Genomic DNA, 56,254 nt, shown 5'->3' with positions numbered 1-56,254 from the left:
AACAGTTTCAGCAAGGTAAGAAGGTAAACGATCCTCATGTTTGGCATAATGTCAAGAATGCGATCGCAATGGTGGATGTCATCAGTCGCAACCTAGAAAAAGTCTCACCAGAAAACGCAACGCTTTATACCAGAAATTCGCAACAAATCAAAAGTGAGCTAACTCAGCTCGATAGTTGGGTTAAGTCAACAATTACAACTATTCCCGCCAATCAACGCGAATTAGTTACCATTCATAATGCAATGGGTTATTATGCTTCTTCTTACGGACTTTCATTAAAAGGCACTTTGTCAGGCATCAGCACCGAAGGAAAACCAACAGATGCGCGTGTCAAAAGTTTAGTAAATAATATCAAGCAGGCGAGAGTGCCGACAATTTTTGCCGAAACGACAATCAACCCCAACTTAATAGAGTCTGTAGCAAGACAAGCGAGAGTCAAAGTTTCCCAAAGAGAACTTTTTACCGATAGTTTGGGTGAACCAGGAAGCGAGGGAGAAACCTACCAGAAAATGATGACGGCAAATACCCGCACAATTGTTGAAGGATTGGGAGGAACTTACTTGATATTTGTACCGAAAGCTAGATAGGGGAGTGGGGCAGGGGGCAGGGGGCAGGGGGCAGGGGGCAGGGGGGAAAGGGAAAAGAACACGTTCCCAATTACCAATTCGCAATTACCAATTCGCAACTACCTTTTTCCCAATTACCAATTCCCAATTACCTTTTTCCCAATTCCCAATTCCCAATTTTCAACGCTTCGGTTCCGGGTTTGCTAGAGGTGGTGGAACTAAGGGAATATTGGTAGGTTGTGGGGTTTTGTTCAAATCGGGAGTTGGGGGTGCTGGTGGGGTTGCCGTCGGGGTAGCAGGAACTGGTGGAGGAGAATTTGTGGTTGTGGAATTTCGTCCAAAAAATAAAAGCGATCGCGCAGTTTTAAAGTAAGTTGCCCAAACTTGCGGATCGGGACGATTTCGCCATTGCAGACGACTAACTTCTAATGCCAAAACTGGAGCGATCGCCCCATAATTTTGCGCGGATACAACTACGGAAACGTCTGTAACTAAAATATCTTGGTCAAAGCTGCGTTGAGCCGCTGCCCTAGCTGCCGCTTCCGCCCTTCTGAGGATGGTTTCGTAGTTTTCTTCTGGTAAGCTGTCAATCGCTAAGTCCACTCTCGCGGTATAAGCTTGCACACTCTGCGGCGCGATCGCTTCACACACAACCCAAACCGGAATTGCAGTACCGAGCAAAACAATTAAAGGAACTATCCGGATTTGTTTGGCAATTTGGCTAATAACTGGAAAGGGAATGATGGATGATAGTTGGTGAGCAACACTTCTGCTCATGACTTTATGCTCCTTACTGATGATTTGTAATTTGAAATAAGCAAAGGTATTTTCGGATAAAAAATGTAATAAAAATTACACATAATCAGAAGACCCATTCAGAATCACCTGAACTATATGACATAGGTTAGCCTTGTTTTTTCAGCAAAGCCAACCGCAATTTTATGCAAGTAAACAATAAGTAGAAAAAGCGCGATGGCAAATCATTGGGCGATCGCTATAGGCATCAATCAATATCAATTCTTTCAGCCTTTAGGTTGCGCTCAAGCAGATGCTGAGGCAGTCTTAGATTTTTTCGTTACACAAGCGGGTTTTTCGTCGCAACAGTGTTTGTTGATGACAGATACTTCGCCACCTATTGGCAATAGATCGACCTATCCCAGCAAAGAAAATATTCTCGTTTTGGTTGAGGATTTGCTAGCCAATTTTTGGCAACCGCAAGACTACGTATGGTTATTCTTTAGCGGTTACGGAGTTAATTACAACGGCAACGATTATTTAATGCCACAAGAAGGAAATCCGGCTGAGGTGCTTCATACTGGCATACAAGTGCGATCGCTGATGCAAAGTCTGCAATTTGCGAACTTGAATGTTGTCCTAGTGTTCGATATCAACCGCACTTTTGGCGCTCAAGGAAATACTCCCGTTGGCAAAGAAACTCTAGACTTAGCGCAAGAACTACAAATTGCCACAATTCTTTCTTGTCAAAGCGAACAATTCTCTTACGAAAGTAACGAACTCGGTCACGGAATTTTTACCGAAGCATTGTTAGCAGCTTTGCATTCCGGTCATGGTAGCAGCTTAACAGAGTTAAAAAATTATTTAAGCCTCCGCACGCCAGAATTTTCTCAACACTACTGGCGTCCGACACAAAATCCTGTTGTGATTATTCCATCAAAACCGCAACAAATCTTACCTTACCAAACTCAGACAAGCGACAGTGACGAAGCCTCAATTTTTCCTACAGAAGAAATCTTTGCTGTTGCTGTTTCGGCTCCCTCGCTCCAAGAAAATTCTTTTAGAGATTCGGCTCAGTTACAACAAGTTCCACTTGAGCCACTAACCTGGGGAGAAGCCCCAACTATAACTTCTATATCTCGTAGCTTCGGAGGAGGTCAAGCAACATCAGAAGATATTTCTACCCCAAATTCGCCACAGACGACTACAGGTAGAAGATTTATTCCTTCACCTGAATCTTACGTCTCTCAATTATCTGCTTCTCACACAACCAACTTTCCCCAAAGAAGAAGGAGATATGCTCGATTGTGGAAACAGCTAGTATTGTGGGGTGTCGGCACCACAATGGTACTAACTTCAATCGTGCTAATTTGTGTCCGCAATAAGACAGGATTTAAATTTGCGGAAATATTGCCAAAAGCATCTAATACTGCCAATAGTGATATAAATGTGGTCAAAACACCAACTGTCCGCTCTATTTCCGAAACAACCGCACCAGTTACACCAAAAAATCAACCAAAGCAAACAAGCTTTATTTCCAAATCGCAACAGCGAAACCAAGCTGTATTAGATTTGGCGAAAAAGTCGCTAAGACAAACTCAAGCTAGCGACTTAAGAATGGCGATTCTTACTGCTCGGAAAATCAAAGCTGGTGAACCGCTTTACGATCAAGCTCAGGAGAATATTAAGATTTGGAGCCAGATGATTTTAGATTTAGCCGAGGGTCGCGCCAAGCAAAAACAATATAGCAGTGCGATCGCCGCAGCAGCATTAATCACCAAAAGCGAGCCAAATTATCCCAAAGCTCAAGCTGCAATTACTCAGTGGCGGTTAGAAGCAAAGCAGTATGTTAGTAATACCACCGTTTTAGACGCAGCCAATCGCTTAATTCAACCCGGACAAGCATCTACTTATAATCGGGCGATCGAAGTAGCGAAGAAAGTATCACCCGGTCAACCAGGCTTCGATGAAGCGCAAAAATCGATGAATAAATGGAGTCAAATAATTTTATCTCTCGCCAAAAGACGTGCTGCTAGAGGCGAATTTAAAGCCGCAATTGAAACCGCTACTTTAGTTCCAGAGGTAACAGCACCTTACGAAGAAGCTCAAACAGCGATTCAAAAATGGCAAAAAAAATAGTAGAGACGTTCCACCGGAACGTCTCTACCGCCCCCGGAACGTCTCTACCGCGCCTTTCATTATTAACAGTACTGTGATATATCCTCGCCGCAATCATCGGCTAGATAGCACAGCGCTCGAAAGCGTAATCCAACCACTTCTTCATATAAGGGGTTGAGCTTACACATCGGTGGGATATGAAATAAGGTTTTACCGAATAATTTCACATCGCGCTCAAACGGACATTGAGCCGGAATCAATTTGCACAAGCGGTGAGCTAAAGTGCGATCGCTTACTTTAACATTGTCTATCCACAGCCGCAGTGGTTGAAGAATATCACGGTCAGGCTCTGAGGAACGACTGTACAGCGCGTGTACTTGGGTGTCAGATGCATTTGCGGGATTTAACGATACCCAGCTTGCTAAAAAAATCTTTGGCGTGGTACTATGAAATACCTTCATGGTTCGCTCCTCTGTGTTTGTGAGGGTCACAGAATCCGATGACTCTCTACAAGGTGTAAATTACTTTCAAACGAAAATCGTGTTTTGACTTAGACACACTCTGATGTTTATGTAGCTACTTAAATCAGAATCTATTTCTTACTACGTCAAGTTAACCGCACTTTTCCCAGAAGTGGAAGTCTACTAGTACTATCTTGTTGATAACTTGACACAGTTTAAATTTTAATAAAGACATCTGCCTTTAGACAGGTTTTATTGTAACATTTACAAAATTTAATGCAAGTGATTTGTGCCAGTATTTTTACTGGAATTTGCAAATTGGTCATTGGGAATTGGGAATTGGTAATTGGGAAAAAGCGAATTGGACAAAACCATTACCCATTACCCATTACCCATTACCCATTACCCATTCCCCATTCCCCATTACCCAGTCCCCAATTCCCAATCGGTTGTTCCCAGTCTTGGGTAAAAAAGTGATTGTCCTTAAATATGGGATTTATAGCGTATTAGGGTTGACTTACTTAGGGTTAGCGTTGGGTAGCCTACCTGGGTTACGGATGAACCGTGCCACGATCGCTTTAGTTGGATCTGCCTTTCTAATTGCTTTGGGTGTGGTGACTTTACACGAAGCTTGGGAAGCAATTGATGCCAAAACCATCGTGTTTCTTTTGAGCATGATGGTAGTCAACGCTAATTTAGCCTATGCAGGATTTTTTCCCCAGGCACTGTCGGTGTTATTGAGTTTTACCCGGAGTCCTCTAGGTGTATTAATAGCCTTAACTTTTGGCAGTGGTATCCTCTCGGCGATTTTTCTCAATGACACGATAGCGCTGATTTTTACACCATTAACATTGAGCTTGACTCAAGCTTTGGGTTTAAATCCGATTCCTTATTTACTAGCTGTTGCGGGAGCAACTAATATTGGCTCGGTAGCAACTTTGAGCGGGAATCCGCAAAATATATTGATTGGCTCGTTTTCCGGTATCGGCTATTTAGAGTTTTTACGGGCATTAAGTCCAGTTGCCGTGATTGGCTTGATAATTCAGATAGGATTGCTGTGGTTGCTTTATCCAGAAGTGCGTTCACGGAGTGTGCCGCAGGTATCGCTTCAAGCGTGCGATAATTTATTCACCACAAAAACACGTATTTTCAAACCTCTTTATCAAAAAACTTTAATCATCACCACCGGATTACTCATTGCCTTTGTTGCCGGCTTACCTCTAACAGAATCTGCCTTAGTTGCTGCTAGCTTATTGCTAATCACTCGCCGAGTAAAACCACAGCGCATCCTCAAAAAAGTCGATTGGAATCTGTTGGTAATGTTTTCTGGACTCTTTATCTTGACAAGAGTGACGCAAAAGTTAAATTTATTGCAGCCGTTCACTCATGCAATTAACTCTGCTGTTGGTTTATTAGGGGTGACAGCTATCTTATCTAATTTGATTTCTAATGTTCCAGCAGTACTTCTGCTGCAACCGTTGATTTCTAAAGATGACACACATTCCTGGCTGTTACTAGCAGCCGGATCAACTTTAGCTGGTAATCTAACTTTGTTTGGTTCCGTTGCTAACTTAATAGTCGCAGAAGCTGCAAATGAGTTAGGTTACAAGCTGACTTTTTGGGAGCATTTACGCTTTGGGGCGCCGTTGACTGTATGTACTTTATTTCTGGTTTATTTGTGGGTTCATTAGTACTTTAGAAGGTCACGTTTTTAAACGCAGAGGAGCGCGGAGGTAAGCGCAGAGTGACGCAGAGTTTTTGTGAGAAATTTTCGTCATGAATGCGTGTACTAAGCTGAAAGCACTTGTTGAGTATTCAAGGTTAGTTGGGGAAAAATTTGAGAAATAATTAGTTGGTTTCCGGTAAAAACAGTTTGCTTGTAACTACCTTGGTCTAGCAGACACACCGTCACCTTATTTTCCAGAGGGTCAACAATCCAATACTCTATAACACCAATAGCGGCATATTCAGAAGTTTTTTGGTTATAGTCTCGGTCAACAGATTCGGGACTTACTACCTCAACTATTAGCGGTGGAGCAGTCTTGAGGATAGCTGAGGTACTCTCAATACTTTGTGCTTGGTCGTTAGTAATCACACAAACATCAGGTCGTCTGGGTTGTTTGTTAGTCAGCACCTCTGTACCGTTGGGACGGGGTTGTAAAGGCAATCCGCTTTTTTGAATTTCTAAAAAGAAGCTAACTAAAAGTAGGGTGATAATCGCTTCATGTTTGCCAGTACCAGGAGGCATTTCTACCAGCACCCCATCCTCAAGTTGATAGCGCTTGTCCGTACCGTCATCAAAATTTAGGTAATCCTCAAGAGTGGCAATTTTGATTGGTGTTTTCGTCATAGCGATCGCCTTTTCAGTATCAAGCGGCAGGTTTTTTGGTTTTATCTAACATCGTAGCCAGAAGCCGATCGCGCTCAAGCTGCGAACCGTCGAACCATGTAACTTGTCCAAACGTGTCATCTACAATCTTCCTTTTATCTTGGTAGATGTGGACGTGAATACCTGCCTCTTGAGGCAGATCGCTAGTCCAAAGAACAGCTGGTGTTGATGACCACACCTTGACTTGACAATTTTGGTAGTCTCTCAGGTCAAGGATGCGATCGCTATCAACAAAGTCTGGGTTTTTTGTGAGTTTGTTTGCTAATTCGCTGAGGGGACTGCTAACGATAGGTTCCTTTGACCAGTTAGAATCAACGCCGCAGTTACCACAGAAGTGCTTTTTATGCGGGTTTTTAGCGAAGTCACCAAGGTCTAGGTGTGGGTGTTGGCAGGTGTGACAGTATAGTGTCCCTAGAGGCAGATTGCTAATCAATGCTTCTAAATATGCCAGCGCCGAAGGAGGAGCTATAACAACCCTTTTTATCAGTGCATTACCAAATAACGGCAGTGAATCACACGATGTTACTACTACCGCCGGGAAGTTGGCATCAATACTATTTTTACCCTGTAACTGTGGTCGGGCGTGTAAGTGGATTACAACGCCATCAATATCAGGCTCGTCGGTAGTATTAATTGCCGTCTGGTTCAAATCTCACGCCAAAACGCAAAGACTTAAAGTTTTCCTTTGCGTCTTTGCGCCTTTGCGTGAGCTTTTCTCTTAAATTCCCTACGACGCCACTTGAGCAGCAGTGCGAGTCCGACGCCTTCTGCCATCGGTGGCAACTTTCACAGGAGGTTCATCAGGAGTTTGCATCAACAAAGTCACAGATGGTTGACATTGCAATTCCTTTCTGATGGATCGTTGCAATTCCCGCTCTAAAACGCCTTGCAATCCACCCCAGTCCATCTCTGATTGCTCGCTTTCAAAGCCAGGATTGCTAAATTCAGACCAACGCACGCTGAGGATTTCTTCAATCCGCTGTTGCACCCATTTTTGCAGCAGCGATCGCTCTATACTTGTCACCACCCCGCGCAGGTGAATTTCTGGTTTTGCCATCAGCTTGCCACTCCAATCTATTGCCGCAGCGATGGTGACGATACCTTCTGAAGCCATGCGTTGCCGTTCTTGCAATACTTTGGAGCTAACCATGCCAGAACTAGAAGTATCCACCAACTCTATACCAGAGGGCACTTTACCAGCAACTTTAATAGAATTTTCCGTTAATTCTATTACATCTCCATTCTGTATAATCACCATGTTCTCTGCCGGAATGCCCACACTTTGAGCCGTCTGGGAGTGCTTCACCAGCATCCGATGTTCGCCGTGAATCGGTAAAAAGAACTTCGGGCGAGTCAACGCCATCATCAGCTTTTGGTCTTCTTGACAGCCGTGACCGGATACGTGTATTCCTTTTTCTCTACCGTAAATTACATTTGCGCCCTGCATCATCAACTTATCGATGGTGTTGACGACAGCGATCGTATTTCCGGGAATCGGGTTAGCAGAGAATACCACTGTATCGCCTTGCCTGATTCTGATATGGGGGTGTTCTTTGTTAGCAATCCGTGTCATTGCTGACATCGGTTCGCCCTGAGAACCCGTAGTCAAAATCAGCACTTTATCTTCTGGTAAATTCCGAACCGCGTGTAACGGCTGTAAAAGATTATCTTCGCACTTGATGTAACCAAGATTACGCGCATGGGCAATCAAATTCAGCATTGAACGCCCGACAACTGCCACTACTCGGTTATACTTCTGCGCTAGCTGTAAAGTCATGTTGATGCGATGCACGCTGGAAGCGAAGGTAGTCACGAACAGTCGCCCAGGTGTTTGCATGAAGATGCGCTCTAAGTTGGGATAAACTGAACGTTCTGAAGGGGTAAATCCGGGTACTTCTGAGTTGGTTGAGTCACTCATCAAACAAAGTACGCCTTTTTCGCCGTGTTCGGCTAACCGTTGCAAGTCAAAATGCTCACCATCGACTGGGGTGTGGTCAAATTTAAAGTCGCCTGTGTGAATGATTACACCAACGGGGGTGTTAATTGCTACGGTGAAACTATCGGCGATGGAGTGAGTATTACGGATATACTCGACCACAAACGATTTGCCAAACCGCACGACATCACGGGGTCTGACTGTTCTTAATTCAGTGCGATCGCGTACACCAGCTTCTTCTAATTTCCCTTCTAGCATTGCCAGTGCTAGTCTCGGTCCATAAATCACCGGAATGTCAAATTGCTTTAGGTGAAAAGCGATACCGCCGATATGGTCTTCATGACCGTGGGTAACGATCATCCCTTTAATTTTGTGGCGATTTTCCCGCAGATAAGTTGTATCCGGCAGAACAATGTTTACTCCGTGCATCGCCTCTGTCGGGAAAGCCAAACCTGCATCTAACAGGATAATTTCGTCTTCATACTCGAAAACGCAGGTATTTTTACCAATTTCATGTAAGCCGCCCAATGGAATGATTTTTAGGGCGGAGTTAGCTTCGTTTTTAACCATTTTCTCCTGGATTGTTGTTTGCGGTTAATAAGTTGTAAGTAAGCTGTCTTCTATTACAGGCAACAGTATTTGTGTTTTATGTCACTTTAAAAAAGCGTGAATTTTAAATTCAGATAAAACTGTTGTTCAATAAAATTGACTTTACACACTGAAATTTCATACTATATCGTTAGTCTTAACACAGGCTTCATCTGTACAACCTGGTTAAAATTACGTCTTTTTCTCAGTAACTGCGACTAAGCTAATTTGCTTGTTTCTCATCAAGTTTGTGCTTGAATTAAATTAAGTTCCTGAAGAACCGACTTTAATTTTTGAGTTACTTCTGCGTCGGCTTCACACAGCGGTAGACGAGTTGAACCTACCTCCCAACCTTGAAGTTGCAAAGCTTTCTTAAGTGGAATGGGATTTGTAGTTTTAAATAAAGCTTTAAACAACGGAAATAATTGCAAATGAATCTCAGTAGCAACTTGAGTTTTCCCCGTTGAAAAGGCTTGGATCATCTGCTGTAGTTGGGTTCCTACCAGATGACTCGCCACGCTGACTACTCCCTTTGCCCCGATCGCTAACAAAGGCAAAGTTAGTGAATCATCTCCAGAGTAAATCTGAAATTCTTTCGGTGTCAAGCGCCGAATTTCACTTGCCTGGTCTATATTACCGCTAGCTTCTTTGATGCCGACAATGTTGTTTACCTCGGCTAAACCTGCTACTGTTTCTGCACTGAGGTTTTGACCAGTACGACCTGGGACATTGTATAACAACATTGGGAGGTCGGGACAGGCAAGGGCTATCGCCTGAAAGTGCGCTTTTAAGCCGGCTTGCGGCGGTTTGTTGTAATAAGGTACAACTTGTAAAGATCCATCTATTCCTATTTTAGCGGCTTTTTGAGTAGCAGCGATCGCTTCTTTCGTAGAATTAGAACCACATCCTGCCATTATTTTAGCTTTTCCTGCAACCGCCTCGGACACCACAACAAACAACTGATATTCCTCTTCCCAAGTAAGAGTTGGAGATTCCCCAGTTGTCCCGCATACCACCAGTGTATCTGTACCGTTTTTCGCTAGATGTGCTGCCAATTCTGCGGCTACATCGTAATTAACACTGCCGTCTGCTTTAAACGGCGTAATCATCGCGGTTAAAACTCTACCAAAATCTACCACCCTTTTTTCACTCCTAATTAAATGGATGCTATTTTTTTGTATCTTGGTGGCTTTCTCTTGTCATAACCGATCTGCAAATTGCTATAAAAGCGTGACTCGCACATTTTCATTTCTTTTTCTGTATCTTAGTTAGCAATTTTCGCGATATAAATTTACTTTTTTTCTTAACTAGAAACGTAACTTGCCATCGGTTTGAGTATATTTTTTTCTACCAACAACTCCGCAATTTGCACTGCATTTAACGCCGCGCCTTTACGAATTTGGTCGCCACACAGCCACAGTTCTAATCCGCACGGATGAGATATATCCTGACGAATTCTCCCAACTAAAACGTCATCTTGCCCGCTAGCTTCAATTGGCATCGGAAAATGATTTGTTTCCCAATTTTCTACCAATTTGATACCAGGGGAATTACTTAAAATTTCTCTCGCTGCTTCCACAGCAAAAGGTGTGGCAAATTCTAAATTAATTGCTTCCGAGTGAGCGCGAAGTACGGGAACCCGTACACAAGTTGCGGTAATTCTTATATCTTGATTTCCAAATATCTTTCGGGTTTCGTTAACCATTTTCATTTCTTCTTCGCAGTATCCCAAATCATTCAATGGGGAGTTGTGCGGGAATAAATTAAACGCCAACGGGTAAGGAAATACTTCCGCAACTGGTTTTTTTCCTTGTAAAATGGCGCTTGTTTGGGTTGTTACTTCTGCCATTGCTTTCGCACCGGCGCCACTAGCAGATTGATAAGTTGCAGCGACAATGCGCTGTACAGGCTTAACTTGATGCAATGGATATACTGCTAACGCCATTAAAATTGTCGTACAGTTGGGGTTAGCAATAATGCCAGTATGGTTAGCTGCGGCTTGGGGATTTACCTCTGGAACTACCAAAGGTACTTCTGGATTCATCCGAAAAGCGCTGGAATTATCAATTACCACCGCACCCGCTGCGACAGCAATTGGTGCCCAAACTTTGGATATCGAACCTCCGGCGCTAGCCAGCACAATATCTACATTATCAAAGGCATCATCGCTTACTGCCTCTACTGGTAAATTTTCTCCTTTAAACGGTAGAGTCTGCCCTGCACTACGAGCGGACGCTAATAACTTTAAATTATCAACTGGAAAATTACGACTTTCTAACAATTGCAGTAATTCTTTGCCAACTGCACCAGTCGCTCCTAAAATAGCTACACTATAGGATTTAGACAAATTTGCTTCCTCCTGACTTCATAAGTATTTGTAATTTCTTGTTGGTCAAATCCCTAATTTATCCATATTTAATTATCAATCTTCTGATATAAAATAAATCTCAATAGTTCCAGATGGTATCTTTTAATCTAATACATTATTTATTTTATTGGTCATATTAGTAATGTTGCAATTTACAACAATTACTTGGAAAAATTCCTACCAATTTAAAATAAACATTATACAACAAACTGTTATTTAGCGTGAAAACAAGTTTGATATCTGCACTATTGTTGCCGTAGAAGCCGGATGCGATCGCCTAAATCTTCCATTCTCTGTAAACTAGGTTGCCAGAATGATGGATATACTATGATGCAAATGGACGTTTTTGAGCTATACCTCAAGGCAACTGGCGCTTGAGGCTAAAAGCACAAAGACGAACTGCTGGTTGAGAACCAGGATATCACGGTGTAAGCCCGACGAAAAACTAATTTCGATTTGGGATCGCAGGGAATGGGGAATGGGGAATGGGGAATGGGTTTTTGAAGAGGGGAAAAGGGTTTTGGGTAAAGGGTAAAGGAAGAAGAGTTTTTCCCTTTCCCCTTTCCCCTTTCCCCTTTACCCCTCCTTTCTTCCCAATGCCCCATGCCCAATTACCATTGCCCAATGCCCCACGTAAAGTTATTACGCGATTAGTGTCAAGTGCTTTGACATTAGCAGTAAACTGGATCTCTGCTGAAGGGCATCCATTTTTCAATCTAGACGCTCTACATGGTGTGCGTCTCTAGTCCACTCCGAGTAAAAATAGCAGACAACACAGACGAAGCATGAAAGTCACCCAGGAAAAACTTCCCGCAAGCCAAATAGGGCTGGAAATCGAGATTACGCCAGAAATGACTAAGCAAACTTACGAAAAGGTCATTAAGAACTTTACTAAAGATGCTAATATTCCTGGGTTTCGCAAAGGCAAGGTGCCTCGCCCCATATTGCTACAGCGCATCGGTACAGCTAGAGTTAAAGCAGCAGCACTGGAAGAAATAATTCAAGATGGGATCGAGAAAGCGGTAAAACAAGAAAACATCCAGGCGATCGGACAACCGCGCTTGCGATCGTCGTTTGAGGAATTGATTAATAATTATGAACCGGGCAAAGCTCTGATATTTTCCGCTGGTGTAGATGTAGAACCAAAAGTAAATCTGGTTAAGTATACTGACTTTGAAGTTAAAGCTGAGGAAGTAAAATCCGATCCAGAGAAAGTGGATACAGTCCTAGAGAGCCAACGTCAGGAAATGGGAACATTAATTCCTGTGGAAGGACGTGCAGCGCAAATCGGCGATGTGGCTGTGGTGGATTTTCAAGGTGTCTACTTCAAAGGAGAAGACGAAACCGCAGAACCCGAGCCAATTCCTGGGGGTGAGGCACAAGATTTTCAAGTAGAGTTGCAGGAAGATAAGTTTATTCCCGGTTTTGTGACGGGGATGGTAGGGATGAATCCTGGGGAAACCAAAGAAATTTCCGCTCAGTTTCCCGATCCGTATGCGAACGAAGAATTAGCCGGAAAAGCCGCCAAATTCACGGTAACGCTCAAAGAAATTAAAGAAAAAGAGCTACCGGAATTAAATGATGATTTGGCTCAAGAAATGAGCGATTTTGATACTTTAGCCGAATTGCGTGCTTCTTTAGAAGAGCGATATGAAAAAGAGGCTGCTACCAAAACTAAAGCAAATAAACAGGAAGCTTTGTTAGCAGAATTGCTCAAGCACGTAGAAGTAGACTTACCAGAAACGATGATTTCGCAAGAAGTCGATCAGATGCTGACGCAAACAGCGATGCGACTTTCTCAACAGGGGTTGGACGTTAAGAAACTGTTTACCCAAGATATTATTCCTCAGTTGCGGGAGCGATCGCGTCCGGAAGCAATTGAACGCTTAAAGCGATCGCTTGCACTTATAGAAATCGGTAAACGCGAGTCCATCGAAGCCACACCGGAAGAAATCGAGGCAAGAGTCACAGAACTGATGCAAGAGTACGCAGATCAAGATGTTGATCCCGAAAGACTCCGCGCAGTAGTCGAAAATGAACTCTCAACCGAAAAAATCGTCGATTGGCTGATAGAACACTCATCAGTCGAACTTGTACCTGAAGGAACTCTTACTCCTACTGAAGAGGCATCACCAGAATTAGAAGCAGCTGAACTTGTACCTGAAGGAACTCTTACTCCTACTGAAGAAGCATCACCAAAATTAGAAGCAGCAGCACCTGAGATAGAAGAACAAAACGGCGAATCTACTCCAGAGTAGAGAGATAGGGGGCAGGGGGGACAAGGCAGACTTGGGGACAAGGGGACAAGGCAGACTTGGGGACAAGGCAGACTTGGGGGACAAGGCAGACTTGGGGGACAAGGGGACAAGGAAGACAACGGAGACAACGGAGACAACGGGGACAAGGCAGACTTGGGGGACAAGGACGAATTTCTCCCCCTCTCCCCATCCCCCCTCTCCCCCTCTCCTTGTCCCCCCCCATCCCCCCATCCCCCCCTCTTTTATACCCAGATTACCGCCCAAGCTTGATAGTGTGTAACACGAGAGCTATTTATATAAGGCATAATGGTTAACACATAGCTAAAATACAAATCAAATTCGCTCGTGTTAGGCAGCAAATCGCGCCTTTATCTTTGTCCTAATTATTCTCAAACGTTCTTTTATGCTTATATCGCAGTCGGGAAATGACCCAATCAACAGTTTGGGTCTAAGACAAATTAACTCTCAAAGCAGCCCTAGCAACATCGTCCCGATGGTGGTAGAGCAATCTGGTATGGGAGAAAGAGCTTTCGATATCTTCTCCCGCTTGCTGCGAGAGCGGATTATCTTTTTGGGCACGCCAATCGACGATACTATTGCTAACTCAATTGTTGCTCAGTTGCTGTTTTTGGATGCCGAAGACTCAGAAAAAGACATTCAACTGTACATCAATTCTCCCGGCGGCTCCGTCTACGCGGGAATGGCAATCTATGATACAATACAACAAATTCGCCCGGATGTTGTAACTATTTGTTTCGGATTAGCTGCGAGCATGGGGGCGTTTCTGCTGACTGCTGGAACCGCTGGTAAGCGGATGTCTCTACCCGATTCTCGGATTATGATTCACCAACCGCTCGGTGGCGCTCAAGGGCAAGCAATTGACATAGAAATTCAGGCAAGAGAAATTCTTTACATTAAGTCAAAGTTGAATCAGTTATTGTCTGAGCATACTGGTCAACCCTTAGAAAGAATCGAGGCTGATACTGAGCGCGACTTCTTCATGTCGGCAGAAGAAGCGAAAAACTACGGTTTGATCGACCAAGTTATTTCCAGACAAAATCTACCCACCGCTGGGGAAAACGTCACCATTGTGAAATAAGAGGCTGGTATGGCTGGTATGACTAAGTACGACTCCCATTTAAAATGTTCATTTTGTGGCAAGTCTCAAGAGCAGGTGCGTAAATTAATCGCCGGACCAGGAGTCTACATATGCGATGAATGCGTAGACTTGTGTAATGAAATACTAGATGAGGAGTTACTCGACACGAATGGTGCGGCAACACCACCAGCCGCACCCCGGTCAGAACCGCCTCAAAAACGTCGCGCTCGGTCTAACAGTATCTCATTTAATCAAATACCCAAGCCACAAGAGATTAAGAAATATCTCGACGAACACGTTATTGGTCAAGACGAAGCCAAGAAAGTGCTGTCAGTGGCGGTTTACAATCATTACAAACGATTGGCGATTGTCCAGTCTAAAGGCAGTGGCAAACCTGGGGCAGATGATGCTGTAGAGTTGCAAAAGTCCAACATTTTGCTGATGGGACCGACCGGTTGCGGTAAAACTCTATTAGCACAAACTTTGGCGAAAATTTTAGATGTACCCTTTGCCGTCGCTGATGCCACAACGCTGACGGAAGCAGGGTATGTAGGAGAAGATGTAGAAAATATCTTGCTGCGACTGTTGCAAGTAGCCGATTTAGATGTGGAAGAAGCCCAAAGAGGAATAATCTACATCGACGAAATAGACAAGATTGCTCGCAAAAGCGAAAACCCCTCGATTACACGGGATGTTTCTGGCGAAGGCGTGCAGCAAGCTTTGCTGAAGATGTTAGAAGGAACGATCGCCAACGTACCACCCCAAGGAGGACGCAAGCATCCGTATCAAGATTGTATACAAATTGATACAAGTAATATTTTATTCATCTGTGGCGGCGCTTTTGTAGGTCTGGAAAAAGTTGTAGATCAGAGAGTTGGCAAAAAGTCAATGGGCTTTGTCCAACCTGGAGAAGGTGTATCCAAAGAAAAGCGAGTGGCAGATACTCTGCGCCATCTAGAACCAGACGATCTAGTGAAGTTTGGGATGATTCCCGAATTCATTGGACGGATACCAATGGTAGCGGTAGTAGATCCGTTGGATGAAGAAGCACTGATGGCGATTATGACGCAACCCCGCAGCGCCTTGGTGAAACAGTACCAAAAACTGCTGAAGATGGATAACGTCCAGCTAGACTTTAAACCAGATGCCTTGAAAGCGATCGCTCAAGAAGCCTATCGCCGCAAAACCGGTGCGAGGGCGCTGCGCGGTATTGTGGAAGAACTGATGTTGGATGTAATGTACGAGTTACCCTCTCGTAAAGATGTGACTCGCTGTACAGTAACGCGAGAGATGGTAGAGAAGCGATCGACCGCCGAATTGCTGATGCATCCATCCTCACTACCCAAGCCAGAATCAGCATAGAGAGTCATTAGTCAAGAGTCATTAGTCATTAGTAAAAGGGCTCTTGACTTTTAACTTTTGACTTTTGACTTTTGACTTTTGACTTTTGACTTTTGACAAATGCCTTACATTAATGTTCGGGGTGTTGAACACTATTACGAGTGGATAAAAAAATTATCTGGTTCGCAGGTGAAACCAGTGATGGTTTTTATTCATGGTTGGGCGGGTTCGGCTAGGTATTGGCAAAGCACCGCTCATGCTTTATCAGATAAATTTGATTGTTTGCTTTATGATTTGCGCGGTTTTGGGCGTTCCGGTGGACAACCAATTGTAGCTAAAGCAAGTGAATCTGTGGTTGAGTCAGTTGAGTCGCAGTCAGTAGAAGAAGAAGATCGGGCGATCGCTGAGTTAACTTATGAATTAGAAGAATATGCTGACGACTTGAAAGTGTTGCTAGATAAGTTGCAACTACAGCAGGTTTATATTAATGCTCATTCAATGGGCGCCTCAATTGCTACTTTATTTCTCAACCGCTACCCCCAACGAGTAGAACGAGCAATTTTGACTTGTAGCGGCATTTTTGAGTACGATGAAAAAGCGTTTGCAGCCTTTCATAAATTCGGTGGTTACGTAGTTAAATTCCGTCCCAAATGGTTAGGAAAAATACCATTTGTTGACCGAATGTTTATGGCGCGATTTTTACATCGTCCCATACCAGCGGCGGAACGTCAGGCTTTTTTGCAAGATTTTTTGCTAGCAGATTATGATGCTGCCTTAGGCACAATTTTTACTTCTGTAAGCAAGGCGGCATCTGAGTTAATGCCCGATGAATTCGCGAAAGTGACAGTTCCTACCTTGCTGGTGGCGGGGGAATATGACAAAATTATACCCGCTCAGATGGGGCATCAAGCAGCGGCATTAAACGATAAAGTAGAATATGCCCTGATTAAGCGTACTGCTCATTTCCCGATGTTGGAAGACGCACCAACTTATTTACGGCTGGTGCGAGAGTTTTTGAAATAAGGGGTAATGGGTAATGGGTAATGGGTAATAGCTAGTTTTTTCCCGCGCTTGTGAATACTTATTTAACCAACTGCTTACGCCTAACGGCGTGACTTGGTAAGCTTACCCCAAACCCAGTTCTCTTTTGAGCAAGTTAATCGATTTAGTACCAATGTAATTTTCACTGCGAATCAGTTTAGGTGGACGAATAATGTCCTCTTGAGCGGCTTGGACTGCGGCTTGGACTGCGGAAAAACTGACTTGATCGCTGCTAAAAATCACTTCGGCACGTTTAACGAGCGCTTGAAGTTTGTAGGCATCTTTTGGTTGAGAAGTCATCACGAGTAGTTCATCTCCCCGAAAGCCGTGGATGATCACTTCTGTGGCGCGGAGAATGCCAGAACTGAGGCTGACTATGCCCACACAGCTATCTTTTGGTAGGGTTCTCACCAAATTGATTTCTTTGGCGTAGTCGTAGATATCTAGGGGAATGACTCGCACAGTTTTCGGGGCAGCGATCGCTTCCACTTCCGCGATAAAATACCGACTTGTAACCACAGTGGCAGAGGATGTTTGGTCTAACACTGTAATTAAATTTTCCATCGCTACCAACTGTACTGGTATTTTCAGGGATTGTTCTAATTCATACATCATTAACTCGCCAGCACCAATATCTTGAGATGGAGCCGCCACTAGTACCCGCGCACTACAACGCAAGCGCCAATCAATTTCTGCCAAGAATATCTCACGAGCTTGATTGAGCGAGCAGCCTTGAGAAAGCAGTTCATCCATTGCTAGTTGGACAACTTTGTATGCTTCGGGATGTTGCTTGAGAATTGGCGATTTCAGCCGACTTCCGCCTTCATGACCTTGAGCGCGGACGTAAATTCCGGAACCAGCGAGACTTTCGACAAATCCCTCTTCTTCTAACTGGCGGTAAACTTTGCTGATCGTATTGCGATGTAACCCCGTCTGCATTGCCAGCGCTCGCGTGCTTGGCAATTTGTACCCAGGTGGATATTGCCGGGAAGCGATCGCAAACCGGATTTGATTAAACAGCTGGGTTGATGCGGGAATTTCACTGTCTGGCTGAATACGGAATTGAATCATCACCAAACCTCCTTCATGTGCTAGTAGTGGTATGCGACCAGCTGCATATGCTACTTGTCAAATATTTTATTCGTACATGGAATTGATAGGCGTGGAAATTTCTTATGCAGTCAATAATTCCTAATTGGTAGTTTGATTTAAACTTGGGACTGGTGAGGCAGCGCGCACAATTTCATTGAGCGTTTCCCTCGGAAGGTATAGGAGGGGGAGCAAAGGAAAACTGGGTATTGGGGAAGAAAATTATTCTTTATTTCTCATTTTTAATTTTTAATCAAGCGTCCAAGCGTCGTCGCCAAAATAAGTGCGCGATCGCGTCCGCGTGTTCGCGCAGCGTAGGCGTGACAGGAGAAGGAGAAGAAAGCGACTTGTTGAGATGAAGTTGAGATCCTGGCATAGTTATATCTGATAATTACAAAGCATGAGTAAAAATAATTATGATTCAAGCAATCGATACCAAAACGGTTAAGCTTTCCCAAGGCAATCTAGAAATAGAGGCTTATCTGGCACAACCACAAGAACCAGGTTCCTACCCAGGTATTGTGGTATTGCAAGAAATTTTTGGTGTCAACGCCCATATTCGCGAAGTTACAGAACGTATCGCCAAACTTGGATATGTAGCGATCGCCCCAGCAATTTTTCAACGTATCGCTCCAGGTTTTGAAACTGGCTATACCCCAGAAGATATTGAAACTGGCAGAAACTATGCGATGCAAACTAAAGCATCAGAGTTACTGAGCGATGTTCAAACGGCGATTGACTACCTCAAAACCCTCCCCAAAGTGAAAAAAGATGGTTTTGGGTGTATTGGCTTTTGCTTTGGCGGTCATGTAGCATATCTCACCTCTACTTTACCAGATATTAAAGCTACCGCTTCATTCTACGGCGCAGGCATTACCAGCCGCACACCTGGAGGCGGCGCTCCCACCCTTACCCTCACTCCAGATATCAAAGGCACATTATATGCTTTTTTTGGCAAGGAAGATGCCAGCATTCCTCAAGAGCAGGTAGATCAAATAGAGGCAGAGTTAGAAAAATATAAAATCGAGCATCGTGTGTTTCGCTACGATGGAGCTGACCACGGATTTTTCTGTAACCATCGCGCCAGCTATAATCCTTCATCGGCGGCTGATGCTTGGGAGCAGGTGAAACAACTGTTTGACAGCCAGCTGGCGGTGTAGAAACAAACGCCTTGCAATTGGCATCTTCGCGTTGCAATTCGCGATTCGCTCACCAAAGAACCGCCTGACTGCACGCATAACTACTACTGAGTTGTTAAGTGGACGTTGTTTGGCGGTTAATAAAACTCCAGTGGCATCAGCTCTATATAGCAATTTATCTGAAAAGATCATGAATTCCGAAGCGAAACTTTCTCAAAAAGCCAACTCGTCATTCACAATGGACGATTTTGCCAAAGCACTGGAAAAACACGACTATCAGTTTCAAAAGGGACAGGTGGTACACGGTAAAGTGTTCCAGCTTGACCATGATGGAGCATATGTCGATATTGGCGGCAAATCGTCAGCTTTTATCCCCCGCGATGAGGCTTCTTTGAGAGCAGTAACCAATTTGTCGGAGGTGTTGCCGCTACAAGAAGAACTGGAATTTATAATTATCCGAGAACAGGATGCAGAAGGTCAAGTTACCCTGTCTCGGAAACAACTGGAAATTAAGCACATCTGGGAACGGCTGGTGCAAATGCAGGAAAATAGCCAGACGGTACAAGTGCGGGTAATGGGCGTGAATAAAGGTGGTGTCACCGTTGATTTGCTAGGTTTGCGGGGATTTATTCCGCGATCGCACTTGGTTGAGCGTGATAATTTAGAAGCTCTTAAAGGTCAAACTTTAACTACTGGCTTTTTAGAAATTGATCGCAGTAATAATAAGCTCATACTTTCTCAGCGCTTGGCGACTCGTTCTGCCGGCTTCAGTATGTTGACTAATGGTCAGTTGGTCGAAGGTAAAGTTACTGGTATCAAGCCTTTTGGCGTGTTTGTTGATTTGTCAGGTATTAGTGCCTTACTCCACATTAAGCAGGTAAGCCAAAAATTTATTGACAATCTAGAAAAAGTCTTTCAAGTCGGTCAGGACGTTAAAGCTGTAATTATTGACTTGGATGAAGGTAAAGGTCGCGTTGCTCTTTCTACCAGAGTTTTGGAAAACTTCCCAGGCGAAATTCTGGAGAATATGGACGAGGTAATGGCTTCAGCCGAAGCGCGTGCAGCGCGTGCGTCGAACAAAGCTGAAGAAAGCTAGTTGATAGTTGTTGGTTGATAGTTGTTGGTTGATGGTTGTTGGTTGTTGGTTGATGGTTGTTTTTCCACTAACGACTAACTACTAACGACTAACCACTAACGACTAACTACTAACGACTAACCACTTACTCTGTTGGCGATAGCTGTCTCGCAGTTCCTGCAATCTTTCTTCATGAAACGCAAATTTAATTAACGCGACCAATTTGCCCCAAGTGTACAACACAGCTTCTGAGGGCGATCGCCAAAATTCGTTTAGAAAAAATTTCACCCACAACTCAGGCGCTTTGCTTCTTCTTCCTTGTTCATTTTGCTTTTTCCAACGCTTGCGCCATTTGATGAAGTCGGCTGTGGTGGGTGGCTCTACTCCTATTATTGGCGGAAAATCAGCGTAGCTGACAAATTTACTCACTCCCTTGGCGTGGACGTAAACTATATATCGCCAGCATTCCACTACATAAATATCTTCAAAGTTAATGTTAAACATGATTGTCACTGCTTCTTCTGTGACAAATCGCGAGCTGTTGTGGCGAATCGACGATTTGTGTACTATTTTTGATTCACGGATGACTATCGCTTTTGGCTTGAGTGATGATAACATAAAGTAAACCTCACGTTTTAATGAGATACCTCTTGATTAATGAAATACCTCTTGATTTAAGGGATTCTCGTTTGACGAAATATGGTTTTTCTGAACTAGCGATCGCCTTTCAGTTTCCTACGCCAAAAGGCGATCGTTTTATACTATAGTATAATTAAACGACTAAAGATAGTCAATCGTCAATAGGGAATGGGAGTAATTAGGCTACGCATTAGAGAACTTGCTGCTGAGAAAGGCTGGACAATTAAGGAAGTGTCAGATCGTTCCGGCGTGGTGTACAGTACTTTGAGAACCTATGCCCGTTCGCCTGGGATGTCAATGGTTGACTTTACTGCAATCCAGAAATTAGCTCGCACCTTTGATGTGATGATTGAGGATTTAGTTGAAGTCGTTGAGGACTAGGCTATCTTGTAAGAATTTTTATGGCGATCGCCCTTTATCGCTATTGGTTTGAGTGATGATAACATAAAGTAAACCTGTGAGCGGATTTGTCCGAAAATTCCATCTTGTTTAGGGGATTTGAACTTTCGCGATCGCGCTTTAGTGTTGACTACGCCGGGGGGCGATCGTTTTATAGACTACAATTATTAAAGACTCATATAAATCAATTGTCAAGTAAATTATGGGAATGATTAGGCTGCGCGTTCGAGAATTTGCTGCACAGAAGGGTTGGACGATAAAAGAAGTATCTGACCGTTCCGGCGTGGTCTACAGCACCCTGAGAACATATGCGCGATCGCCTGGATTAGAAACTGTTGACTTCACAGCAATCCAGAAGTTAGCCCGCACGTTTGATGTGATGATTGAGGACTTAGTGGAGGTAGTACGGGAGTAGGCAACTAATCGTAATTTATATATCGCTTCTCATTCCACTAGATAAATATCTTCACTGATTGATATTAAACATGATTTCAACGCCGATTCTGTGACAAATCGCTTTGATGAAGTGGCGAATGGACGATTTGTGAACAATTTTTCATTCGCGGATGACGAGCGTTTTTGGCTTGAGTGATGATAACATAAAATAGACCTGTGAGCGGATTTGGACGAAAATTCCATCCCGTTTACGGAATATGAATAATGCGATCGCCTTTCTTGTTTTCTACGACTTAAGGCGATCGTTTTATAGCTTACAATTATTAAACGACAATAAAGTATCACTTGTCAAGCGCAAAATGGGGCTTGTTAGGTTAAAAATTAGAGAATTTGCTGATGAAAAGGGTTGGACGTTGAAAGAAGTGTCTGACCGTTCCGGATTAGTGTATAGTACCGTAAGAGCCTATGCACGATCGCCTGGGATGGGAAGCGTTGACTTTACGGCAATCCAGAAATTAGCCCGTTTGTTTGATGTGATGATTGAGGATTTGGTTGAAGTAATCGAGGAGTAAGCGCGTTGCTAGTTAATCCCACCAAGCATACAGCACACTAAAATTTATCTCTGTTTCATCAGCGCTTTCTGCAAATTTCTCAAACTTATCTCTGAGATTAAAATCAATTCGAGATTCAATTAGTTCCGTCTCTATCCTTACTTCAATTCCCTCAATGCTGGTTCGGTAATCTTCTCGATCGGGGGAAATTGCATATCCAATAAAGACTGGATTATAACCTCTGGCAAGACACTTTTTGCCAAATTCGTAGAACTGTTCAATTGTGGGAGAAAAGTTTTGTTTTTCCTGTGGGTTAGCAAATCCCTCTTTTAACAACTTCTCTAGCTGATTCAAAGACAAGTTGTGGAAACGCTCTGCACCACCTAAATCTTCATCCCAATTTATACGCTCACCAAAAACAATTTCATCGCGTCGATGATAATCGTGGTTAAGATTGTTCATTTGGTTGTTTTATGTATTCTAATTGATCGGCGTTTAAATTCAGGACAAGAGCGGAACCTCAAAATCATTAAACGAGACAACATCGTAAGAAGTAGTAGCTAAAGCCTTAACAAGCTTTTGATCAAGAGTCAGCAAAGTAGCATTAACTTGTTGTGAAAGCGCAACATAAGAAGCATCATAAGCCGAAATCCCATGAGCCAAAGCAATACTTACAGCATCTGCCATTAAATCAGCAGTGGAGACGACACGCAAGGGAAAAGCTTTGAGACTAGCTAAATCTGCTGGGACATCAGCAACAGCATAAAGTCCAGCACGCACATACTTCCAAAGGATGTTGCCACACTCAATGTAAAATAGGTCTGGGACAAAGATTTGTGTTTGTGGATTGCTCAGGTGAGCAAACAGTTGATTAACTTTAGGGGTTAGCGGGTCGGGGATGAATTGCTTAATGCCTACATTAGCATCCACGACACACCTAAAAGGAGTAGTCATCTATCGCGGTCTTCTCGGATCATAGCAGTGCTATCGAGCCATTCGATATCAGTCCGACGATTTTCACGACGTTGACGAATTTCCTCTAAAACTTTTGGGACATTTTGTCGCTTTTGTTCTTCTGTTTCTTGTGCTTGAGTTGTCAAGACTTGTTCTAACAAAGTGATAACTTGAGCATTTATTGAACGGTGCTGAGATGCAGCTAACTCTTGCAGCTTTGCATACAAATCATCGGGTAAATTTCTTACATAAAGGGTAGCCATTGGTTGACCTCCAAGCAGGATTTATACTTTATGCTAGCAGAATGCAAGCTGGGAGGGGAGAGGGAGCGATCGCGCAAATTATTTGTCTGTGCGATCGCTAAATTGTTTGTTGGATGTGAATTACATAGATTGTGCAAAATTCCCACTATTACCAGCAAATAGAGATTTTAAGATTTACCAGCCAAATTATGTTATGTATTATCACGTAATTTTCAAGTTTACGTAAGAGTACCCAGGATTAATTATTGCCATTAATTGTATAAAAATTACAAGCTATTCATGGCAGTAATTCAACTATTTTTATGAGGTAATACCAAGTAAAGGTTTATTATTTTGAGTTGTTGTCACCGAATTTATACTTACTTAATTTTCAACATTTACTTGAAGTTGAAGAACTTTTTTATAAAACTTCAGAGTTTCCACAAATGGAAAATAATCAAAATGCTATTACTATTTATAAAGTACATAAATGCTCGCAATAGGCATTATTTTAAATCAAAATTTTTCTGGATAAGATTGGAGGATAAATGAGTATAGAAGAATTTGTTGTAGATGTTGCTGAAGAATGTATATTAAATGAATTTACTAGTAGTAACAAAGTAGGGGCAGTAGCAGGTGGTGTAGGAGCATTGTGTGCAATAGGTGCTTTAGGTTTGACAGGCCCAATTGCAATACCTGTAGCTATAGCCGGAGGAGTTTTGGCTGGTGCAAAAGGAGAGTCTTCAGTTAAAAATGCAGCAAGAAGTATAGGTTCTATAGTTGAAAGTGTAGCATCTGGAGTAGGTTCCGTAGTTGGTTATGCAACCAAAGGAATAACAGGAGGATTTTTAGGGTTTATTGATATATTCAAAAGCGATGAGGATTTTTTTAAAAGAGGGGTTGAGAGGCTTGAAAATGAACAGTATACAGAGGCACTTGAAGATTTTTCCAAAGCAATAGAAATCAACCCTCAATATTCCGAAGCATATTTCTTAAGGGGTTGTATTTATTTTGATGCTCGTGAGTATCAAGAAGCCATTGAAGATTTTTCTAAAGCAATAGAAATTAACCCTGAATGGGATGAAGCGTATTTTTTAAGGGGATGTATTCGCTCTGACGTTCATGACTACCGAGGAGCTATTACTGATTACTCACAGACAATCATAATTAATCCTGAGCATTTTGAGGCTTATTGTAATAGAGGGCATCTTTTAGCTGCACAAAAAAATTATGATGGTGCTATTTCCGATTATACACAATGTATTACCATAAAACCAAATGAAATAGAGATTTATGAAAGAAGAGGAAGGATATATATTGAGATTAAAGAGTACAAATGTGCTTTATCAGACTACACGCAAGTAATTAGATTGGATCAACGAAAATTTGATGCTTACTTTATCAGAGGTTCCATATTTATTGATTTAAAAGACTATAAAGAAGCAATAAAAGATTTTACTTACATTATAGAAAAGAACTATAATTTAGCCGATGCACACTTATATAGAGCTAATGCTTATTTAGCAAACGAAAATTATCATCAAGCAATTGCAGATTTTACTCAAGTTATCAAGATTCGTCCTAATGATGTACCTTGCTTATTAAGCCGTGCTGACGCTCGTGCTATTCTTAAGGATTACAATGGTGCTATTGCAGATTATACTTTAGTTATTAAAAATCAATCTGAATCTGTTGATGCATACTTTAAAAGAGGTAATAGTCGCAGTCTGCAAAGAGATTTCAAAGGAGCAATTCAAGACTATAATCAAGCCATACAAATTGATCCCAATTATGCTTTTGCATATGTAAAACGTGGTTCTATTCGTAAAAAACAAGGAAAAAATAAAGAAGCAATAGAAGATTTCAAGCTAGCAATCACTATTTTTTATAAAAAGTCAATGTTAAGTGAAGTAAGAAATCTTCAACAAGAAATCAGAAATTTGGAAAATGAAATTAAAAATACTCCTTGGTGGAAAACACGGATTTTTTAAAATCAACCTTAAATAAAGCTCGCTCAATAAGTGAAGAGAGTGGAGTCATTAATCTTCTGCAAAAATAATTTCCCTCGTTGACTGCTTAAAGCGATCACCTGCATATACAATAGACTTCTTGCAAAAGTCGTTCTTTTCGCACTCTTCTTTGCGCCTACCCTGCGGGAACGCCTAAAGGCGAATGCGTGAGGCAAATAAATATTTATGCAAGAGGTATAATCCCATCTTGACTGATGGGGAAATCTTAGGATTGGTGCTTTACTCAATTTGCTGCTTGCTTTTATGCTTCTGTCCTACGTATACAAACTGAATCCCTCACCTAAAAACGGAGAAGGGGAGATTCGAACTCCCGGATGCTTTCACATCATCCGATTTCAAGTCGGACGCAATCGACCACTCTGCCACCTCTCCAGGTAGACTGTCAGCTAAGACAGACATATCATACTATATCTCATTTACGCAGTTTGCACTACTTGATTGGGTTGTTCATATAAAATTTCTTCTGAAGCGACGGTGAAATCTTTGCCAACCCAAACTAAAGAGACTTGGGAAACAACACCTGCTTTCAAGGTGACTATCGAGAAATTACGCAAGCGATCGCTATTATTTTGTACAATTCTCGGCACGCTCGCTGCATTTAAATAAATCGTGTTTTCTGTGGCTACAAGCGACTTTCGCAGCATTTTCTTTGTGTGTCGCAGACTGTGGTGCATGTGACCAAATGTTACCAGAGGAATGCTTTTTCCAGCAGCGCGAACAGAAGCGATCGCCTCGGTAAAATCTGGATCGCCAAAGTCTCCACCTTTCGGTTCCCAATCTTTACCACAAGGGTCTTCAGGACGATCGCCTAAACCAACGGGTCCATTGTGACCGATAAAAATAATTGTCTCATAAGCGGCGCTATTTGCTGCGGCGACAATGCGATCGCAAGATTCTTTAAAACTCGTCACTCCATACCGTTCTTCGTAAAAATCATTATTTTTCCACTGCGGTCCACCCCAGCTAAAGGGACGACTCCCCACCACAGATAAATTTAATTCGGGAAAATCCAGCTTGCTGTAACCGACATGAATTTTACCCAATAAATCGAGTTGTTGCTGTACCCAATCTTCTTTAGTGCGATCGTAGGGACACTTTCTGCGTCCCCAATCTGTTGCCGAGTACCATGCATCGTGGTTTCCCATCACCGCAGCTTTGGGGATGTCAAGGGAAGCGATCGCTTTTACCACATTTACCGACTCGTTACCAAAATCGCCGACAAACAGCACTAAGTCAATACCCAGATGTTTCAGCGCAATTCCATCTTCTTCTTCCCATTGGTCGTGAACATCTCCGACTACAGCTATTTTCACCATGCTTGTTTTTTTCTGACTGCTCATGCCATCTTCCTTGCCATCTTCTTCCAGCATAGGAAACTCAAGCTGATTTTGACACAATCCCAAAGAAGGAGGATTAACCGTCTCCTATTTTTGGTAAAAACTACTATAATTGATTCCACAAGACAATTACTTGCATCTTTTAGCAACTCCTAACTGTGTTTACCACTGCACTTGCTCAACGAGACAACACCCAACTGGGTGCATTACCACGCGATTTATTTGCCGCGATTGAGAGTCTGAAAAAAGAACTCAACGCCGTAATTCTGGCACATTATTATCAAGAGCCAGATATTCAGGATATCGCAGACTTTATTGGCGATTCACTACAACTGGCAAATGCAGCAGCGAAAACTCATGCTGATGTAATTGTCTTTGCTGGTGTTCACTTCATGGCAGAAACGGCAAAGATTCTCAATCCTGACAAATTGGTACTTTTACCAGATTTGACTGCTGGTTGTTCTTTAGCTGATAGTTGTCCACCGCAGGATTTTGCAGACTTTAAAGCAGCGCATCCCGGACATTTGGTGATTTCTTACATCAACTGTTCCGCCGAAATTAAGGCGATGAGCGATATTATCTGCACCAGTTCCAATGCTGTGAAGATAGTGCAGCAGATACCGAAAGAGCAACCGATTATTTTTGCTCCCGATCGCAACTTGGGACGGTATGTGATGGAACAAACAAAGCGAGACTTGGTACTGTGGCAAGGAAGCTGTATAGTGCATGAAACCTTTTCTGAGAAGAAGATGGTGCAGTTAAAAATAGCACATCCCCAAGCAGAGGCGATCGCCCACCCAGAATGTGAAACTTCCGTATTGCGCCACGCCAGTTTTATTGGCTCTACAGCGGCTTTACTCAAATATTGTCAAGAAAGTCCAACAAAAGAATTCATCGTGGCTACAGAGCCAGGAATCATCCACCAAATGCAAAAATTAGCACCGCACAAACAGTTTATTCCCGCACCGCCGATGAATAATTGTAATTGTAACGAGTGTCCGTTTATGCGGTTGAATACGCTGGAGAAGTTGTATTTGGCGATGAAGAATCGGGCGCCGGAAATTACAATGTCTGAAGAGATACGGTTAGCAGCGTTGCGTCCGATGCAGCGGATGTTAGAGATGAGCGTTTAGGTATTTGTGGAGACGTGAGCGATCGCGTCTCTACACATCTACCCACAGAATAATTTTGGATTAGTGTGAAATAACACCAATTATGCTGTCTTTCCCAGCTTGCCTTAATCTCTTACGAATGATCTAGAGCTAACAATTTTGCCATTAGATAAAGTAAGTTCAGTAAAAATGTCAAATCCTGGATGATTTGACGAAGAAAAAATATTATTAATGTTAGTTTTAATCAGGATTGCACCTTTGAAATCTGCTCCTGTGACATCAGATCCTGTGAGGTCTGTCTCCGTTAAGTTGGCTTTCACTAAAATTGCATTTTTAAGATTACAACCTCTCATTTTTGCCCGTCTTAGATTAGCTTCTCGGAGAACGGCTTTTGCCAGATTAGCTGGTTTAGGCAATGAAGTTTGCTCATCCATGTCTTCTTTTCTCGGTACAATTAGCATTAGATCTACGTCTGTAAGGTTTGCTTTGTAGAGCCAAGCACCTTCTAAATTACTTCCCCGAAGAACAGCTCCTTCAAGGTTTGCCTGCTCCAAATTAGCATTTTTGAGGTTTGCCCTCTCCAAATTAGCTTTGTAGAGGTTAGCTCCAGAGAGATTAGCTTCTGATAGGTCGGCATCTTGAAGATCAGCTTCTGTTAAATCAGCACCTGTCAGATCAGCACCGTTTAGGATTGTCCTTTCTCCTGTGCGTTCTGTAGAGTTTAAATCTCCTGTTTCTGTTTCAAATGGCTCCAACCAACTTGCTCTTGAAAGAATAGCACCTCTTAAATCTGCTCCAGAAAGATTTGCTTTTGTAAGATTTGCTCCGCTCAGAACAGCTTTTCTACAATCAGAACCTCGCAAATTTGCTTCAGTGAGGTTCACATCTTGCAAAGAAGCTTCTTGTAGAATTGATGCTGTCAAGTTCGTTTTTGAAAGATTGGCATTGCTAAAGTCAAACTTGGAAAGGTTCAGGCAAGATAGGTCTAAGCCAGACAAATCTTCATCCGTATTTTCTAGATATGGAGTACCATTATTGAGTCGTTCTTTAAGTCTTTTAGCTACTTCGATAGATTTTGAGACTATATCCATGTATTCTTGAAACTCGTTGTCGCTCATTAGCTACCCTCTATGGTTGCTCGTTTACTCCACTATGTTGACGTAAGATAAATTAAACGTTATCAGTAAAAATACGGCTAATTTGTCTGAGTAAGGATAAAGTTAAGATTTTATTCAAATACCCTACTAGTGAAATTTTATGAAATTCAGAAATATCGATATTTATAGAAGTAATGATTTTGCTACAGAGAAACTGAGTAAAAGCGAACTCCAGGAAATTTTATCTGCTCTTAATAGCTGCAATTTTTCTAGAAGGATTGCCCTACCTGAAAATCATGCCTATCAACAGCCTGATGATTTGAAGGATGATCTCTGCCATACGACAGCTCGTAAATACGCTTCAATCAACAAAAATCTCATACAGGTTTCAGGCTACGTCATTACATTTTTTCCTAAAGCTGCAAAACTGATTGCTCATTCAGTTGTCTGAGAAGTAAATACAGGAAATCTATTAGAACTAATGCATCCTTTATACCCTGTAGACTATGAATTTATAGAACATTCTTCTGGAAGCCGAGGCTATGACTTAAAAGCTTGGTTATAGAATTGTAAATTGGGTAAAACGAACCAACACCTAACAAAATAATACGATTAGGTTGCGTTTTGCTTAAATCAACCTACGGTTTTAAGTTTAGATAAATTGCAATACGCGCTCTTGGTGTCTGTGCAAAGTGCGATCGCTCTCCCGATCCAAAGTTACCTTTGAGAGTATAAGTGCTTGTGGTTAGGCTTTCAGGAGGCGACTAATTATACTGAGATACATTTTAGTTTTAACTATTTAAATTCCGTATCTCTACTAAACGAGGTATCGTCCCTGCTCGTATACGATGAGCTTGAGCTATGTAAGCTCTGTGATATCTAATTATCTAGTGAAGCTTTTTACGGAGTTGATAAATAAAACAATGGGACTAATTTCTAGAAGAATTATATTTGTCATCAATATCATCACAGTCATGATCTTAAGTTTTGGCTGTGAGTCTAGCAAAGAACAGGCTATTAACTCTGAGCCATTAATAGAAGTGGATACAACAGAGTACAGAAGTGTATGGCAAGACAGCTATGGAAATGAGTTCTATTTTGTAAAGGAACCATTTAGCTTGCCTACAATTTCTACATTCATGCCAGATCCAGCTTACTTTAGTATAGTTGACAAAAATAAGGATAAGAACTTTCCACCAGAATACAATCCTTATATTCGTTCTTTCCATGCTTTCAAACTTTTTAAAAAGAACGGGTTAGTTATTTACTATGGAAGAGCTAGTAGAGGCACAATGACTTTTATTGGCGACGGTACCTATTCTATAGATCCAAATAATTCTCGGAGAAAGACTTGGATGTATTTTCCAAAATGTGTTTTTAATTTAACCGATCAAACCCTAGAGTATAATGAACAATCTTATGACTATTATCAAAAAGCAGATGATTATTTCGCGTCTGTAAATTTAAATACATTGGAAGTTGAAAATCAAACTCTAACTCATTATGAATATGACACTAGCATGAATAAACCTTTACCATCAATTGTTCCTGCCAAAACAGGTTTTTGCAAATTTCAACTTATAGAAAACTCTTTCAATAAGGAAGGAGTAGGTAATTATAATGTAACTGATGGAAATGCTAATATAATACTTTCAGTAAACAGAACCTTGAAATTATTATCCAAAGAAATTCCTGAGAATGCGGAAATTCAATATAGCAAGCAGGATATACTGAGAATGCTTGATGATATTGATGTATATAAATAGGATTGCTTTCTCTGCGCTTTTGGTATTTGAGGGAATAATGCGTTCACGGAGTGACTCTGTAAGAGTATCGCACTCGTAATCCCTGCGGCTAAATGCGATACTCAAAGCCGCTATTATCAGGTGTGTAAGTTAAACTTTTAGGAGTATGGAACCCACAGATAAACAAGCCCAAGGGCTTTATCGGCTATGCTATCGATTAACAAATGTTATCTATCCTGGGTGGCAGTATAGAAGCGTTGAAATTGTCAGAACAGATGAGCGTACTGGGAATCTATACGTGTTAGCTGGAGACAACCTCGACTTTGAGATTAAACCAACAGGAGGTTACGAGGCATGACAACGGCAAATTATGACGCAATGAGTATTGACGAGTTACGTCAATATGTTTTGACTCACCGAGAAGATTTAGAAGCGTTTCATCTATATATAGATCGTTCCAAAGCATCGGGACGTATGATTACCATTGACCCAGATAATAATCAGTGGGAACAAGACCTTGAATCCCAAATTCAGCAATCGACTTTCGATAAAAACGAGTAAAATTTGTTGCGACTTCGGTTTTGGTAAGCTGTAGAGTGTTAATTTAGTTTATCGATACACAACAATATGGTTTCAAGTTTAGATTAAGTGCAATACTCGCTCTTTGTGTTTGTGCAAAGTGCGACGATCGCCTTCATTCAAACAGCAAACAATTGTTATCTAGCTCTGTTAGAATGACGTGCAGAGGCTTGATATTAAAGGAAGCAAGTCTATGACCATAGTAATTTCTCTCAGTCCGGAAGTCGAAGCGCGACTTCGTGAAAAAGCTGCACAAAGCGGACAGGATGTAAGTATTGTTGCAGCCCAAATGCTGGCTAGCGTTTTGGAGTGGGAAGCGCAAGACTCGCAAGAAGCTATTGAGGGTATCCAGCGTGGGTTGGATGATTTTGAGGCAGCGCGGTTCCGTTCTTTTGATGAGTTTGCCGAAGAACAACGTCGCAAGTATAATCTGCCAACCGATTCATGAAATACCGCATTGAAATTTCCAGTGTGGCTGAAGCTGAGGCGGATGGTGCATTTCTAAGGATATCTCAAATCACATCTGAACATAGCGCAAGCCAGTGGTATGCAGGGTTGCTCAAAGCAATCGAATCTTTATCGACAATGCCAAAGCGTTGTCCCATAGCACGAGAGAATGAATATTTCAGCAACGAAATTCGGCAACTTCTCTACGGTCAAGGACGTAACTCATACCGTATCCTTTTTACCATTGTGGAAGGTGAAAATATCTTGACTGTCCGCATTCTGCACATCAGACACGCTGCACAACAAACACTCGGTATGAGTGAGGATGAATAGCAACTTAAACCTGTAATAGGTAAACTTTTTCAGCTTTCAACATTATACTGGCATAGCTTAAACAAGCCTGGATATCTTCAACCGTTAAGCCTGGATAGTTTCTCAAAATATCTGCATTTTGCACATCCTTCTGCCAGCAGCTCAATGATAAATTCTACAAGCCTTGCGTGTCCCCTTAATAGTGGGTTTACCGACCAGAATCTCTGGGTTAATCACGATTCGCTCTTGCCAACTCATAGGATTGCCAAATTGATTGGGTTATATTTTAAGATTACTCTGATTTGCTGCCTTATTCATTGTAGGGCGATCGCTCCTTAGCAAAGATACAAAATTTTCTTCTGGAACAGGCAAACCGTCTTCTTCCAAAGCAGCAATGTAGCCTGTTATAGCTTCCTTAATATTTGACAACGCTTCTTCTTGTGTTTTACCCTGGCTAACACATCCCTTCAGGCTTGGGCATTCCACAACCCAATAGTTATCCTCATCTTTATACATAATTACTTGCCTCATCTCTTGCTATGAATCCTCAAACTATGGTGTTTTGCTATATAGTAAACTTTATCCTGTAGGTTGGACTTACAGAACAAACCCCAATCGATATTTCCCGTCAAGTTGTATTTGGGTGAGTTAAAACGAGTAAAGAGCGAATTCTCAGTCTTGTTAACTACAATATGTTTATGAAATCGGCTGTTGTTGGCACAAAGGCAATATGATATCACCACATTTACTAGAAATAGAGCGTTCAATCCGTACTTTGTCTTTAGAAGAACAAGAGTGGCTTCTAGAACGTATTAAAAGACAAGTGCAAGAAAAGAAGCTAATAGCATATAAATTTATTGAGAAAAAATATATGGATGAGCAGTTAGCTGCAATGGCTAGCGATTTAGATATACAAAGAGAAATTACTTCTATCAACGATGAATTTACTGTTACTGAAATGGATGGTTTAGAAAAACTGTGAGCATTGAGCGGGGACAAATTTATTTTGTTAATCTTAATCCCGTACAGGGTAGAGAACAGGCAGGAACCCGACCCGTTTTGGTGTTATCTATAGACACTATAAATCAATTACCTTTGGTTGTAACTGTAGTAGTGGGTACAAAAGGAACAAATATTAAGCGCGATTATCCAACAAATGTAAGAGTTTCTCCAAGTGATAGTGGGTTATCTATAGAAACTGTTTTCCTGTGTTTTCAAGTTCGTTCTTTAGACCCAAATCGCTTTCCTGCTGACCCAGGTGGTAAGATGTCAGATATCAAGATGCTGGAAGTAGAAGCTGCGGTTCGCTACTGTTTGGGTTTGTAATGCGTTAGTAACGGGACTTACGCACGCAACAGCCATAAACCCGGTTTATTCGTCCAAATTTAGTTGTAAAACCAACGATTTTTCCTAAAAACCGGGTTTCTTTGGGTAAGTCTTAAGTAATTCAACTTATTGTTATCAACTAGCTTTTATAGGGACTTCCAAGTGTTAAATTTAGATTATCACCGTTAAGTCTTGCAGGTAATACAAATGACACAAGAATTAATCGAACTAAGAAATAGTATCCTGGAAGGAAGATACGCAGATGCTTTAGTAATTCTTGATGAATTAGAGGGCATGAGTAAACAAGCTATTCTGCGTAATATTCAATCTTATTTAAACATTCTGTTGATTCATTTGATAAAAAACCAAATAGAACAGCGATTAACTGGTTCTTGGGTAAATTCTATTCGCAATTCAATCAGAGAAATTAAAAAGTTAAATATCAAAGAGAATAAAACATCTTACTACATCAATAAAGATGAATGGGAAACGTTTATAGAAGAGGAAGTAATTGAAGATGCTATAGCTGATGCAAGTCTGGAAGTTTTTCACGGAAAATATACTCGCTCTCAACTATCAGCAATTCTGGATAGAAAGCAGATTTTAACTACAACAACTAGATTTCTTGCCTTAACATATACTTATTCGGCAAAAGAATTACCAGCGATTATGGATGATTATCTAGCTCAATTAGCTGGTGGGGAAGATTGGATAAATAGGAAAAGTTAAAGAGCGATCGCTTCAATCATAAAGGAAGAAATAAATATCTGCGATCGCCACGCGCAGACAAAGCCAAAATACGCAAAAATTAAAGAATAGACACGCTGATAAAACAACAATGACCGAAGCAAAACCAACGCGCACAGCACGACGAGGAAGAATATTCCCAGAAATTCAGTGGACGGAAGAACAGAAAGCCAAACGACAAGCTGAACGTGAGGCATTTTATCAACGCTGCAAACCGATTTTTGACAAGGTTCAACCAGAGTTAATTAAAACTCACTACAACTGGTACATAACTGTTGAACCGAATAGTGGAGATTATTTCATTGATAAAGATGAAATTGCGGTTATGAATATGTGTCGTCAAAAGCACCCTAACGCTCCTTTTTATCTCTTCCAGATTAATGAGACTGGGGTATCTGGAACAATATGATTGAGGGCTGGTTTGGTGAAAGAGATGAGTTGTTTTTCGAGATTGAACTGATTGCTGGTGATGAATTAGAACTGCCAATTGATGTAATGCTAGATACAGGCTTCTCTGGCTGGCTGGTAATTGATGAACAAGACTTACAAGGACTTGATTGGACTCGTGTTGGTGAACGAGATATGCGAATGGCAAGAGGAGAAGTTAAATTTGATATCTATGCTGGAAAAGTCCGAATTGATGAAAATGAATTTGACATTCCTGTTCATGTAGGACAAGGGGTGTCAGAAGTTTTACTTAGTCGTCAGTGGTTAAAAACTCGTCATTTGTTAGTAGATATGCCTTTAGGAGTGTTAACCTTAGGAAATTAATTGTACTATGCCTAGCTTTCCTTGAGTCAGGTAGCTATTTTTCAAACAAGGCTTGTCAATATCAAACTGAACATCGATAATCTAAAGTGATATGAGGAGTCGGAAAATGAAGCATCTTCCGTATTTAGTGTCAGTAGTTCTGGCTAGTTCATTTGTGAGTTTTGCCCAACCAGCACAAGCTCAAGTAGCTTATGGTAGCTATGTCGGTGTCGGTCCGACTGTTGGTCTTTCAGACGGTGGTCAAATTGGGGGAGTTCTTGCTTTCCGCTACAAGCTTCTAGAAACTCCTGTTTCTTTTCGCGCACAAGCTTTAGTTGGTCAAAGCACAGCGGTTGTGCCCACAGTTTCTTACGATTTGCCCCTAAACTGGCAAACTGACGCTTATTTGGGTGCTGGTTTGGTGCTGGCAGGTGGTGATACACCTTCACCTGTGGGTAATAAAATCAGCTTTGCTTTGCAACCGGGAGTTGATTACGTCGTACCGAATAGTAACACGGTGATTTTTGGTAATGCGATCATTGCCTTTGATGCTTACCGCGATGGTGGGGGTACTGCTCTTTCCGTGCAGGGTGGTGTCGGTTTAAGATTTTAAATAGGAAAAATACGTAAGTAATTACATTCCCAAGTTTTTCAGAAACGTGGGATTTTTGCTTGACATAAGTTCGTGATTGTGCTATGGTGTGACACCAAATTTGCCTTTTGTGTCAAAAAGGCGATCGCTAATTGAATTGACAATTCTTCTGACAAAGAAGATACGACAGGCAATTCTTTCGGCTCTCCGAAAGCCACAAATATTTTGAGCAAATTTATAAACTGCCTTTGTACTATTTCCCTTAAAATCAGGAAAGATAGTTAAAGCTTTTTCTAAATATCGTAAGTATTGTGAATAGTCAAAAAACAAAGATTCTCGAGCCAAATCGAAATAAGATTTAGCTAAAGCATAGCGATACTTCAGAGAAAGTTTTTTCAAGTTTAATAGCTTTTTTTCTGCCTTTTCTAATACTAAATAGTGGCTTTTTACCCATAAACTTACAGACCAACTAGAAACTGTTACATTACCGTATCGTCTATAAACTGAATAGCAACCTGGTTGATATACAACTTTGGCATCATTGATTACCACTGAGATGAAAAAATCTCTATCTTGGGCAGCCAGGAAACTTTCATCCCATCCACCACTATTTATTACTGCGCTTCTTTTATAAAGTAAAGAAGCAACAGCTGTCCACCAATTTGTTAGTAATGACTCTAAAATGTCTACTTGCGCTTTAGAAACCTGTATTTTATCCAAAAAACTTCTTCCATTATAATGATGTTGATGTCTCCAATCACCATAAACAACATCTGCGCCGGTTTCCTCTAAAAAACGAACTTGCCTTTCTATTTTTTCCGGCAAAATATAGTCATCCGCATCTAAATACTGAATATAGTCTCCTCTTGATAAAACAAAAGCTCTATTTCTCGCATGATTTCCTCCTTGATGAGGCAGACTTTCCCAGATAATTTTATTTCCATAACTTTTGATAATCTCTAAAGACTTGTCAGTTGAGCCATCATCAATTACAATGATTTCGATGTTTGGATAAGTTTGTCGTAAACAGCTATCAATTGCTTCTGCGATCCATCTTTCTGCATTAAAGCAGGGTATTATTACTGAAACAAGTTTTTCCATTTTTATTTACTTCAATGTAATAAAACAACTAGCTTTCACAACCATTACAGTCATGTCGGTTACTCGTTAAAGTGCTATATGTAGAATTACCCTGGAAACTTGAATTTTATGCATTATCTACCTTCCTGACAACTTGCCATTTACGTGGTTGATAAAATAAACATCGACTGATAGTTTTGTTTGTTTTTACAGTGAATCTAAAAGAATCAACAATATCAAAAGAGTAAACACCTTTTCTAATGTAGATTTTGGCACTGTATACACCAGGAATTAAAGAACAGTAAGGCATATACATTTGGATTTCTGATTTTCCTGGAGGTATAGTTAGTTCTTCATTGTCACTACTGGATGTTAAATATAAAACCAGACCATTTTCTCCTGATAGCGCTGTCACTAAAAGACCGAGATTTGCATTTTTCACCTCCTTATAAGCTTTGCATTCGACGCATAAATAAGCAGACTCACCAGAAAGCAGCGTGTCTATTGCTTTTTGTTGTTCATCTTTAAAACTAAGAGAAACAATATCTAAACCTAAACTTTCTTTTTCTGGCTTTTCAGGTAAAACCATTTTACCTAAAGCATTTTCTGTGCCAATTAGACACAAGTCTTCTTCATATTTACGAATTACGGCTTCAGTACTTCCAAAAGCGATTAACTTACCCTTAGAAAGATATACGGAAGATTCACAAATATTTAATACGCTATGAGAGTTATGAGAAACTAATATAAAAGCTGTACCTTTTTCTCGCATTTTAGATAACTGGCGATGACATTTCATTTTAAATTTAATATCACCTACGGCAAGCACTTCATCGATTAGTAAAATATCTGGTTCTATATGAACTGCACAAGCAAATCCCAGTCTTGCAGCCATACCAGAACTATAAGTTTGTACCGGCGCATCAATCGCATCGGCAATTTCGGCAAAATCTATCACATCTTTAAATCTCTCTTCGATTTCTTTAGTTGATAGACCGAGAATTGACATATTTGCATATATATTTTCTCGACCGGTGAGAATAGGATTAAACCCGGCTCCTAATGCAATTAATGGTGCTACTTTTCCCCTAACTTTCACACAGCCACTATCAGGTTTTATCAAACCGCTAATTATTCTCAGTAGCGTACTTTTACCGGCTCCATTTGAACCTACTAAGCCTAGTGCTTCTCCCCGTCGCAGTTGAAAGCTGAGATTATTCAGTGCCCAAAATTCTTTTGGACGAAGAGTTTCACTTTTTCTATTTGCTCCTACTAACTCAGTGGCAATATCTTGAACGCCATATAATAAAGACCGTTTTAAATCTCTACAAAACTTTTTAGAAAGGTTTTCAACCGAAATAACTACATCAGTATCTTTGGTTTGTTCTAGAAAATTAGTCATTTTTAAGAACTCACTCTTTCAACCACATAAGGCATAGCTAGACGAAATCCAATCCAAGTTAACAGCAAACCAACTATAGTAATTACACTTACTATCCAAAATCGCCAAGGATCTGATACTACTCCTGTAGTGGCTAACTCTCGCGCTGTTACTAATAAAGGTGTAACGGGATTTAGCTTTACTAAAAACCCAAAAGTTCCAGCGCTGGGAATTGGATAAACTACGGGAGTTAAAAACAACCAAAAGCCTGTAAATAAAGTTAACGCTTTAGATACATCTTGATATAAAACACCGAATGGAGCTAATAAAATACCGATAAATGTCCCTAATAAAACTAAATGAATTAATGCCACTGGAGTTAAAATTACTGTCCAGCTTACGGAAACGCGAAACCAAATAAACAACGCTACGATTAAAATCAGCTTGATAGCAAAGTTAAAAAAAACTTCGCCTATCTTTGCCAAAATCAATGCTTCTCTAGGAAAGTTGACTCTTGCTAACATTGGTTTTGCGACTGTCACTGCTTGTATTGGACCGTTTAAAGCTTCGACAAAAGTTTGCCACAATGCAGTGCTGAACATGACATAAGCTGGATAGGGTAAATCAGTTTTGCCAACATTAATTACATTGGCATTACTAGCAAGAGTAAATCCAGTTGCCATGAAAATTGGCGGTAAAAAAGCCCAAATTATTCCTAAAAATGATTGCCGATATTGAGCGCTGATATCCCGCATCATTAAGCGTCGAGCAAGTTCGCGAGAAGCTAACAAATCTCGCCACATTTGTTGGAATAATTTTAAAGGATGTTTGAGCAGACTTTCGGGTGTATAAATAACCTCAGATAGCTGAGATTTAAGGGTATTATTTGGCTTCAAGATTTCTCACCTCTTGCGGTAAAGAATGCACATATACGTTATCTTTGCGAAGCCGCGATCGCCGACTTTACAGGCTGTGATGATTGATTTTGCAGACTTTGGAGATGTTTGCGGGCGTAGCGATCGCTTAAATAACGGTTTAGCGCACGATCCAACTTCATTAACAAGCTCTCAGCGCGGTAAATTCTCCGTCCAAAAACACTTTTAATTAAAGGAGCAATAATTGTATCACGCCGTCTTCTTCCTAAAGTGTCGTACCTTTTTTGAAAGTACTCGTCTTCAGTTAAATTCCATTTGTCGCGTAAATGTTTGAGGCTAGACAATTCCCACGCATCGCTCCAACGCAACATGTAAAAGTGTAAATCTGTCCACTTTAAAGGTGGTCCCGGTACGTATGTAATCAAAGATTCGGGTTCTAAATAAATCGAACCACCGGCTTCGGTAACAAGCATACACAAATCTACGTGTTCTTTGGTATTCATTAATTTTTCATCTAACACGCCGATTTGCTTGAATATTTCTGTACGTACAATCATGCAGTGAAACTCTGCAAGCCCAGTTTTTTGCCGTTGCAATTGAGGAAGAATATCCTCAACCATTCGTCCTTGTTTATATATTTTTTCTATTATTTTGCGTCTGGTTTTATCGCCTTTTATTTCCACTTTTACCCCAGATTCTCCACCCGCACAATGCACTTCTGAATGTAGTGGGAGGTTCTGACAAATTAAGGGACTAACTACGGTAGCTTTGGTTTCTTCTGCACAATTTACTAACGCTTTTAACCAGCCTGGAGTAACTATTACGTCGTTATCCATGAATACAACATATTTGCTGTTGACTTGACGCAAGCCTAAATTTCTAGCGCGGTTGGGGGAAAGGTAGTAATCGGTACGAATCAGTTTAAATTGTTTTTCTTGCGCTTGTTCTTCGAGATGACGCTGGATATCAGATGGTGAATTCCCATCTACATAAATTAATTTGAATGGATATTCTGTATTTTGGTAAATGCTTTCTAAAGATTCACGAGTGTAGCTAAAACGCTCTCTCGGAGCAACAATAATTGTAACTTCTGGTTCGGCAATTGCGGGTATATTCATTTTGAAATCCTCGTGAAAGCAATTAAATCAGGTTTTGGTTAAAAGGAGTTATGTAGAATGCACTTATTTAAGTTGATGAGATATTTTACCTTTTTCGACATGGGATTAGCATCTTCCTTTAGTACAATAAAATCAGAAATATTATGTTCTATTAATTCGGGAATACCAGCTTGTAGAGTTCCTATAACTGGCAAACCTATTGCGATCGCTTGTTTGTTGTGAATTATTTTTCGCTACTAGTTCATAAATTTCTACTAATTCATCATTAAGCTTGTTGATATCGTAGTGCTTTTCTACATAAGCACGACCAGATGAACCCATTTTTTCCCAAATTTCTGGATGCTGAATGAAATAGCTTAATTTTTCAGATATAGCATCAACATCTCTTTCTGGGACAAGAAAACCAGAAATTCCATCTTTTACCAATTCTGGAATACCACCGTGTAGAGTTCCTATCACTGGCAAACCCATTGCCATTGCCTCTTTTAATGTGTTGACGGGTGCATCTTGGTTTCCATCTTCAGCGGTTACGCTTGGAGCGATAAATAGATGGGTTTTATCTAAAATTTCAATAATTTCTTTTTGATTTTTCCAACCAAGTAAATTGACTTGCTTGGTAACACTCAGTTCTTCAATAAGCTGCTGTAAGTGTTCTTTCAAATATCCATCGCCGATAATATTATATTCAATTGGATGAATATTTGCTAGTTTGGCGACGGCGCGAATACTGTATTCTATACCTTTTTTTTCGACAAGTCTACCCGTTGTGGCTATGCGAATTTTGCCGTCGGGGTGGGGATATCGTGTTTTAAATGTAAATTTATTGCAATCTATTCCCGAACCATGTACGACTATTTTTTTTTCATCACAACCAAGTTTAATGGCTCGTTGTCTGAAAAATTCGCAGTTTGCCAGAAAAAAATCTCCTTTGGCAAATAATTCTTTGTAAACGTCTTTGCCGCGCTCTTTTACATACGAACTGATATCGTAACCACGAAATGAAGTAATTAACTTTCCTTTGATGGCACCAATATCACGGTAAATCATTCCATCAATTCCGTACATCCCAAATTGGCAATGAATAATATCGTATGCTTCGGTGTTTAATAAGGGTACGATCGCATACAATAACCTCAGAGAAGCGGCTCGTTTGCCATATTTGAAAATGTTAAGCGATCGCATCAACACTAAAGGAGCTTTCAAAAAATGCCTAAATACTAATTCTAGACCTTTTATAAAGCGCCACAAATAATTTTCGGGAACATGCGGGTAATAATGAGTGTGTTTTAGTAAGTCATATTTTTCTACATCAGGATGCACTTTATCAATATCATCTGTTGGATAACTATAAATATCAACTTTGTGTCCACGCGAAATCAAACCTGTAATTTGATTGAGGATGAACGTCTCTGATAAAACTGGAAAATACTTGACTATAAAGGCGATTTTCATAGAAAAAATTTACAATCTCCTACATTGTTAACTTTTTTTAAGATAATATTTTTTCCGGATGAAAAAACACTTTTTAGGATACCTTTATAATTTCTTTAAATAAACAAACTTAATTAAAAGCTTATTTGAAGAGATTAAATTTATTTGAAGGTAATAATCACCTTCAAAGGCTTATATAGATGGCTGATTGATTCGATCAAATATTATTTTTGTAGATGAAATTATATTATTTTCATATTTTATTACACAAGTCAAGTACCATCGGACGGGTAATTATTTAATTGTCAAGGAAGAAAAATTAATGAAGTAGAATCAGGCAAAGATACGATTAAAAGTAGTAACTTTGCAGGATTTTACTTTTATTATGTCTTTAACTGAAGAGATACTTTCACAATTACCGGGTGATGTTTTGGTCCGATTGCGTCGGAGCGATCGTACTTTGGCATCCCTGAGGGAAAACAACGCATCCATACCAACAATAGTCAAAGAAAGTCAGCAGTCTTTGGGTGCTGTGGATTGGGATGTTGTTATCTGCGGTGGCACTTTAGGCATTTTAATAGGTTGCGCTTTAGCTTTGAAAGGCTTGCGGGTAGCGTTGATTGAGCGCTTTATTTTGCGTGGTAGAGAGCAAGAGTGGAATATTTCTCGCAAAGAGTTAGAAGTATTTTTGGAATTAAATTTGCTGACAGAAGAGGAATTAAATCAGGCGATCGCAACCGAATACAATCCAGCGCGAGTCAGCTTTCAAGGTGGTACAGAAGTTTGGGTAGAAAATGTACTGAATATCGGTGTAGACCCAGTATATCTACTGAATACCTTAAAAGAGCGATTTCTTGCCGCTGGCGGTAAATTGTTTGAAAACACGCCATTTACAGAAGCTGTAGTTCATCCAGATGGTGTGATGGTTGCTGGCAGCAAGTTCAAAACCAGATTGTTAATTGACGCGATGGGACATCTTTCTCCCATCACGCAGCAAGCACGACAAGGAAAAAAACCAGATGCTTTGTGTCTGGTTGTGGGAAGTTGCGCTCAAGGATTTCCGGAAAATGATTCTGGGGACTTGTTGTTATCATTCACATCCTTGCAGAATCAATGTCAGTATTTCTGGGAAGCTTTTCCGGCAAAAGATGGCAGAACCACTTACATGTTTACCTACATGGATGCACATCCACAACGCTTGAGTTTAGAAGCTCTTTTTGAGGATTATCTTCGCTTGATGCCAGAATATCAGGGTGTGGCATTGAGTCAGCTGAAGTTGCAAAGAGCGCTGTTTGGCTTCTTTCCCACTTATCGTCAAAGTCCTCTAAAAACTTGTTGGAATCGCATTCTACCAGTGGGAGATAGCAGCGGTAATCAATCCCCATTAAGTTTTGGTGGTTTTGGGGCAATGGTGCGTCATTTAAAGCGTTTAACATTTGGCATTCATGAAGCGCTGGAAACAAATCAATTATCTGCAAAGTCGCTTTCCATACTACAACCATATCAGCCAAGTTTAACTGTAACTTGGCTATTTCAAAAGGCGATGAGTGCAGGTGTAAATCAAAAAATTGCCCCCGATCAAATTAATCAATTACTCTCGGCGGTATTTCAAGAAATGCAACAGTTAGGTGAACCTGTACTTAAGCCTTTTTTGCAAGATGTGGTGCAGTTTCCGGCATTAACGCAAACACTTTTAAAAACGGGTTTGGCGCATCCGGGATTGATTGCCAAAGTCATACCGCAAGTAGGTTTAACAAGTTTGCTAGATTGGACGGTGCATTATGGCAATTTAGGTATTTATTCTGTTTTCTTTCGGCTAAGTCCAATGCTAGAACCGTGGGTAAAAAGTTTGCCAAGCGAACAGCAATATTACTGGCATCGTTTGATTGATGCTTGGAAATATGGTTCTGGTGGTGACTATTCTGATTGATAATTTGAGAAAAATTCAACTTCAACAACGTTTGTGAGAATAATATGATAGAACGGCAATCTCAAGGGATAAAATACTTTGCGGTACTAATTGGTTTATTGCGCGATCGCCAAGCATTTCTAGAAGAAATTCGCGAAGGAACGAGATTACCAAGTAAAATCATTTCTCTACTAGTTTGCAGTTCGATATTTATTGCGATTTATGGCGGAATTATCGGTGCATATCATAGTTGGATGCAAGCTTTATCTTCCGCTGTCAAATTGCCATCTCTCTATTTAATCACGTTGCTGATTTGTCTGCCGACGTTGTATTTTTCTAATGTTATTTTTGGCTCAAGGCGGAATTTTCCTCAGCATTTTGCATTGGTGCTAACTGCGGTTTCAATAACAAGTGTGTTGTTATTCAGTTTTGCACCAATCACGCTGTTTTTCTTGATAACTACTAATAATTACCAATTTTTAATTTTGTTAAATGTAGTTATCTTTGCTTTAACTGGATTTATTGGAATTTCTTCTTTATATCAAGCAACCAGCTTGGTTTTAGAACAAGATAATCAAGGTAGCAATACCCGCAAGAAAATCTTACAGTTTTGGTTATTACTTTATGCTTTCGTAGGTAGTCAGTTAGGATGGACTCTCAGACCATTTTTCGGCACACCTGATTCTCCTTTTCAACTGTTTCGAGAAAGGGAAGGTAATTTTTATTTGAGTATTATTCAAGCTATTGGCTACCTTTTAGGATTTCGTTAGTGGATAGTGGATAGTGGATAGTGGATAGTTGTTAGTGGATAGTGGTTAGTAGATAGCAATGCTCGAACCAACAACCAACAACCAACAACCAACAACCAATAACCAACAACCAACAACCAACAACCAACAACCAACAACCAACAACTAACAACTAACAACCAACAAATAACAACTCACAACTAACAACTCACAAATAACAACCAACAAAATTAATATGCTTCATAAGCAATCTCGTCAAATAAAGCACTTTGCTGTTCTGATTAGTTTATTGCGCGATCGCCAAAATTTTCTCGAAGAAATTCGTCAGGGAACGGGATTACAAAGTAAGACTACTTCTTTGTTTGTTTCTAGTTCTATTTTCTTTGCCATATATGGGGGAATTATTGGTGCATCTCATAGTTGGGCACAAGCGTTATCTGGTGCGATTAAATTACCAGCGTTTTACTTATTAACGCTCATCATTTGTTTTCCAACTTTGTTCTTTTTTAATGTTTTGTTTGGTTCCCGTAGCAGTATTCAACAGCATTTTGTAGTATTGCTCACAGCTGTGTCAGTGATTAGTGTTTTGTTATTTAGCTTGGCACCAGTTACGCTGTTTTTTATGATTACTGCACCAGATTCTTATCAATTTTTCAAGCTATTGAATGTGTTAGTTTTTGGCATCACAGGTGCATTTGGGGTTAAATTCCTTTATGAAGGAATGCAGTTACTTTCTCAACAAGATGAGGTAGGAAAACGAACCCGCACGACTATTTTAAGATCCTGGCTATTTCTTTATGCTTTTGTGGGGATGCAGTTAGGATGGTTTCTCAGACCATTTTTTGGGGCACCTGGAACTAAATTTGAGTTGTTTCGGGCAGTGCAAGGTAACTTTTATCTTGATATTGTAGCAGCGATGTCAGAGATTTTCGGGTATCGTTAGTTAGGAGTTAGGAGTTAGGAGTTAGGAGTTGGGAGTGGAAAGTGGGGAGTGGGGAGTTAGGAGTTAGGAGTTAGGAGTTGTCAATTTAACTACTCACTCATCACTCTTAACTCCTAACTTTTTTTGCTCATCACTCTTAACTCCTAACTTTTTAAATTAGCCCAATAATTCATCAACTGATACATTGAAACCTTTTAATATAGTTTGAGTGCTGACAATTTCACTATCAGTAAACACAAGTCGCTGATTTTTGGTAATCGTAATTATCCAACGATTTTCGGGAAACACTAACCAAACTTCTTCGCATCCAGACTGCAAATATTCTTGAGATTTAGCAATTACATCTTCAGCCAAATCTGTAGGAGAAACTATCTCAGCAATTAGTGGAAAACTTTGAGGTAAAACAGCAGGTTCACCAAACTGGGTAATTAGTTCTGGTGTGAGATAAGCAACATCAGGAACACGTCCTTCTTTGTTGGTGCGACAAGGTACTTCTGTATACACTTCTCCCCCTTGTCCGCTAGACTCTTTGTAATTTATCCAATAAGAGCCTAGTTTTAACTGTATCCGACTATGTTTAAGTGTCACTCCGTTTTTCTCCACTAATTGCCCATCCACCCATTCTGTATTCTCAGGGGGATTTTGCATCCAGTCTTCTAAGGAAAATGTTGATACATTTGTAAGAATTGTAGAAGTTACCATTAATATCTATTCTCCTTTGACAGCGGTTACTAAAATTATGGCTGATTATTTATGAAAGCATCCAGAGCTGTTTGTACTTTATCAATTTGTTTGGGTGCTTGCATTTCGTGAAAAAGAGCGATCGCACTCTCAAAATTTTCTATACTTTGGTTAACTTCACCTTTTTTGTGATTAGTTAATGCTAATTGATAATAAGCTTCAGCTAAATCACATTTTGCGCCTATTTTGTCAAGTATTTTTATTGATTCTAAATGATGCAAAAGGGATTTATCAAATTCTTGCTGTTCTCGATAAAGTTCCCCTAAACAACTTATCGCTTTCGCTTTCACCTGAGCAAAGTGATTTTCTTCAGCATATAATATCGCTCTTTCACATAACTCGAAAGATTTTGGGATATTTCCTAAATTTTTATAAGTGAAACATAAAAATAATAAGTTATATCCAGTTCCCCAAGCTGTCAATTTAGTTGTAGACATGGCTGTTTCCACCTTTTCAGCTAGGGAAAAAGCCTCTTCTGTTAGCTCTAAACATGAGTTGACGAAAGCCAGACAACATTCTGAATAAACGATATACTCATATGAAGTTTCAGTTTGTTCTACAATCGAGCAAACCGAATTGAAAAATAATTTAGCTTCTTCAAGCTCCCATAACTCCATTTTGCAGAGTCCTATATTAAACAAGGGAGATATTTTCAGGATGTTAAGTTCAAATTCTTCTACAATTATCCTTGACTCTTCATGACATTCTAAAGCTGTGGAAAGTCTCCCAATTAATCGATAACTATAACCGAGAATATTGTAAAGCCTACTACGTTGATCGTGACAGCTAATATTGTCAATTATCTGCGTTATTACAGAAATTATTTTTTGAATTAAACCTAATTGATAAAATGAACTGCCTAAAGGTAAAGTAATTTTTTGTTTATTATCTCTTCTGTAGAGAATCACACCACCTGCTTGTTCAAAATCATTAATTTCAATAAAGTGATAAAAAGCCTCTAAAGCGCTTAAGGCATCAGTTGTATTTTCGACTTCTGTAATTATCTGCGTCCAAAAGTCTGCGGCTTTGCGATTGACTAATTCCCATTCTTCACTTATTAATCTAAGTCTACCAATCGCTTCATCTCTAATTACTGGGTGCAGCCAATATTGTCCTTTTTTAGCTTCTATCAACGATAAATCTTGCAAGGCTTTAATCACACGTCTGCGTTGTTCAGGTACATCCCAAAGCAAACAGAAAATTCCCTCGATAGGTACTGAAGGAATATCTTGATAGCGATAGCATCCCAAACGACACAAAAGACGATAAGCTTCTAAATCTATTTGTTGTAATCGATTAAATTGGCTAGCAACTAAATCTTTTAACTCTCTTTCGATTAGCAAATCTGTAGAGTTTTCTTGCCAATATGCATCTATATCACCTTGAAAATCTGTGAATATTGCTCCTCTGAGAATTTGCATTGCTTTGGCATTACCTCCATAAGCTCTGCACATTTCATTCAGGACGGTTGAATTACAATTTATGTTACGACTGCTGAAAAATTGTTGCCATACCTGCTCATCTAAACCTTCTAATGAGTAAAGATGAACTTCTAGACTCGACTCACGCAGACGCTCACGACTTGTGACTAAAGTAACTGAATGCACATCCGAATCGCTTAATACTCTTAATAGTTCCACATAAGGGCGACGAGATTCTAAAAACTTACCATTTTTCTCAAGGGCAGTTTCCAAATTGTCAATAAATACACCAATTTTCCGAGATTGATTTCGCAGCTTTCGTCGCAGTCGCTCTAAGTTTATCCCAAAATCTCTTCCTGGTTCTTCATTAAAATCTCGCCGCAACCATTCTTCAACTACACTCTCTACAGGGGTGAGGTTTTGGATTTCTGTTGCCATCCACAGTTCTAAAACAAAGTCGAAATTTTGCGCTTTGAAATACTTACGAGCTAGAGTTGTTTTGCCTACACCACCTTCCGCTTGGATGAGAATCACTTTCGCACCACTGTTGATGATGTTGTGGAGTTCAGCTATTTCGCGATCGCGTCCCAAAAAGTTAGAATCAATACTTGATCTAACGCCATTTGTCAATTCAATACTTGCGCTGTTGTTGTCATACTGCTGTTTCCATCGTTCCACCGCGCTTTGAAAGCTTCCCTTTGTGATTTTTTCTCCCAATACCTCTGAGAGTAACTGCCAAAGTGCCGCTCCAACTTCTTTTAAATATACAGACGAGTATGCACAACTCTTGGCAATGTCATCATACGTCTTTCGCCGATCCTGCCATAAATCAGAAAATATAATCCTTTGGGGTTGTTCTAAGTGTCTCCCTGTTTTTACAAACACCAATCTGTCGGCAAATTCTAAAGCTTCTTCCGCACCCATTGGTTATTGAAGTTGAAGTATCGTTTTTTCTTTCAATGTAGCGTGATTTTTCCTACTTTTTCCAACTTATTTCCACAGAACCTACTTTTTCCCACAAATTTCGTAAGTGAAAGTACCCACTTCATCCGGCTGACAAGCTATAAATTATTCAATACACTTTGTAGTATGAAAGATAAAGTTTACTACCCAGCTTTAAAGGGCACAATCTCCAGAAATGCTCAGAGTTAATTTGGTGAGGAGATATTTTTTATAACTCTGATACTGCGGTGAAAGAAGGAGTGTTAGTAATTGTGCCAACAGTACATATATAAATGACTAATTAAAGCTGTGTTATCTAAAACTACCTGAGGTATTTACTGACTCAATTGAGGAAAACGTCCGAACATTTACTAGCTAACTCTTAATTACGGGGTTAAATTATGTTCCAAAAAGACTGTCCTCACGATTGCGAAAGCAATCATTGTCCTTTTGCCCAAGACACGCATAATCCTAACAGATATGTCTGCCTGAAATGCGGTTTTGATAGAGAAATAGATCGGAATCGATTTAGTTTTGGTTCATTTTTGCTGCTTATTTTCACCATGCTGGTAATAGTATCGCTGTTAGCTAATGATGGTAAGCAAAATAAAAAATCAGTGCCAGAAAAGCCAAAGCAACCTTTTTTATCATCGATCATCTTGTAAACGCGATTCAGCTTTTTTTAATCAGCAACATAATGTGAGTGCATAACTATGACTACGAATCAATATACGCCTTTAATGAGATTGGTTTCCAAAATTCTCAAGTATTTCTTGTTGGTAATGTTAGGTTTTGCGATCGCCTACATTTTATCAACAGCTTTTAACGCCTTACCTATTGCCCAAATACTACTACCTTTCGTAGTAACTTGGTTTCAAAAGTTAGGAATTATCCTGTTGTGCTTGTTAGCAGCAGCAGTAATTATTGAATCTTGGCGTTAAAAATTGAGGAAGTAGGGAATGGGGGAAATCTCCCTATCTCCCTATCTCCCTATCTTCTTGTTGTTGATATCTCATATCCCCGACTTCGTAAAAGTTGTCGGGGATATGAACAGCGTATTTTAATTTATGTTAAATTCCTCATTTCTTCACTTCAGCTGTATGCTAAGGTTAATTAAATTATCTAAAAATAGATTAAATATAAATAAATTCTTAAGATGTTGACATTATCCCAACAAATTAATGCTCGATTTCAACACCATAACTGAGTTATCCCGCGCCAACTGCGCGACTATTTGTGCATTTCTCGTGCCAGCCAACTTACTTGCAACATCCTCAACAATCATTCTGGCAGCACTACGCCGCCCAACACATCAAGTATGGCAAGCGTGTACAATTGCCACGTTTTTCGCTGTAGTGATGATATTGCATGTCTATACTTGGTTCATGATCGGCGTCGTCATGGCTCCTACTTATATCCTCATGTGGCTAGCAATCACCTGTTTGCTGTCTAATTTCGGAGCGATTTTGCTGCAAAGACACATGCCTAAGATCCTCAGCTTCGGAAGATAAAGCGCAAAAACACGCCCTCACGCCCTCACGCCCTCAGGCTTCAGCCTGGACGCCAGGTGCGTGACTGTCGGGCATTGCCGGACGCCAGATGCCTCAAGTCGGGAAACCCTTTCGGCAATCGCTCATGGGGGAGACCCCCAAGACCGCGTTGCCTCACCACGGCACTGGCTCCCCAACGCACTGGCTCGGCTATACTAACAAAGCCTGCCTCCGCAGGCTTCGTTTTTGTAGCCATACCCTAGAAGGGTATGGAGCAGAATATTTGTGAAAATCAATTACTAACTGATTGACAATTGATGGCTTAGAATAAAAAGGTTGTCAAAAATTGCGATATCTGCTGTCATGGCTGTTCCTAAGAAGAAAACATCGAAGTCCAAAAGAGATAAACGCCGAGCTACCTGGAGGCACAAAGCTGTAATTGAAGCTCAGAAAGCTCTCTCTTTAGGCAAGTCGATTTTGTCTGGACGTTCTACATTTGTCTATCCAACTGCTGAAGAAGAGGAAGAAGAGGAATCATAATTTACTCTTGAATAGGTAGTTAGAAAAGTTAATCAGGAATTGGGAATTGGTAATAGGTAATTGGGAATTGGTAAAATCCATCACCCATCACTCATTACCCATTACCCATTACCCATTATCTATTACCGATGACCGATGACCAAGGCATAAATAATCATATAAAGATTAATTAAGTAAATGAGTGTAAGATAAACGCTTTTAAATGTAGTGAGCGGCTCTAGCCCTCAAAATCTTTGCTATGAGCGGTAAACCGCTCACTACGAATTAGGAGTACATTTTATATTTAATTACGCTCACCTACTTATCTTCCGAAAACTTATTTTTCTTCAATTATGCTAGGTAAATTTTTTCAGAAACCACAAAAAGAAGAAAGCGATCGCGTTCCTCAAGGACAATATTTAACTAAAGGCTTCCCTGTCTTAACTTACGGTGCAACGCCGAAAATTAACATAGATGAATGGAAATTTAAAGTTTGGGGTTTGGCAAAACCCCAAACTTTTACTTGGTCTGATTTTATGGCATTACCCCAACATCAATTCACAGCAGATTTTCACTGTGTAACACGTTGGTCAAAACTCGATGTCAAGTGGACTGGGATTAAAGTTACAGATTTTATGAAGCTGATTGAGGTAGACCCGAAAGCGGCTCACATTATGGAACACAGCTACGGTGGCTACACTACTAATATTGCAATGGAAGATTTTGTGCGCGAAGAAAACTTCTTTGCTTTTAAAGTATTTGATGAAGATTTGCAAACAGAACATGGTGGTCCAATGCGGTTAGTTGTTCCCCATCTTTACGCTTGGAAAAGTGCTAAATGGATTAATGGTTTAGAATTTTTAGAGCGCGAAGAACTCGGTTTTTGGGAACGTAATGGTTATCACCGTCGTGGTGAACCTTGGGCTGAAGAACGTTATAGCAGCTTTTAATGGGGAATGGGGAATGGGGAATGGGGGAGAAGGGAGACAAGGGAGACAAGGGAGACAAGGAAGCAGGGGAAGCAGGGAAAGCTTTCTTGAGAAATATTTCTTCTTTCTTGCCCTTTACCCTTTACCCCTCAACAAAATTACCTATTACCAATTCCCAATTCTCAATTACCCAAGAATTCGCTTTAGTAAGGATAATTTACCTTTGTAGGGAGGGTACAGCCATTTAACGTCTAGCAGGAAAGGCTTGTGTAAGACGCTTTTGTAATGGGAGAATGTGTCAAAACTAGCTTTACCGTGATAGCTACCAATACCGCTTTCACCTACACCACCAAATGGTAAAGATGAGACACCAAATTGTATTATTGTGTGGTTGATGCAAACTCCTCCGGATGAAGTTTGCTGACATACTTGCTTTTGCAGGTTTTTGTTTTGGGAAAATAAATATAAAGCTAGGGGTTTTGGTCGAGAATTAATTAAGGCGATCGCTTCACCAATATCTGTGTATTCAATCACAGGCAAAATCGGTCCAAAAATTTCCTCCTGCATCACTGCATCTGCTGAGGAAACTTTATCAATCACCGTTGGGGCAATATAAGATTCTGAAGAATTACTTTCTCCACCAACTATAATTTTACCATCTTTTAATAAGTTAACCAACCTGTCAAAGTGTTTTTGATTAATAATTCTGGCATAATCAGGACTTGTTGCCGGATTATCACCATAAAATTCTTTCAAGCATTTTTGGATGCCAGCTAACAAATTATCTTTGATTTTTTTATCAACTAAAAGATAATCAGGTGCAATACAAGTTTGTCCTGCGTTGAGAAATTTACCCCAAGTAATACGTCTGGCAGTTTGTTCAAGATTGATGTCATCATCGACAATGCAAGGACTTTTACCGCCTAATTCTAAAGTAACTGGTGTGAGGTGTTTTGCAGCAGCTTCCATGACTATTTTACCGACTGCTGTACCCCCAGTGAAAAAGATGTGGTCAAACTTTTCTGCTAATAGTTGTTGACTTGTTTCCACACCTCCTTCTAACACTGTAATATAAGCCGGATCGAAAGATTTGCTAATGATTTCTGTTAAAACACGAGAGGTATGAGGTGCGAGTTCTGAAGGTTTGAGAATTGCACAGTTGCCGGCAGCGATCGCACCCACTAATGGGGATATAATCAACTGCAATGGATAGTTCCAAGGACTAATAATTAAAACCACTCCCAGCGGTTCGGGATAAATTCGTGCCGATGCAGGGAAAAAGTCAAGGGAAACTGGTGCTTTCTTAGGCTGAGTCCAATTTTTAATATCTTTTATTGCAGAATCAATTTCCTTATATACTAAAACTTCTGTAGCATAAGCTTCAAATTCTGGTTTCTTTAAATCGGCTTGCAGTGCTTCGAGAATAAGTTGTGTATGCTCAATTACTGCTTGTTTGAGAGTTTTTAATTGGGCAAGGCGAAAATCAATACTTTTGGTTTCTCCTGTTTGAAAAAAGTCACGTTGTTTGCGGATAATATCAGGGATGGATAAGTTAGTATGCATGTTTTTTTCTAACATTCAAAATGTTTGAGTTTATTTGGAAACGCAGAGTGGCGCTGAGGTATACGCAAAGGTGCGCGGAGTATGAGTTAGAGTTATTTGGATTTGGTAAAAATTGGGATACTACGTTTTAATATGCGTTGATTTGACGGGTAAATTAACAATAAATACACTACCTTTACCGAATTCGGAATTGACTCGAATTGTTCCTTCATGTGCTTCGACGATTCGACGAGAAAGATAAAGTCCTAAACCACTACCAGAACTTTTGTGGCTTCCTTGGCGAAATCGTTCAAATAAGGTGGTTTGTTCTTGGGGGGGAATACCTGAACCTGTATCTGCTACTTCAATGGTAACAATTTCAGCTTGAGAAGTTAAGCGGATGGTAATTGAGCCGGTGTCGGTAAATTTGATAGCATTGCCTACAAGGTTGGTGAATAAGCGATGTAGTTCTAAGCGATCGCCTATCATTTTACTGGTTAACTCTTCTGTCAAATCCAGATTTATACAAAGTGATTTGGCTTGCGCTAAAGGTGTTAGTTCTCCTGCAACTTCTTCTAATAACGATCGCAGATTAATTGGTTGAAATGCCAAGGTTTTGCGACCGGCTTCAAAGCGGTAAACTTCTAATAAGGTATTCACCATTGCTAGCAGGTTGGTATTGCTGCGAGCCATGATAACAATAACTTCCTCCATTTGTGCCGATAGATTTCCTAAAGCACCTTGCTGAAACAGCATGAGTATTCGATCTGCTGCTACTAAAGGGGTGCGTAAGTCGTGGGTGAGACGGGAGACAAAATCTTCTCGCTGTTTTGCTATTTCGTCACGTTCGTCTATGCTGTGTTTGAGTCGCAGAAGCGATCGCACTCGTGCTAATAATTCATCCACGGTTACAGGTTTGCGGATAAAATCATCAGCACCCAAATCTAATCCTTGAGCAACATTCGGTGCGTCATGTGCCGTAATCAGCAGAATCGGAATATATGGCAATTGCGTATTGCCACGCACACGGTTTGTAACTTCGTAACCATCCATTCCCGGCATCATCAAATCTAGCAATACCAAGTCACAACCAGATGTTTCAATTTCTGCTAACGCTGAAGCACCATTTTCTGCCGTGCTAACTGTGTAGCCTTCTTCCTCCAAAATGCTTTTGATTAAAAATATGTTATCAGGAGAATCGTCTACAACGAGAATTTTGTCAGATTGCGAACTCATATCAAAGCAATATATACGTAAATTTTAATTACAAGGTTAATTAGGTAGGCAGTCCGAGCGATCGCTATTTTACTTTTAATTATGGTTATATAAATAGTTGCATCGGGCGATTTTAATCGTCGGGACAGATGCCGCTTTATTGATATCATTATTAAATTTAAACCTCCCCCCCTTGTCCTCCCCCTCCCCCTTGTCCTCCCCCTCCCCCCCTCTCCCCCTCCCCTAATGAAACCACCCCACCCAAAGTATGAATATCAAGTTGGGGGAAGTCTACCGGCTGATGCTCCCACTTACGTGACGCGGCAGGCTGATGATGATTTATACATCGGCTTGAAGGAGGCGGAGTTTTGCTATGTGTTGAACTCGCGGCAAATGGGAAAATCCAGCTTGCGGGTGCGAACTATGGAACGCTTGCAGGGTGAGGGAATTGCTTGTGCGGCGATTGATATTACCGCGATTGGAACTTGGGATATCACACCTGAGCAATGGTATGCGGGGGTGATTGATAGTATAGTTGGTAGTTTGTATTTATACGATAGATTTGATTTAGATAGCTGGTGGGAGAGTCACGGTTTACTTTCTCCGGTGCAGCGATTCGGCAAGTTTATCGAAGATGTTTTGTTGGTGGAGATTTCTGGACAAATTGTCATTTTTGTGGATGAAATCGATAGCATCCTGAGTTTGAGTTTTTCGATAGACGATTTTTTTGCTTTAATTAGAAGTTGCTATAACTTGCGTGCTGATAATCCAGAGTATAAGCGGATTACTTTCACGCTGTTTGGGGTAGCGACACCTTCAGATTTGATTGCGGATAAAAAGCGGACACCGTTTAATATTGGTAGAGCGATCGCACTGACTGGTTTTCAATTCGCTGAAGCAGCACCATTAGCTGAAGGGTTTGTGGGCAAGGTGAGTAATCCGCAAGCAGTGCTGCGAGAGATTTTAACTTGGACTGGTGGACAACCGTTTCTCACCCAGAAGGTTTGTAAATTAGTCCGTAGTGACGCGATTAATCGCGTCTTCTCCGTCGAATCCCAAATTGAAGAGTTAGTCCGATCGCGCATTATCAGAAATTGGGAATCGCAGGATGAACCAGAGCATTTGCGGACGATACGCGATCGCTTGTTGCAAAATCAGCAGCGTGCTGGGCGTTTGCTGGGATTATATCAGCAAATATTGCAACACGGTGAAGTTGCGGGGGATGACAGTTCAGAGCAAATGGAATTGCGGCTTTCCGGGTTGGTTGTGAAGCAGCAGGCATTAAGAGTTTCTAACCGCATTTACGCAGCGGTTTTTAATCAAAGTTGGGTCGATCAAGCATTTGCCAAACTGCGTCCCTATGCACAAGCGTTAACAGCGTGGTTTGATTCTGATTGTCAGGATGAATCGCGTTTGTTGCGGGGGCAAACATTGCGAGATGCTCAGACATGGACTGTGGGCAAAAGTTTAAGCGATCGCGATTATCAATTTTTAGCTGCAAGTCAGCAGTTAGACCGGCAAGAAGTGCAAATTGCCTTGGATGCGGAAATACAAGCGAAGCAAATATTAGCAGAAGCACAACAGAAAGCAGAAATCGCTTTAGAAGAAGAGAGACAAGCGAATCAGCGTTTAGCGCAAGCGCAACAAAAAACACGACGACAAACTTATATTGGGGCTGCTATTTTGGGAGTGACACTGCTGGGAGCGGTAGGAGTAGCAGCACTGGTAGAACAAGCTAGACAAAGGGCTTTTAGTATTAGTGAAGTGGAACAACAAGGCAGCTATGCTTTAGAACAGTTTAAATCGAATGAATATGAAAGTGTTCAAAGTTTAGTCATGGCAATGCAAGCTGGGCAAACTCTCAAGAAGTTGGTGAAAGAAAAGCCCTCGATTGTCGATTACCCTGCTTTGAGTCCCATATTGAGCATCCAAGAGATTTTAGCGGAGATTCAAGAAACAAATACCTTGGAGGGACATTCCTCATCTGTATATAGCGTCGCATTTAGCAGTGATGGCAAAACAGTTGCTTCTGGAAGTGACGACAACACGATCAAAATCTGGGACAGGAGCACCGGCAAAGTAATTCGCACTTTAACTGGACATTCCTCAACTGTATATAGCGTCGCATTTAGCAGTGATGGCAAAACAGTTGCTTCTGGAAGTGACGACAAGACGATCAAAATCTGGGACAGCAGCACCGGCAAACTAATTCGCACCCTAACTGGACATTCCTCATATGTATTTAGCGTCGCATTTAGCAGTGATGGCAAAACTATTGCTTCTGGAAGTGACGACAAGACGATCAAAATCTGGGACAGCAGCACCGGCAAACTAATTCGCACCTTAACTGGACATTCCTCATATGTATTTAGCGTCGCATTTAGCAGTGATGGCAAAATTGTTTCTGGAAGTGCTGACAAGACGATCAAAATCTGGGACAGCAGCACTGGCAAACTAATTCGTACCCTAACTGGACATTCCTTACCTGTAAGTAGCGTTGCATTTAGCAGT

General features: G+C 40.7%; 66 protein-coding genes and 1 tRNA gene (1 of these 67 cut by a window edge). 38 read left to right on the top strand and 29 right to left on the bottom strand.

All coding sequences use genetic code 11. The features are described from left to right. Positions 1-587: the 3' portion of a metal ABC transporter solute-binding protein, Zn/Mn family gene (locus PI95_RS05980; protein WP_039753606.1), read on the top strand. 394 nt of this gene lie to the left of the window's left edge; only the last 587 of its 981 coding nucleotides appear in the window; its start codon lies off the left edge, out of view; its stop codon occupies positions 585-587. A gap of 159 nt (positions 588-746) precedes the next feature. Here PI95_RS05980 and PI95_RS05975 read toward each other — a convergent pair whose 3' ends face one another. After that, positions 747-1,343, bottom strand: a complete 597-nt coding sequence (locus PI95_RS05975; RefSeq protein ID WP_052325844.1) for a hypothetical protein — start codon at positions 1,341-1,343, stop codon at positions 747-749. A gap of 195 nt (positions 1,344-1,538) precedes the next feature. Between PI95_RS05975 and PI95_RS05970 the strand changes: the two genes are divergently transcribed. After that, positions 1,539-3,440: a caspase family protein gene (locus PI95_RS05970; RefSeq protein WP_039753607.1), complete on the top strand. Its 1,902-nt coding sequence runs from the start codon at positions 1,539-1,541 to the stop codon at positions 3,438-3,440. A gap of 62 nt (positions 3,441-3,502) precedes the next feature. Here the strand turns inward: PI95_RS05970 and PI95_RS05965 are convergent, their stop codons facing one another. Then, positions 3,503-3,880, bottom strand: coding sequence for a Mo-dependent nitrogenase C-terminal domain-containing protein (locus PI95_RS05965; protein WP_039753609.1), 378 nt, complete (start codon positions 3,878-3,880; stop codon positions 3,503-3,505). 473 nt (positions 3,881-4,353) lie between these two features. Here PI95_RS05965 and PI95_RS05960 point away from each other — a divergent pair, with 473 nt between their 5' ends. After that, positions 4,354-5,571, top strand: a complete 1,218-nt coding sequence (locus PI95_RS05960; protein ID WP_039754228.1) for an SLC13 family permease — start codon at positions 4,354-4,356, stop codon at positions 5,569-5,571. A gap of 98 nt (positions 5,572-5,669) precedes the next feature. Here PI95_RS05960 and PI95_RS05955 read toward each other — a convergent pair whose 3' ends face one another. The 5 genes from PI95_RS05955 to PI95_RS05935 form a co-directional block, all read right to left on the bottom strand. Next, a complete protein-coding gene (locus tag PI95_RS05955; protein ID WP_039753610.1) occupies positions 5,670-6,230 on the bottom strand; it encodes a Uma2 family endonuclease in 561 nt (186 codons plus the stop codon). 19 nt (positions 6,231-6,249) lie between these two features. Further along, on the bottom strand, positions 6,250-6,918 hold the full coding sequence (locus tag PI95_RS05950) for a hypothetical protein (protein ID WP_052325845.1): 669 nt from the start codon (positions 6,916-6,918) through the stop codon (positions 6,250-6,252). 78 nt (positions 6,919-6,996) lie between these two features. Then, positions 6,997-8,775, bottom strand: coding sequence for a ribonuclease J (locus PI95_RS05945; RefSeq protein WP_039753612.1), 1,779 nt, complete (start codon positions 8,773-8,775; stop codon positions 6,997-6,999). A 260-nt stretch (positions 8,776-9,035) separates the two neighbouring features. Beyond that, on the bottom strand, positions 9,036-9,932 hold the full coding sequence (gene dapA, locus PI95_RS05940; protein ID WP_039753613.1) for a 4-hydroxy-tetrahydrodipicolinate synthase: 897 nt from the start codon (positions 9,930-9,932) through the stop codon (positions 9,036-9,038). 164 nt (positions 9,933-10,096) lie between these two features. Continuing rightward, positions 10,097-11,140, bottom strand: a complete 1,044-nt coding sequence (locus tag PI95_RS05935) for an aspartate-semialdehyde dehydrogenase (protein WP_039753614.1) — start codon at positions 11,138-11,140, stop codon at positions 10,097-10,099. Positions 11,141-11,646: 506 nt separating this feature from the next. On the opposite strand from PI95_RS05935, the gene PI95_RS05930 reads away from it, so the two are divergent. From PI95_RS05930 to PI95_RS05905, 6 genes are all read left to right on the top strand, one after another. After that, a complete protein-coding gene (locus PI95_RS05930) occupies positions 11,647-11,907 on the top strand; it encodes a hypothetical protein (protein ID WP_163518643.1) in 261 nt (86 codons plus the stop codon). Between the two features lie 39 nt (positions 11,908-11,946). Next, positions 11,947-13,419, top strand: coding sequence for a trigger factor (gene tig / locus PI95_RS05925; RefSeq protein WP_039753615.1), 1,473 nt, complete (start codon positions 11,947-11,949; stop codon positions 13,417-13,419). 31 nt (positions 13,420-13,450) lie between these two features. Next, entirely contained in the window at positions 13,451-13,699 is a 249-nt protein-coding gene (locus tag PI95_RS05920; RefSeq protein WP_163518642.1) for a hypothetical protein, read from the top strand. 123 nt (positions 13,700-13,822) lie between these two features. Beyond that, complete coding sequence (clpP, locus tag PI95_RS05915; RefSeq protein ID WP_039753616.1) at positions 13,823-14,518, top strand: ATP-dependent Clp endopeptidase proteolytic subunit ClpP; 696 nt, start codon at positions 13,823-13,825, stop codon at positions 14,516-14,518. A gap of 18 nt (positions 14,519-14,536) precedes the next feature. Next, positions 14,537-15,880, top strand: a complete 1,344-nt coding sequence (clpX, locus tag PI95_RS05910; protein WP_039754230.1) for an ATP-dependent protease ATP-binding subunit ClpX — start codon at positions 14,537-14,539, stop codon at positions 15,878-15,880. A gap of 99 nt (positions 15,881-15,979) precedes the next feature. Then, positions 15,980-16,882, top strand: a complete 903-nt coding sequence (locus PI95_RS05905; protein WP_039753617.1) for an alpha/beta fold hydrolase — start codon at positions 15,980-15,982, stop codon at positions 16,880-16,882. Between the two features lie 102 nt (positions 16,883-16,984). On the opposite strand, the gene PI95_RS05900 is transcribed toward PI95_RS05905, so the two are convergent. Together PI95_RS05900 and PI95_RS36680 are read right to left on the bottom strand one after the other, a co-directional pair. Then, positions 16,985-17,971 carry a GntR family transcriptional regulator gene (locus PI95_RS05900; protein ID WP_039753618.1) on the bottom strand — a complete coding sequence of 329 codons (987 nt, stop codon included), beginning with the start codon at positions 17,969-17,971 and terminating at the stop codon, positions 16,985-16,987. Between the two features lie 271 nt (positions 17,972-18,242). Next, the gene (locus PI95_RS36680; RefSeq protein WP_268896663.1) at positions 18,243-18,365 is read right to left on the bottom strand and encodes a hypothetical protein; all 123 of its coding nucleotides are present in this window, start codon (positions 18,363-18,365) and stop codon (positions 18,243-18,245) included. A gap of 40 nt (positions 18,366-18,405) precedes the next feature. On the opposite strand from PI95_RS36680, the gene PI95_RS05895 reads away from it, so the two are divergent. Both PI95_RS05895 and PI95_RS05890 read left to right on the top strand, forming a co-directional pair. Continuing rightward, positions 18,406-19,149 (top strand): dienelactone hydrolase family protein, encoded by a 744-nt coding sequence (locus tag PI95_RS05895; RefSeq protein WP_039753620.1) that lies wholly within the window; start codon positions 18,406-18,408, stop codon positions 19,147-19,149. 169 nt (positions 19,150-19,318) lie between these two features. After that, entirely contained in the window at positions 19,319-20,224 is a 906-nt protein-coding gene (locus tag PI95_RS05890) for a S1 RNA-binding domain-containing protein (RefSeq protein ID WP_039754231.1), read from the top strand. A 102-nt stretch (positions 20,225-20,326) separates the two neighbouring features. Here PI95_RS05890 and PI95_RS05885 read toward each other — a convergent pair whose 3' ends face one another. Further along, positions 20,327-20,821 carry a hypothetical protein gene (locus tag PI95_RS05885; protein WP_039753622.1) on the bottom strand — a complete coding sequence of 165 codons (495 nt, stop codon included), beginning with the start codon at positions 20,819-20,821 and terminating at the stop codon, positions 20,327-20,329. A gap of 189 nt (positions 20,822-21,010) precedes the next feature. Between PI95_RS05885 and PI95_RS05880 the strand changes: the two genes are divergently transcribed. The 3 genes from PI95_RS05880 to PI95_RS05870 all read left to right on the top strand — a co-directional run bounded on the left by PI95_RS05880 (position 21,011) and on the right by PI95_RS05870 (position 22,209). Further along, a complete protein-coding gene (locus PI95_RS05880; RefSeq protein ID WP_039753623.1) occupies positions 21,011-21,223 on the top strand; it encodes a helix-turn-helix domain-containing protein in 213 nt (70 codons plus the stop codon). A 220-nt stretch (positions 21,224-21,443) separates the two neighbouring features. After that, the gene (locus PI95_RS05875) at positions 21,444-21,656 is read left to right on the top strand and encodes a helix-turn-helix domain-containing protein (protein WP_039753625.1); all 213 of its coding nucleotides are present in this window, start codon (positions 21,444-21,446) and stop codon (positions 21,654-21,656) included. A gap of 340 nt (positions 21,657-21,996) precedes the next feature. Next, complete coding sequence (locus PI95_RS05870) at positions 21,997-22,209, top strand: helix-turn-helix domain-containing protein (RefSeq protein WP_039754232.1); 213 nt, start codon at positions 21,997-21,999, stop codon at positions 22,207-22,209. A gap of 12 nt (positions 22,210-22,221) precedes the next feature. Here PI95_RS05870 and PI95_RS05865 read toward each other — a convergent pair whose 3' ends face one another. Genes PI95_RS05865 through PI95_RS05855 form a run of 3 tightly spaced genes read right to left on the bottom strand, consistent with a single transcriptional unit; the run spans position 22,222 to position 23,405 of the window. Beyond that, a complete protein-coding gene (locus PI95_RS05865) occupies positions 22,222-22,650 on the bottom strand; it encodes a hypothetical protein (protein ID WP_039753627.1) in 429 nt (142 codons plus the stop codon). Positions 22,651-22,689: 39 nt separating this feature from the next. Then, positions 22,690-23,142, bottom strand: coding sequence for a type II toxin-antitoxin system VapC family toxin (locus PI95_RS05860; protein WP_039753628.1), 453 nt, complete (start codon positions 23,140-23,142; stop codon positions 22,690-22,692). Next, positions 23,139-23,405, bottom strand: a complete 267-nt coding sequence (locus PI95_RS05855; RefSeq protein WP_039753629.1) for a FitA-like ribbon-helix-helix domain-containing protein — start codon at positions 23,403-23,405, stop codon at positions 23,139-23,141. The genes PI95_RS05860 and PI95_RS05855 overlap by 4 nt, the downstream gene beginning before the upstream one ends. 527 nt (positions 23,406-23,932) lie before the next feature. Here PI95_RS05855 and PI95_RS05850 point away from each other — a divergent pair. Beyond that, a complete protein-coding gene (locus PI95_RS05850; protein ID WP_052325846.1) occupies positions 23,933-25,375 on the top strand; it encodes a tetratricopeptide repeat protein in 1,443 nt (480 codons plus the stop codon). A gap of 326 nt (positions 25,376-25,701) precedes the next feature. Here PI95_RS05850 and PI95_RS05845 read toward each other — a convergent pair. Both PI95_RS05845 and PI95_RS05840 read right to left on the bottom strand, forming a co-directional pair. Further along, a tRNA-Ser gene (locus PI95_RS05845) sits at positions 25,702-25,786 on the bottom strand. Positions 25,787-25,830: 44 nt separating this feature from the next. Then, entirely contained in the window at positions 25,831-26,784 is a 954-nt protein-coding gene (locus tag PI95_RS05840; RefSeq protein WP_236116946.1) for a TIGR04168 family protein, read from the bottom strand. 125 nt (positions 26,785-26,909) lie between these two features. Between PI95_RS05840 and nadA the strand changes: the two genes are divergently transcribed. Continuing rightward, positions 26,910-27,884, top strand: a complete 975-nt coding sequence (nadA, locus tag PI95_RS05835; RefSeq protein WP_039753630.1) for a quinolinate synthase NadA — start codon at positions 26,910-26,912, stop codon at positions 27,882-27,884. Between the two features lie 104 nt (positions 27,885-27,988). On the opposite strand, the gene PI95_RS05830 is transcribed toward nadA, so the two are convergent. Beyond that, positions 27,989-28,981, bottom strand: coding sequence for a pentapeptide repeat-containing protein (locus tag PI95_RS05830; RefSeq protein ID WP_052325847.1), 993 nt, complete (start codon positions 28,979-28,981; stop codon positions 27,989-27,991). Positions 28,982-29,120: 139 nt separating this feature from the next. On the opposite strand from PI95_RS05830, the gene PI95_RS05825 reads away from it, so the two are divergent. The 6 genes from PI95_RS05825 (at position 29,121) to PI95_RS05800 (ending at position 32,064) form a co-directional block, all read left to right on the top strand. Then, a complete protein-coding gene (locus PI95_RS05825) occupies positions 29,121-29,411 on the top strand; it encodes a hypothetical protein (RefSeq protein ID WP_039753631.1) in 291 nt (96 codons plus the stop codon). Between the two features lie 472 nt (positions 29,412-29,883). Continuing rightward, positions 29,884-30,726: a hypothetical protein gene (locus PI95_RS05820; RefSeq protein ID WP_163518641.1), complete on the top strand. Its 843-nt coding sequence runs from the start codon at positions 29,884-29,886 to the stop codon at positions 30,724-30,726. Positions 30,727-30,871: 145 nt separating this feature from the next. Further along, on the top strand, positions 30,872-31,063 hold the full coding sequence (locus tag PI95_RS05815) for a DUF6888 family protein (protein WP_039753634.1): 192 nt from the start codon (positions 30,872-30,874) through the stop codon (positions 31,061-31,063). Then, positions 31,060-31,266: a DUF6887 family protein gene (locus PI95_RS05810; RefSeq protein ID WP_039753636.1), complete on the top strand. Its 207-nt coding sequence runs from the start codon at positions 31,060-31,062 to the stop codon at positions 31,264-31,266. The genes PI95_RS05815 and PI95_RS05810 overlap by 4 nt, the downstream gene beginning before the upstream one ends. Positions 31,267-31,477: 211 nt before the next feature. After that, complete coding sequence (locus PI95_RS05805; RefSeq protein WP_039753638.1) at positions 31,478-31,732, top strand: hypothetical protein; 255 nt, start codon at positions 31,478-31,480, stop codon at positions 31,730-31,732. Next, the gene (locus PI95_RS05800) at positions 31,729-32,064 is read left to right on the top strand and encodes a type II toxin-antitoxin system RelE/ParE family toxin (protein WP_039753640.1); all 336 of its coding nucleotides are present in this window, start codon (positions 31,729-31,731) and stop codon (positions 32,062-32,064) included. The genes PI95_RS05805 and PI95_RS05800 overlap by 4 nt, the downstream gene beginning before the upstream one ends. A 4-nt stretch (positions 32,065-32,068) precedes the next feature. On the opposite strand, the gene PI95_RS36675 is transcribed toward PI95_RS05800, so the two are convergent. The 3 genes from PI95_RS36675 to PI95_RS05790 are packed head-to-tail and all read right to left on the bottom strand — an operon-like array spanning position 32,069 to position 32,574. Then, on the bottom strand, positions 32,069-32,188 hold the full coding sequence (locus PI95_RS36675; RefSeq protein WP_336507025.1) for a DUF433 domain-containing protein: 120 nt from the start codon (positions 32,186-32,188) through the stop codon (positions 32,069-32,071). A gap of 17 nt (positions 32,189-32,205) precedes the next feature. Then, the gene (locus PI95_RS36670) at positions 32,206-32,301 is read right to left on the bottom strand and encodes a DUF433 domain-containing protein (protein ID WP_268896657.1); all 96 of its coding nucleotides are present in this window, start codon (positions 32,299-32,301) and stop codon (positions 32,206-32,208) included. Positions 32,302-32,322: 21 nt separating this feature from the next. Next, positions 32,323-32,574, bottom strand: a complete 252-nt coding sequence (locus PI95_RS05790) for a type II toxin-antitoxin system HicB family antitoxin (RefSeq protein WP_052325848.1) — start codon at positions 32,572-32,574, stop codon at positions 32,323-32,325. A gap of 199 nt (positions 32,575-32,773) precedes the next feature. Between PI95_RS05790 and PI95_RS05785 the strand changes: the two genes are divergently transcribed. From PI95_RS05785 to PI95_RS05760, 6 genes are all read left to right on the top strand, one after another. Then, the gene (locus tag PI95_RS05785) at positions 32,774-33,025 is read left to right on the top strand and encodes a hypothetical protein (RefSeq protein WP_039753641.1); all 252 of its coding nucleotides are present in this window, start codon (positions 32,774-32,776) and stop codon (positions 33,023-33,025) included. Further along, positions 33,022-33,369, top strand: a complete 348-nt coding sequence (locus PI95_RS05780) for a type II toxin-antitoxin system PemK/MazF family toxin (protein ID WP_039753642.1) — start codon at positions 33,022-33,024, stop codon at positions 33,367-33,369. The genes PI95_RS05785 and PI95_RS05780 overlap by 4 nt, the downstream gene beginning before the upstream one ends. Before the next feature lie 207 nt (positions 33,370-33,576). Further along, positions 33,577-34,098: a DUF29 family protein gene (locus tag PI95_RS05775; RefSeq protein ID WP_039753644.1), complete on the top strand. Its 522-nt coding sequence runs from the start codon at positions 33,577-33,579 to the stop codon at positions 34,096-34,098. A 109-nt stretch (positions 34,099-34,207) separates the two neighbouring features. Beyond that, complete coding sequence (locus PI95_RS05770) at positions 34,208-34,525, top strand: hypothetical protein (RefSeq protein ID WP_039753645.1); 318 nt, start codon at positions 34,208-34,210, stop codon at positions 34,523-34,525. Further along, complete coding sequence (locus tag PI95_RS05765) at positions 34,522-34,887, top strand: aspartyl protease (protein ID WP_039753647.1); 366 nt, start codon at positions 34,522-34,524, stop codon at positions 34,885-34,887. The genes PI95_RS05770 and PI95_RS05765 overlap by 4 nt, the downstream gene beginning before the upstream one ends. Positions 34,888-34,993: 106 nt before the next feature. Next, a complete protein-coding gene (locus PI95_RS05760) occupies positions 34,994-35,479 on the top strand; it encodes a hypothetical protein (protein WP_039753649.1) in 486 nt (161 codons plus the stop codon). A gap of 81 nt (positions 35,480-35,560) precedes the next feature. Here PI95_RS05760 and PI95_RS05755 read toward each other — a convergent pair whose 3' ends face one another. From PI95_RS05755 to PI95_RS05735, 5 genes are all read right to left on the bottom strand, one after another. After that, the gene (locus PI95_RS05755) at positions 35,561-36,559 is read right to left on the bottom strand and encodes a glycosyltransferase family 2 protein (protein ID WP_039753651.1); all 999 of its coding nucleotides are present in this window, start codon (positions 36,557-36,559) and stop codon (positions 35,561-35,563) included. 106 nt (positions 36,560-36,665) lie between these two features. Further along, on the bottom strand, positions 36,666-37,940 hold the full coding sequence (locus PI95_RS05750) for an ABC transporter ATP-binding protein (protein ID WP_039753653.1): 1,275 nt from the start codon (positions 37,938-37,940) through the stop codon (positions 36,666-36,668). Positions 37,941-37,942: 2 nt separating this feature from the next. After that, entirely contained in the window at positions 37,943-38,815 is an 873-nt protein-coding gene (locus PI95_RS05745) for an ABC transporter permease (protein ID WP_039753654.1), read from the bottom strand. A 38-nt stretch (positions 38,816-38,853) separates the two neighbouring features. After that, entirely contained in the window at positions 38,854-39,912 is a 1,059-nt protein-coding gene (locus PI95_RS05740) for a glycosyltransferase family 2 protein (protein ID WP_039753656.1), read from the bottom strand. A gap of 141 nt (positions 39,913-40,053) precedes the next feature. Continuing rightward, entirely contained in the window at positions 40,054-41,364 is a 1,311-nt protein-coding gene (locus tag PI95_RS05735) for a glycosyltransferase (protein ID WP_163518640.1), read from the bottom strand. Positions 41,365-41,728: 364 nt separating this feature from the next. On the opposite strand from PI95_RS05735, the gene PI95_RS05730 reads away from it, so the two are divergent. From PI95_RS05730 to PI95_RS05720, 3 genes are all read left to right on the top strand, one after another. Then, positions 41,729-43,273 carry an NAD(P)/FAD-dependent oxidoreductase gene (locus PI95_RS05730; RefSeq protein WP_039753657.1) on the top strand — a complete coding sequence of 515 codons (1,545 nt, stop codon included), beginning with the start codon at positions 41,729-41,731 and terminating at the stop codon, positions 43,271-43,273. 44 nt (positions 43,274-43,317) lie between these two features. Next, positions 43,318-44,022, top strand: a complete 705-nt coding sequence (locus tag PI95_RS05725) for a hypothetical protein (protein ID WP_039753658.1) — start codon at positions 43,318-43,320, stop codon at positions 44,020-44,022. 214 nt (positions 44,023-44,236) lie between these two features. After that, on the top strand, positions 44,237-44,944 hold the full coding sequence (locus tag PI95_RS05720; RefSeq protein WP_039753660.1) for a hypothetical protein: 708 nt from the start codon (positions 44,237-44,239) through the stop codon (positions 44,942-44,944). Positions 44,945-45,100: 156 nt separating this feature from the next. Here PI95_RS05720 and PI95_RS05715 read toward each other — a convergent pair whose 3' ends face one another. Further along, positions 45,101-45,646 carry a Uma2 family endonuclease gene (locus PI95_RS05715; protein WP_039753661.1) on the bottom strand — a complete coding sequence of 182 codons (546 nt, stop codon included), beginning with the start codon at positions 45,644-45,646 and terminating at the stop codon, positions 45,101-45,103. A 35-nt stretch (positions 45,647-45,681) separates the two neighbouring features. Beyond that, the gene (locus PI95_RS05710; RefSeq protein ID WP_039753662.1) at positions 45,682-48,030 is read right to left on the bottom strand and encodes an ATP-binding protein; all 2,349 of its coding nucleotides are present in this window, start codon (positions 48,028-48,030) and stop codon (positions 45,682-45,684) included. A gap of 419 nt (positions 48,031-48,449) precedes the next feature. On the opposite strand from PI95_RS05710, the gene PI95_RS05705 reads away from it, so the two are divergent. The 3 genes from PI95_RS05705 to PI95_RS35625 all read left to right on the top strand — a co-directional run bounded on the left by PI95_RS05705 (position 48,450) and on the right by PI95_RS35625 (position 49,559). Further along, entirely contained in the window at positions 48,450-48,713 is a 264-nt protein-coding gene (locus PI95_RS05705) for a hypothetical protein (protein ID WP_039753664.1), read from the top strand. Between the two features lie 48 nt (positions 48,714-48,761). Then, positions 48,762-48,989, top strand: a complete 228-nt coding sequence (locus tag PI95_RS05700; protein WP_039753665.1) for a hypothetical protein — start codon at positions 48,762-48,764, stop codon at positions 48,987-48,989. 240 nt (positions 48,990-49,229) lie between these two features. Continuing rightward, positions 49,230-49,559 (top strand): hypothetical protein, encoded by a 330-nt coding sequence (locus PI95_RS35625; RefSeq protein WP_039753667.1) that lies wholly within the window; start codon positions 49,230-49,232, stop codon positions 49,557-49,559. A 40-nt stretch (positions 49,560-49,599) separates the two neighbouring features. Here the strand turns inward: PI95_RS35625 and PI95_RS05690 are convergent, their stop codons facing one another. After that, a complete protein-coding gene (locus PI95_RS05690) occupies positions 49,600-49,794 on the bottom strand; it encodes a hypothetical protein (RefSeq protein ID WP_163518639.1) in 195 nt (64 codons plus the stop codon). 107 nt (positions 49,795-49,901) lie between these two features. Here PI95_RS05690 and rpmF point away from each other — a divergent pair, with 107 nt between their 5' ends. The 3 genes from rpmF (at position 49,902) to PI95_RS05675 (ending at position 51,215) form a co-directional block, all read left to right on the top strand. Beyond that, positions 49,902-50,078 carry a 50S ribosomal protein L32 gene (rpmF, locus tag PI95_RS05685; protein ID WP_039753669.1) on the top strand — a complete coding sequence of 59 codons (177 nt, stop codon included), beginning with the start codon at positions 49,902-49,904 and terminating at the stop codon, positions 50,076-50,078. Positions 50,079-50,410: 332 nt separating this feature from the next. Continuing rightward, positions 50,411-51,007 (top strand): sulfite oxidase-like oxidoreductase, encoded by a 597-nt coding sequence (locus PI95_RS05680; protein ID WP_039753671.1) that lies wholly within the window; start codon positions 50,411-50,413, stop codon positions 51,005-51,007. 13 nt (positions 51,008-51,020) lie between these two features. Beyond that, entirely contained in the window at positions 51,021-51,215 is a 195-nt protein-coding gene (locus PI95_RS05675) for a hypothetical protein (protein WP_163518638.1), read from the top strand. Here the strand turns inward: PI95_RS05675 and PI95_RS05670 are convergent. Both PI95_RS05670 and PI95_RS05665 read right to left on the bottom strand, forming a co-directional pair. Beyond that, positions 51,173-52,549 (bottom strand): aldehyde dehydrogenase, encoded by a 1,377-nt coding sequence (locus PI95_RS05670; RefSeq protein ID WP_039754239.1) that lies wholly within the window; start codon positions 52,547-52,549, stop codon positions 51,173-51,175. The genes PI95_RS05675 and PI95_RS05670 overlap by 43 nt on opposite strands. A 120-nt stretch (positions 52,550-52,669) precedes the next feature. After that, a complete protein-coding gene (locus tag PI95_RS05665; RefSeq protein ID WP_039753672.1) occupies positions 52,670-53,764 on the bottom strand; it encodes an ATP-binding response regulator in 1,095 nt (364 codons plus the stop codon). 225 nt (positions 53,765-53,989) lie between these two features. Between PI95_RS05665 and PI95_RS05660 the strand changes: the two genes are divergently transcribed. Beyond that, a partial coding sequence (locus PI95_RS05660) for an AAA-like domain-containing protein (protein ID WP_201280306.1) occupies positions 53,990-56,254 on the top strand: 2,265 nt, incomplete at its 3' end.

The organism is Hassallia byssoidea VB512170, from assembly GCF_000817785.2.
Classification (GTDB): Bacteria; Cyanobacteriota; Cyanobacteriia; order Cyanobacteriales; family Nostocaceae; genus Hassallia; species Hassallia carrinoi.
This window is presented reverse-complemented; position numbering and strand designations above follow the sequence as displayed.

Coding starts and splice junctions, on each gene's coding strand:
- PI95_RS05815 (WP_039753634.1), top strand. CDS start 30,872: ATGGAACCCACAGATAAACAAGCCCAAGGGCTTTATCGGCTATGCTAT.
- PI95_RS05775 (WP_039753644.1), top strand. CDS start 33,577: ATGACACAAGAATTAATCGAACTAAGAAATAGTATCCTGGAAGGAAGA.
- PI95_RS05860 (WP_039753628.1), bottom strand. CDS start 23,142: ATGACTACTCCTTTTAGGTGTGTCGTGGATGCTAATGTAGGCATTAAG.
- PI95_RS05770 (WP_039753645.1), top strand. CDS start 34,208: ATGACCGAAGCAAAACCAACGCGCACAGCACGACGAGGAAGAATATTC.
- clpX (WP_039754230.1), top strand. CDS start 14,537: ATGACTAAGTACGACTCCCATTTAAAATGTTCATTTTGTGGCAAGTCT.
- PI95_RS05755 (WP_039753651.1), bottom strand. CDS start 36,559: ATGGAAAAACTTGTTTCAGTAATAATACCCTGCTTTAATGCAGAAAGA.
- PI95_RS05830 (WP_052325847.1), bottom strand. CDS start 28,981: ATGAGCGACAACGAGTTTCAAGAATACATGGATATAGTCTCAAAATCT.
- PI95_RS05865 (WP_039753627.1), bottom strand. CDS start 22,650: ATGAACAATCTTAACCACGATTATCATCGACGCGATGAAATTGTTTTT.
- PI95_RS05720 (WP_039753660.1), top strand. CDS start 44,237: ATGCTTCATAAGCAATCTCGTCAAATAAAGCACTTTGCTGTTCTGATT.
- rpmF (WP_039753669.1), top strand. CDS start 49,902: ATGGCTGTTCCTAAGAAGAAAACATCGAAGTCCAAAAGAGATAAACGC.
- PI95_RS05690 (WP_163518639.1), bottom strand. CDS start 49,794: ATGGCTACAAAAACGAAGCCTGCGGAGGCAGGCTTTGTTAGTATAGCC.
- PI95_RS36680 (WP_268896663.1), bottom strand. CDS start 18,365: ATGCCAGGATCTCAACTTCATCTCAACAAGTCGCTTTCTTCTCCTTCT.
- PI95_RS05955 (WP_039753610.1), bottom strand. CDS start 6,230: ATGACGAAAACACCAATCAAAATTGCCACTCTTGAGGATTACCTAAAT.
- PI95_RS05930 (WP_163518643.1), top strand. CDS start 11,647: ATGGGGAATGGGTTTTTGAAGAGGGGAAAAGGGTTTTGGGTAAAGGGT.
- PI95_RS05825 (WP_039753631.1), top strand. CDS start 29,121: ATGAAATTCAGAAATATCGATATTTATAGAAGTAATGATTTTGCTACA.
- PI95_RS05710 (WP_039753662.1), bottom strand. CDS start 48,030: ATGGGTGCGGAAGAAGCTTTAGAATTTGCCGACAGATTGGTGTTTGTA.
- PI95_RS05905 (WP_039753617.1), top strand. CDS start 15,980: ATGCCTTACATTAATGTTCGGGGTGTTGAACACTATTACGAGTGGATA.
- PI95_RS05890 (WP_039754231.1), top strand. CDS start 19,319: ATGAATTCCGAAGCGAAACTTTCTCAAAAAGCCAACTCGTCATTCACA.
- PI95_RS05970 (WP_039753607.1), top strand. CDS start 1,539: ATGGCAAATCATTGGGCGATCGCTATAGGCATCAATCAATATCAATTC.
- PI95_RS36670 (WP_268896657.1), bottom strand. CDS start 32,301: ATGAGTTGGCAAGAGCGAATCGTGATTAACCCAGAGATTCTGGTCGGT.
- PI95_RS05880 (WP_039753623.1), top strand. CDS start 21,011: ATGGGAGTAATTAGGCTACGCATTAGAGAACTTGCTGCTGAGAAAGGC.
- PI95_RS05665 (WP_039753672.1), bottom strand. CDS start 53,764: ATGAGTTCGCAATCTGACAAAATTCTCGTTGTAGACGATTCTCCTGAT.
- PI95_RS05885 (WP_039753622.1), bottom strand. CDS start 20,821: ATGTTATCATCACTCAAGCCAAAAGCGATAGTCATCCGTGAATCAAAA.
- PI95_RS05875 (WP_039753625.1), top strand. CDS start 21,444: ATGGGAATGATTAGGCTGCGCGTTCGAGAATTTGCTGCACAGAAGGGT.
- PI95_RS05760 (WP_039753649.1), top strand. CDS start 34,994: ATGAAGCATCTTCCGTATTTAGTGTCAGTAGTTCTGGCTAGTTCATTT.
- PI95_RS05805 (WP_039753638.1), top strand. CDS start 31,478: ATGACCATAGTAATTTCTCTCAGTCCGGAAGTCGAAGCGCGACTTCGT.
- PI95_RS05810 (WP_039753636.1), top strand. CDS start 31,060: ATGACAACGGCAAATTATGACGCAATGAGTATTGACGAGTTACGTCAA.
- PI95_RS05785 (WP_039753641.1), top strand. CDS start 32,774: ATGATATCACCACATTTACTAGAAATAGAGCGTTCAATCCGTACTTTG.
- PI95_RS05675 (WP_163518638.1), top strand. CDS start 51,021: ATGGGGAATGGGGGAGAAGGGAGACAAGGGAGACAAGGGAGACAAGGA.
- PI95_RS05750 (WP_039753653.1), bottom strand. CDS start 37,940: ATGACTAATTTTCTAGAACAAACCAAAGATACTGATGTAGTTATTTCG.
- PI95_RS05670 (WP_039754239.1), bottom strand. CDS start 52,549: ATGCATACTAACTTATCCATCCCTGATATTATCCGCAAACAACGTGAC.
- PI95_RS05705 (WP_039753664.1), top strand. CDS start 48,450: ATGTTCCAAAAAGACTGTCCTCACGATTGCGAAAGCAATCATTGTCCT.
- clpP (WP_039753616.1), top strand. CDS start 13,823: ATGCTTATATCGCAGTCGGGAAATGACCCAATCAACAGTTTGGGTCTA.
- PI95_RS05840 (WP_236116946.1), bottom strand. CDS start 26,784: ATGCTGGAAGAAGATGGCAAGGAAGATGGCATGAGCAGTCAGAAAAAA.
- PI95_RS05680 (WP_039753671.1), top strand. CDS start 50,411: ATGCTAGGTAAATTTTTTCAGAAACCACAAAAAGAAGAAAGCGATCGC.
- PI95_RS05895 (WP_039753620.1), top strand. CDS start 18,406: ATGATTCAAGCAATCGATACCAAAACGGTTAAGCTTTCCCAAGGCAAT.
- tig (WP_039753615.1), top strand. CDS start 11,947: ATGAAAGTCACCCAGGAAAAACTTCCCGCAAGCCAAATAGGGCTGGAA.
- PI95_RS05715 (WP_039753661.1), bottom strand. CDS start 45,646: ATGGTAACTTCTACAATTCTTACAAATGTATCAACATTTTCCTTAGAA.
- PI95_RS05870 (WP_039754232.1), top strand. CDS start 21,997: ATGGGGCTTGTTAGGTTAAAAATTAGAGAATTTGCTGATGAAAAGGGT.
- PI95_RS05945 (WP_039753612.1), bottom strand. CDS start 8,775: ATGGTTAAAAACGAAGCTAACTCCGCCCTAAAAATCATTCCATTGGGC.
- PI95_RS05740 (WP_039753656.1), bottom strand. CDS start 39,912: ATGAATATACCCGCAATTGCCGAACCAGAAGTTACAATTATTGTTGCT.
- PI95_RS05700 (WP_039753665.1), top strand. CDS start 48,762: ATGACTACGAATCAATATACGCCTTTAATGAGATTGGTTTCCAAAATT.
- PI95_RS05765 (WP_039753647.1), top strand. CDS start 34,522: ATGATTGAGGGCTGGTTTGGTGAAAGAGATGAGTTGTTTTTCGAGATT.
- PI95_RS05820 (WP_163518641.1), top strand. CDS start 29,884: ATGGGACTAATTTCTAGAAGAATTATATTTGTCATCAATATCATCACA.
- PI95_RS05735 (WP_163518640.1), bottom strand. CDS start 41,364: ATGAAAATCGCCTTTATAGTCAAGTATTTTCCAGTTTTATCAGAGACG.
- PI95_RS05975 (WP_052325844.1), bottom strand. CDS start 1,343: ATGAGCAGAAGTGTTGCTCACCAACTATCATCCATCATTCCCTTTCCA.
- PI95_RS05965 (WP_039753609.1), bottom strand. CDS start 3,880: ATGAAGGTATTTCATAGTACCACGCCAAAGATTTTTTTAGCAAGCTGG.
- PI95_RS05850 (WP_052325846.1), top strand. CDS start 23,933: ATGAGTATAGAAGAATTTGTTGTAGATGTTGCTGAAGAATGTATATTA.
- PI95_RS05900 (WP_039753618.1), bottom strand. CDS start 17,971: ATGATTCAATTCCGTATTCAGCCAGACAGTGAAATTCCCGCATCAACC.
- PI95_RS35625 (WP_039753667.1), top strand. CDS start 49,230: ATGCTCGATTTCAACACCATAACTGAGTTATCCCGCGCCAACTGCGCG.
- PI95_RS05790 (WP_052325848.1), bottom strand. CDS start 32,574: ATGAGGCAAGTAATTATGTATAAAGATGAGGATAACTATTGGGTTGTG.
- PI95_RS05730 (WP_039753657.1), top strand. CDS start 41,729: ATGTCTTTAACTGAAGAGATACTTTCACAATTACCGGGTGATGTTTTG.
- PI95_RS05855 (WP_039753629.1), bottom strand. CDS start 23,405: ATGGCTACCCTTTATGTAAGAAATTTACCCGATGATTTGTATGCAAAG.
- PI95_RS05725 (WP_039753658.1), top strand. CDS start 43,318: ATGATAGAACGGCAATCTCAAGGGATAAAATACTTTGCGGTACTAATT.
- PI95_RS05800 (WP_039753640.1), top strand. CDS start 31,729: ATGAAATACCGCATTGAAATTTCCAGTGTGGCTGAAGCTGAGGCGGAT.